This is a genomic window from Klebsiella sp. Shm-1 (assembly GCF_040804525.1).
In the GTDB taxonomy this organism is placed as follows: Bacteria; Pseudomonadota; Gammaproteobacteria; order Enterobacterales; family Enterobacteriaceae; genus Klebsiella; species Klebsiella pneumoniae.
Genome location: NZ_CP161823.1, coordinates 1,193,164 through 1,250,834, shown reverse-complemented (window position 1 = coordinate 1,250,834; position 57,671 = coordinate 1,193,164). Strand labels below are relative to the sequence as shown.

The window sequence follows — 57,671 nt, the reverse complement described above, 5'->3', positions numbered from 1 at the left end:
AGCGTCAGTTCGGTATGCATCAGTTTAGCCCGCGCGGGCAGGCTGTGCGCCGCCACGACGTTTTCCACCAGGTCCACCAGGTCCACCGCTTCGCGAGCCACCGGGCCGTCGGCCTGTTTTCGGTTATAGTCCAGCAGCTGTTCAATCAGCTTTTGCAGGTTACGGCTACTGCTGTCGAGGATCTCGACAATCTCCTGCTGCTCAGGGGTCAATGGCCCCGCGACCCGGTCGGCCAACAGCTCGGTACCTTCACGCATACTGGCCAACGGGGTTTTCAGCTCATGCGACAGATGGCGAAGAAATTGATGCCGCTGCGACTCCAGCCACGCCAGGCGCTCGCTGAGCCAGATGATGCGCTTGCCCACCGATCGCAGCTCGCGCGGGCCGGTAAACAATGCGGCGTCGTCCAGCGACTTCCCTGCCCCCAGCTGATTGATCATTCTTTCGATGCCTTTCACCGGGCCGATAATCATGCGGGTGAAGAGTAGCACCAGCGCCAGGCTCAGCAGAAACAGCACCAGCGCCTGCCAGCCAAAAAACTGGCCGCGTTCGGCTATCTCCTGCTGCAGCTGTTGGCCACGAGAATAGACGACCGCCCGGGTCGCCTGCACCATATCGCTGTTATTACTGGCGAAAACTTCCAGTCTGGCGGCTGCCTGGGCATCGGGGCCGCTATTTTTACACTGCAGCTGCGCCAGATCGCTGACATCCTGACGCAGCGCCTGCCAGAGCTTCTCGTCCGGCAGCACGCCGGCGTGGGCGTCCAGCATCTGGCTGTAGCGCTGCCGCTGGTTTTGATAGACGCGCGCCAGCGTCGGATCGTCCAGCACGCAGTACTGGCGATAGCTGCGCTCCATCTCCAGTGCGGCATTGATCATCGCCTCGCTGCGTCGGGCGTCGACCAGGGTGGTACGGTTAATATGCGCCGCCTGGGCGCTGAGGGCGTTCAGGCTCTGCCAGGCCTGCCAGGCCAGCACCAGCAATGGCAGCAGGATCAGCACAAAGGAGAGCGTCACCAGCTGACGCAGCGAACGGGGGAAAAGAGAGAGTCGCTTCAAGGATGTTGTCTCAATCATTAGCTCTGGTCGATGCTAACTGAGGAGCGCGCCGGAGAAAAGCGCTACCGCTGGTTACTGCGCCGCAGAAACAACAAAGCCAGGCGCAAGGCCTGGCTTTGTTCAGGAATGAGGCGGTGCCTTACTCGACGTTTCGCCCGATGTCTGATAAAGCCAGGCTGTTATCAGGAGTTGGACGGCAGGCACCTGTTTGTGCGTCATTCGAAGTTTATGTAGCGCGTCCCGAAGGGGCTGACATAAGAAGGTGAATGAGCCACTGGTTAATATTATGCATGAACTATGCCAGCCCTCAAAACATTTTATTAACATATTGATATATATGGCTTTAACCGCAGGAACAGTCGTACTACCACTGTTTATTTTTCACCCGCATTGTCGCTATTTAGCGACACCAAATAGGCTACCGATTACTCATCATTTAAATCAATAACTTAAGTGTCGCCTATTGGCGACACTGCAATATCGCAGTTGTCGGCAATTCCCGACACCCCGGCGTGCCGACCATCACAGATAAAAAAAAGCCCCCTGTCAGGCAGGGGGCTGATACGTTCGCGTGAAGCGCGGCGGGAAGATTAACCCAGCTGTTTACGCGCGTTACGGAAGATACGCATCCACGGGCTATCCTCGCCCCAGTTCTCCGGGTGCCAGGAGTTGCTTACGGTGCGGAAGACGCGTTCCGGGTGAGGCATCATGATGGTCGCGCGCCCGCTTTCGCTGGTCACCGCGGTGATACCGTTCGGGGAACCGTTCGGGTTCGCCGGATAGGTTTCGGTCACTTTGCCGAAGTTATCCACGAAGCGCAGCGCCACCAGACCTTTGCTCTCCAGCTGGGCCAGATGCGCGCTGTCGCGCACTTCCACCTGACCTTCGCCGTGGGAGACCGCAATCGGCATCCGTGAGCCAACCATGCCTTCCAGCAGCAGGGATGGGCTTTGCGTCACTTCCACCAGGCTAAAGCGCGCTTCAAAGCGGTCAGACTGGTTGCGCACAAAGCGCGGCCACAGGTCGCTGCCCGGGATCAGCTCGCGCAGGTTGGACATCATCTGACAGCCGTTGCACACGCCGAGCGCCAGCGTCTGCGGACGATGGAAGAAGGTCGCGAACTCATCGCGCACGCGCTCGTTGAACAGAATCGACTTCGCCCAGCCCTCGCCCGCGCCCAACACGTCGCCGTAGGAGAAGCCGCCGCAGGCTACCAGGGCATGGAAATCGCCCAGACCGGTCCGGCCGGCCAGCAGGTCGCTCATATGCACGTCGATGGCGTCAAAGCCGGCACGATGGAAGGCGGCCGCCATTTCAACGTGGGAGTTCACCCCCTGCTCGCGCAGGACGGCCACTTTCGGCCGCGCGCCGGTGGCAATGTACGGGGCGGCGACGTCGTCGTTAATATCAAACGAGAGCTTCACATTGAGGCCCGGGTCGGCATCATTGGCTTTCGCCTCATGCTCCTGATCGGCGCAGGCCGGGTTGTCGCGCAGACGCTGCATCTGCCAGGTGGTTTCCGCCCACCACATGCGCAGCGTGGTGCGGCTTTCGCTGAACACCGTCTGACCGCCGGCGGTCAGCACGAAGCGATCGCCCTCAACCGCTTTACCGAGGTAATGCACGCAGTCCGCCAGGCCGTTAACCGCCAGAATGGCTTCCACCGCCTCACGGTCTGCGGCGCGGACCTGAATCACCGCCCCCAGCTCTTCGTTGAACAGCGCGGCCAGATGGTCGTCGCCCAGCGCGGCGATATCCGCTTCCACGCCGCAGTGGCCGGTAAAGGCCATTTCCGCCAGGGTCACCAGCAGACCGCCGTCGGAGCGGTCGTGGTAGGCCAGCAGTTTACGCTGCGCCACCAGGGCCTGCATCGCATTCCAGAAGCCTTTCAGTTGCGCGACATCGCGCACGTCAGCCGGCTTGTCGCCGAGCTGGCGATAGACCTGCGCCAGCGCCGTCGCGCCCAGCGCGTTGTGCCCTTTACCGAGGTCGATCAGCAGCAGGGCGTTATCTTCCGTCGAAAGCTGCGGCGTGACGGTATGACGGACATCTTCGACACGGGCGAAGGCAGAGATGACCAGCGACAGCGGAGAGGTCATCTCGCGCTGCTCGCTGCCTTCCTGCCAGCGGGTTTTCATCGACATCGAGTCTTTACCGACCGGAATGGTCAGGCCCAGCGCCGGGCACAGCTCTTCGCCCACCGCTTTCACCGCCTCATACAGGCCAGCGTCTTCACCCGGGTGGCCGGCGGCGGCCATCCAGTTAGCCGACAGCTTCACGCGGTTCAGCTCGCCAATCTGCGTGGCGGCGATGTTGGTCAGCGCTTCGCCGACCGCCAGACGGCCAGAGGCCGCGAAGTCCAGCAGGGCGACCGGGGCGCGCTCGCCCATCGCCATCGCTTCGCCGTAGTAGCTGTCGAGGCTGGCGGTGGTCACCGCGCAGTTGGCCACCGGGATCTGCCACGGGCCGACCATCTGGTCGCGGGCGACCATACCGGTCACGGTGCGGTCGCCGATGGTCACGAGGAAGGTTTTCTCGGCCACCGTCGGCAGATGCAGAACGCGGTTAACCGCATCGGCAAGGGTAATCGGTTGGCGATCCAGTGCACTACCCTGAGCTTTCAGAGTCTGCACGTCGCGGGTCATTTTCGGCGTTTTGCCGAGCAGGACGTCCAGCGGCAGGTCGATCGGCTGATCGTTAAAGTGGCTGTCGCTCAGGCTCAGATGCTGCTCAGCGGTAGCTTCGCCGATAACGGCATAAGGCGCGCGCTCGCGGCGGCACAGTTCGTCGAACAGCGGCAGCTGCTCCGGGGCGACCGCCAGAACATAACGTTCCTGCGATTCGTTACACCAGATCTCCAGCGGACTCATCCCTGGCTCATCGCTGAGAATATCGCGCAGCTGGAATTTACCGCCGCGGCCGCCGTCGCTCACCAGCTCCGGCATGGCGTTGGAGAGACCGCCGGCGCCAACGTCGTGGATAAAGAGGATCGGGTTGGCGTCGCCCAACTGCCAGCAGCGGTCGATCACTTCCTGACAGCGGCGCTCCATTTCCGGGTTGTCACGCTGTACGGAGGCGAAATCGAGATCGGCATCGGACTGGCCGGAGGCCATAGAAGACGCTGCGCCGCCGCCGAGGCCGATGTTCATCGCCGGGCCGCCCAGCACGATCAGCTTCGCGCCGACGGTAATCTCGCCCTTCTGCACGTGCTCACCGCGGATGTTGCCGATACCGCCGGCCAGCATGATCGGTTTGTGGTAGCCACGCAGCTCTTCGCCATTGTGGCTGGTGACTTTCTCTTCATAGGTGCGGAAGTAGCCGTTCAGCGCCGGACGACCAAATTCGTTGTTAAACGCCGCTCCGCCCAGCGGGCCTTCGGTCATGATGTCCAGGGCGGTGACAATGCGATCCGGTTTACCGAAATCTTCTTCCCACGGCTGTTCGAAGCCCGGGATACGCAGGTTGGAAACCGAGAAGCCCACCAGGCCCGCTTTCGGCTTCGCGCCGCGGCCGGTGGCGCCTTCATCGCGGATTTCGCCGCCGGAGCCGGTTGCCGCGCCCGGCCATGGAGAGATGGCCGTCGGGTGGTTATGGGTTTCCACCTTCATCAGAATGTGCGCCGGCTCCTGATGGAAGTCGTAGCGCCCGGTCTGATGGTCGGCGAAATAGCGCCCGACTTCAGACCCTTCCATCACCGCGGCATTATCTTTATAGGCCGACAGCACGTAGTCCGGCGTTTTTTCAAAGGTGTTTTTGATCATTTTGAACAGCGACTTCGGCTGCTGTTCGCCGTCGATGATCCAGTCGGCGTTGAAAATCTTGTGGCGACAGTGCTCTGAGTTCGCCTGGGCGAACATATACAGCTCGATATCGTTCGGGTTGCGTCCCAGGCGGGTAAACGCGTCCTGCAGGTAGTCAATTTCGTCGTCGGCCAGCGCCAGACCCAGACGGAGGTTGGCGTCAATCAGCGCCTGACGCCCTTCGCCCAGCAGGTCGACGCTGGTGACCGGCGTCGGCTGATGGTGAGCGAACAGCTTCTCGCCCGCTTCCAGCGCGTCGAAGACGCTCTCCATCATGCGGTCGTGCAGCTCCGCCGCCACCGCGGCCCACTGCGCTTCGGTCAGGGTTGAGGCTTCAACGTAATACGCCACGCCGCGCTCAAGACGCACAACCTGCGCCAGACCGCAGTTGTGAGCGATATCGGTAGCTTTAGAAGACCAGGGAGAGATGGTGCCAGGGCGAGGGGTCACGAGCAGTAATTTACCGGTCGGGGTATGGCTGCTTAAGCTCGGGCCATACTGAAGCAGTCGCGCCAGGCGCTCGCGATCGTCAGCGCTCAGCGGGGCATTCAGATCGGCAAAATGAATATATTCGGCATATATGGCGCTTACCGGAAGGTTGGCCGCCTGAAATCGTGCCAGCAGTTTATTAATACGGAATGCCGACAGTGCAGGTGAACCACGCAAAATTTCCATCATAAGTCTCTCGTCTTCGAAGCTTTCAGGGTGAGCCAGGGGGGGAAACGGGCGTCATTATAGTGAATCCTGCGCCCCGACGAAACCGTTTGCGTAGAAATAAAATCATTGATGCTGTTTATCAATAAATGTGACGACCATCGCGAATAAGTTGCCAACTGGCGCATTATTAAGCAGAATGCCGCACATTCGACGACAACCTTGCGTTTTTTCCGGACATCGCCTGCTGAGGAACCTGAAGCTGCAGAAGATTAACTCTCTGAAAAAATTAAAGATTAATTATCTGCTGATCGGCATTGTCACCCTTTTGCTGGCGGCGGCCCTGTGGCCGTCGATCCCCTGGTCTGGTAAACCCGAGAACCGGGTGGCGGGCATTATCGCTCGCGGCGAGCTGCGCATCAGCACTATCAACTCGCCAATGACCTTCGCCACCATGAACAATAAAGCGTTCGGTCTGGATTATGAACTGGCGAAGCAGTTTGCCGACTACCTTGGCGTAACGCTTAAGATAACCGTCCGGCAAAACATCAGCCAGCTGTTTGACGACCTCGACGACGGTCAGGCCGATATGCTGGCCGCCGGACTGGTCTATAACCAGGAGCGAGTGAAAAACTATCAGGCCGGCCCCACCTACTATTCTGTTTCGCAACAGCTGGTCTACCGCGTCGGCAATACCCGGCCGCGCACCCTCGCGGCGCTGACCGCCGAGCAGCTCACTATCGCTCCGGGCCACGTGGCGATCAACGACCTGCAGACCTTAAAAGCCGAGAAATACCCGGATCTTGCCTGGCGCGTGGACGAAAAACGCGGTACCACGGCGCTGATGCAGGCGGTGATTGACGGTAAACTTGATTACACCATCGCTGACTCGGTGGCCGTCAGCCTGTTTCAGCGCGTCCATCCGGAGCTGGCGGTGGCCCTCGATATCACCGACGAACAGCCGGTCACCTGGTTTAGCGCCCGGGACGACGATAATTCGCTGTCGGCGGCAATGCTTGATTTCTTCAACAACATCAATGAAGACGGCACCCTGGCGCGCCTCGAGGAGAAGTACCTCGGCCACGGCAACGATTTCGATTATGTCGATACCCGCACCTTCCTGCGCGCGGTGGAAAATATTCTTCCGGAGGTGCAGCCGCTGTTTGAAAAATACGCCCGCGAGATTGACTGGCGCCTGCTGGCCGCCATCGCCTGGCAGGAATCCCACTGGGATCCGCAGGCCACCTCCCCCACCGGCGTGCGCGGTATGATGATGCTCACACGCAATACGGCGCAAAGCCTGGGTCTAACCGACCGCACCGATGCGGCGCAGAGTATCGACGGCGGCATGCGCTACCTGCAGGATATGATGGATAAAGTGCCGGATTCGATCCCGAAAGATGAACGCATCTGGTTTGCGCTGGCCGCTTATAATATGGGTTATGCCCATATGCTGGACGCCATGGCGCTCACCCGCAAACAGAAAGGCAATCCTAACAGCTGGGCGGACGTTAAGCTGCGTTTACCGTTGCTGAGCCAGAAACCCTATTACAGCAAACTAAAATACGGCTATGCCCGCGGCCATGAGGCCTACGCCTATGTGGAAAACATCCGCAAATATCAGATAAGCCTTGTCGGCTATTTGTCAGAGAAGGAGCGCCAGCAGCAGCAAACGCTGGCCCTGGCGGAGGATTACCCGGCCGTGCTCCCCAATGAGCTCGAACAGCCGCAGGAGACCACCCTGCCCTTTTTCAAGTTTCGCGCCGATAAGCAGATGGATAATGCCCGGATGAAACTCCCCGGCCACCTGTATTAACTTTCCCCAGTCTGCTCCCGGGCTTTCTTCAGCGCTTTTTTCTCTTCCCGCCGCCAGCGGAAGAAGTCGCTCAGCATGGCAGAGCAGGACTCTGCCAGCACGCCTTCGCTAATCTCAACCCGATGGTTCATTCCCGGGTGGTGCAGAACATCCATCAGCGAGCCGGCGGCGCCGGTCTTGGCATCCCTGGCGCCAAACACCAGGCGGGCGATACGGCTGTGCACCATCGCGCCCGCGCACATGACGCAGGGCTCGAGGGTCACGTACAGCGTGGCGTCGATCAGGCGGTAGTTTTGCAGCACCAGTCCGCCCTGGCGTAAGGCCATAATCTCCGCATGGGCGGTGGGGTCGTGACGGCCTATCGGCCGGTTCCAGCCCTCGCCAATGACCTGATTGTTATGCACCAGCACCGCGCCCACCGGCACCTCGCCCTCTTCCCAGGCGCGTTTCGCCAGCGTCAGGGCATGACGCATCCAGTATTCATCATTGAGTTCGAGGTCAGACACAGCGGCCACTCCAGCAGAAAAAGCGGGGCGCATTATACATGGGCGCTATCAATTACACACTATTACTCCAGCTGCTGAAGCTCTCCCTGAGGGGTTACCCGCCAGCGATGCTGGCAAAAGCCGAGCAATGGATTATCCTGCTCACTATCGCTATAGCCGCTATACAGCCGCAGCGGGGCGCCAATCTTTTTCTCCAGCTGTACCACCTTTTCATGCCCCAGGCAGCGCAGGGTCAATACCCAGCCGCCCCAGCGGCGCGCGGTGCGGCTGGCTATCAGATTCACCCGCGGCAACCAGAGGGTATCGCGATAGACCTGCTCCACCAGCGACTGCGGCGAGCCGGTGATCAACCAGACGTCGGCATCGGTGCTGGTCAGGTAGGCGGTAAGCCGCGCATGAACTACCGGAAACGCCGTCACATGATGGCGAAACCAGCCGACAAACTCCGCTTCCAGCCGCTTCAGCACCGCCTCGCGGCGGCCAAAGGTTGTCGCCCACAGCAGGAGGCTCATCGGCCAGCGCGCCGCCCGTCCGCTCACTGCCAGTCCGGCAAGGATCACCGGCCCCATCGGCACCACCAGCAACAGGTTCAGCGGCAAATGGCGCAGCAGATAGCGCAGAAAACTGCCGAACATATCCTGTTGGTGTAAGGTTCCGTCCAGATCGAAAAACACCACTCTCCGTTCAGTGTGCTGCAAACTGCCTCCTTTATCTCAGAACTCGCTTCTCGTTAGGGTAAGCTTAACAGCCTGACGCCATGTCGAGGGAAAACATCCCCTCCGTTAAGAAAGAATTAAAGTAGCAGGCGAAGGAAAAATTGTGGCTTAAGAATTTTTAATTCATGGTATACCCCTTATAATCGAATAAAAATTCTGTCAGTCACGAGCCGGACGGCTCCAGCGGAGCTCCAATGAACTGTTTAACGCGTATTCGTCAGCGCTATCCCACCCTGGCGGCGAGCGACAAAAAGTTGGCCGATTATATTCTAAGCCAGCCCGATGAGACCCGGCACCTCAGCTCGCAGCAGCTGGCGGCGGAAGCCGGTGTGAGTCAGTCCAGCGTGGTTAAGTTTGCCCAGAAGCTGGGATTCAAAGGCTTTCCGGCGCTGAAGCTGGCCCTTAGTGAAGCGCTGGCGAGTAGCCCGGATCCGCACTCCGTCCCGGTGCATAACCACATTCGCGGTGACGATCCGCTGCGTCTGGTCGGCGAGAAACTCATTAAAGACAATGTCGCCGCCATGCATGCCTCGCTGGACGTCAACACTGAAGAGACGCTACGGGAAGCCGTCACGCTGCTGCGCAACGCCCGGCGAGTGATCGTCACCGGGATTGGCGCCTCCGGCCTGGTGGCGCGTAACTTTAGCTGGAAGCTGATGAAGATCGGCATCAACGCTGTTTCTGAGCAGGATATGCATGCCCTGCTGGCGACGGTGCAGGCCATGTCCAGCGACGATCTTCTGCTGGCGATCTCTTACTCCGGCGAGCGCCGGGAAATCAATATGGCGGCCGGTGAAGCGCTGCGCGTCGGCTGTAAGATCCTGGCGATCACCGGGTTTAGCCCGAACGCCCTGCAACAGCAGGCGACCCACTGCCTGTATACTATCGCCGAAGAGCAGGCGACGCGCAGCGCCGCCATCTCCTCCACCAGCGCGCAAATGATGCTCACCGATCTGCTGTTTATGGGGCTGGTGCAGCAGGATCTGGAGCGGGCGCCGGAGCGCATTCGCCATAGCGAAGCGCTGGTGAAAAAGCTGGTTTGAGCAGAAAATGGGCGTATAATGCCCGCCCTGTTTGTGTTGTTTCTGAGACTTTCCTGATGGCGCTGTTAATTACCAAAAAATGCATCAACTGCGATATGTGCGAGCCGGAGTGCCCGAATGAGGCCATTTCGATGGGTGACAGCATTTATGAGATTAACAGCGACCGCTGCACCGAGTGCGTGGGTCATTACGACACGCCAACCTGCCAGAAAGTGTGCCCGATCCCGAATACGATCCTGAAAGATCCGGCACACGTCGAGAGTGAAGAACAGCTGTGGGATAAATTCGTGCTGATGCACCACGCGGATAAAATTTAACCGCCCTCCTGGCTAGCTTTCGACAATCACCGTGGCGCAGGCGTAGTGGCGTTCATCAGCGAGAGTAACGTGAATAGCGCTTACTCCCATGCGTTCAGCTAAAAGGTTTGCTTCACCCCATAGCCGCAGCTTCGGCTTGCCCAGCTCGTCGTTGTAAACCTCGAACTGGTTAAACGCCAGCCCGTTACGGATCCCGGTTCCCAGCGCTTTCGCCGCCGCTTCCTTGACCGCAAAGCGTTTCGCCAGGAAACGCACCGGCTGCTGGTGCTGCTCCCAGATGCTCCATTCATGGTCGCTCAGCACCCGGCGGGCAAGGCGATCGCCGCTGCGGGCGATCACTGCTTCGATGCGGGCAATCTCGACGATGTCGGTACCCAACCCGAGAATGGCCATTAGCCGCGCGCTTCCAGCATCAGACGCTTCATTTCCGCCACCGCCTCTTTCAGGCCGCTCATCACCGCACGGCCAATAATCGCGTGACCGATATTCAGCTCATGCATTTCCGGCAGCGCAGCAATCGCTTTCACGTTGTGGTAGGTCAGACCGTGGCCGGCATTCACCTTCAGGCCGAGGCTGGCGGCGTAGGTGGCCGCTTTGGCAATACGTTCCAGCTCCCTGGCCTGCTCGGCGTCGGTTTTGGCATCGGCATAGCAGCCGGTGTGGATTTCGATATAGGGCGCGCCAACGTCCGCCGCCGCTTTGATCTGCGCTTCATCCGCATCGATAAACAGGGAGACCAGGATGCCGGCATCCGCCAGGCGTTGACAGGCATCGCGCATCTTGTCGCGCTGGCCGGCGACGTCCAGCCCGCCTTCGGTGGTCACTTCCTGACGCTTCTCCGGCACCAGGCAGCAGAAGTGCGGTTTGGTTTCGCAGGCGATCGTCAGCATCTCTTCGGTGACCGCCATTTCAAGATTCATGCGGGTGTGCAGCGTCTGGCGCAGGATACGCACATCGCGATCGGTAATATGGCGACGGTCTTCGCGCAGATGCACGGTAATGCCGTCGGCGCCGGCCTGTTCGGCAATGAAAGCCGCCTGAACCGGATCCGGGTAAGCGGTGCCGCGGGCGTTACGCAAGGTCGCGATATGGTCAATATTGACCCCTAACAATAATTCAGCCATGACAATCCTCGTTAATCATTATTCGTATTATCGGCTCGCGCCTTTCGCGCGGGCATAAACTGGCGAAACAACTCCCGGCTCTTGAGCGGTTTGCCGCCGAGATAGGGCTTCAGGGCGATACGGGTAAAGCGCTTCGCGGCGCGCAGCGTATCAACATCAGGAAACTCGCGACTCGCCAATGCTTTCAAATGGTGCCCGGTAAACGTGTTGTTATCAATCACCAGGCTGGCAATAAAGCCTTTTTCTTCACGATAGCGGTAGGTCATGGTGTCGTCTACCGGCTCGCCGCTCCCGGCGCAGTGGAGAAAATCCACGCCATAGCCCAGGTGCCCGAGCAGCGCCAGCTCAAAACGCCGCAGCGCGGGCTCCGGCGAGCCGCTGGCCCCGGCGAGCGCCTGAATGCAGTGCAGGTAGTCGAAAAAGAGTTCGGAGAAGCGTGTTTCGTGCTCCAGCACGCGGGAGATAAGCTCGTTAACGTAGAGACCGCTGTAGAGGGTGATGCCGCTGAGCGGCAGCGCCAGCGAAACGGCTTCCGCGCTGCGCAGGGTTTTGACTTCGCCGCGACCGCCGAAGCGAACCAGCAAGGGGGTAAAGGGCTGTAAAGCGCCTTTGAGATTAGAGCGTTTGGAGCGTGCGCCCTTGGCAACCAGGCGCACACGACCGGATTCTTCCGTGAAGACGTCCAGCATCAGGCTGGTTTCGCTCCACGGACGGCTATGCAGGACAAAGGCGCGCTGCCATCCATCCACGTTGCGTTAACTCAGAGGTCGTCAACGTAACCGAGACTGCGCAGGGCGCGCTCGTCATCGGCCCAGCCGGATTTCACTTTCACCCACAGCTCGAGGTGCACCGGCGCTTCAAACATCTCCTGCATGTCCTTACGCGCTTCGATACCGATGGTTTTAATTTTGGCGCCTTTGTTGCCAATCACCATCTTTTTCTGCCCTTCGCGCTCGACGAGGATCAGGCCGTTGATATCGTAACCGCCGCGCTCGTTGCTGACGAAACGTTCGATTTCCACGGTGACGGAGTACGGCAGCTCAGCGCCGAGGAAACGCATCAGTTTTTCACGGATGATTTCGGAGGCCATAAAGCGTTGTGAGCGATCGGTAATATAATCTTCCGGGAAGTGATGGATCGCTTCCGGCAGATGCTTACGCACGATCGCCGCGATGGTATCAACGTTGGTGCCGGTTTCCGCTGAGATCGGTACGATATCGAGGAAATTCATCTGGCTGGCGAGGAACTGCAGGTGCGGTAACAGATCCGCTTTTTCCTGCACGTTATCCACCTTGTTGACCGCGAGGATCACCGGTGCTTTCGCGTCGCGCAGCTTGTTGAGCACCATCTCATCGTCCTGCGTCCAGCGAGTGCCTTCCACCACGAAGATGACCAGTTCCACGTCGCCAATCGAACTGCTGGCCGCTTTGTTCATTAAGCGGTTAATGGCGCGCTTCTCTTCCATATGCAGGCCCGGAGTATCAACGTAAATCGCCTGATACGGCCCTTCGGTATGGATACCGACGATGCGGTGACGGGTGGTCTGCGCTTTACGGGAGGTGATCGAGATCTTCTGCCCAAGCAGCTTGTTCAACAGCGTGGATTTGCCAACGTTTGGACGACCCACGATGGCGACAAACCCACAATAACTTTTTTCTTCGCTCATTCCAGCTCCAGCTTTTTCAGCGCCTGTTCGGCGGCAGCCTGCTCCGCCTTACGACGGCTGGAACCTGTGCCAACCACCGGTTCACTCAGGCCACTGACCTGGCAGTGGATAGTAAATTCCTGATCGTGCGCTTCGCCGCGAACCTGGACCACCAGGTAAGACGGCAGCGGCAGATGACGTCCCTGCAGATACTCCTGCAGACGCGTCTTCGGATCCTTTTGCTTATCGCCCGGACTGATTTCGTCCAGACGGGTCTGGTACCAGGAGAGGATTAAGCGTTCAACGTTCTGAATATCACTGTCGAGGAAAACCCCGCCAATTAACGCTTCAACGGTATCCGCGAGAATCGATTCGCGACGGAAACCGCCGCTTTTCAGCTCTCCCGGCCCGAGGCGCAGACACTCGCCCAGCTCAAACTCGCGGGCGATCTCCGCCAGCGTGTTGCCGCGCACCAGCGTCGCGCGCATACGGCTCATATCGCCTTCATCTACACGAGGAAAGCGATGATACAGCGCATTCGCGATCACGAAACTTAAAATGGAGTCACCTAAAAATTCCAGGCGCTCATTATGTTTGCTGCTGGCACTGCGGTGAGTTAATGCCTGTTGCAACAGCTCCTGATGATGAAAAGTGTAGCCCAGCTTTCGTTGAAGCCGATTAATTACGATGGGGTTCATGCGTTACCAATAAATGAATGCGTCAAAGATGCAGCACACGAAACCGACCTGAGCATTCGCTTCAAACAGTAATTTGAAACAGACCAATACGCTTTCGTGTGCAGTGTCACCCGGCAGAGCGACAACCAAAAACTTCGGGGGGATATTCTATACGCAACGACACGGGATGTCGTTAGTTTGAATGGATTTAAATACTAAATAATTCACGCCGCTGCGATAACAGCAGCGACGTGAATTCAGCAGAGGAAATTAATGAATTCCACCAATGCGCGATAACCGCACGCCGGTCGGCCATTCACCTTCCTGCTTTTCAAAACTCATCCAGATAGCGGTTGCTTTTCCGACCAGGTTGGCTTCCGGCACAAAGCCCCAGTACCGGCTGTCGGCGCTGTTATCCCGGTTGTCGCCCATCATGAAGTACTGACCGGGCGGCACAATCCAGGTGGCCAGCGGCAGACCGGACTGATGGTAGTACATCCCAACCTGATCCTGGGCAATCGGCACCATCAGAATTCGGTGCGTCACGTCGCCCAATGTCTCCTGACGCTCGGTAAGACGAATGCCGTCGGCTTTGGTTTCGCCCTTCGGCAACTGCCAGAAACCGCTGCTCGCTTCGCCGCCGTTGCTGCGGGAGAAGGTCTGAACAAAATCGCTCGGCTCCACGTTGGAATAGGTCACCGGCAGCGCGTTGCCGCAGGCCTGTCCGGAACTGCAGCCCGGCTGAATAGTGACCTGTTTGGCAACCGGATCGTAGGTGACCTTATCACCCGGTAACCCCACCGCGCGCTTAATGTAGTCCAGACGCGGGTCTTCCGGATATTTAAACACCACGATGTCGCCGCGCTTCGGATGGCCGGTCTCGATCAGCGTTTTCTGGTAGATAGGATCTTTAATGCCGTAGGCAAATTTCTCCACCAGAATAAAATCGCCGATGAGCAGCGTTGGCATCATCGAACCTGAAGGGATCTGGAAAGGCTCATAAATAAATGAACGTACCACCAGAACGATCGCCAGCACCGGGAAAACCGATGCGCCGGTTTCCAGCCAGCCCGGTTTCGGGCCGACTTTCTTCAGCGTCTTCTTGTCCAGTTGCTCGCCGGTCGCTGCCTGAGCAGCGGCCTGACGTTCACGACGTTTCGGTGCAAAAATGAACTTGTCCAGGCACCATAAAACGCCCGTCACCAGGGTTGCAATCACCAGGATCAGGGCAAACATGTTCGCCATGCCAACTCCTTAGGGTTATTTGCCGTCTTTACCAACGTGCAGAATGGCGAGGAACGCTTCCTGCGGCAGCTCAACGTTACCGACCTGCTTCATACGCTTCTTACCTTCTTTCTGCTTCTGCAGCAGCTTTTTCTTACGGCTGACGTCGCCGCCGTAGCATTTCGCCAGGACGTTTTTACGCAGCTGTTTCACCGTAGAGCGCGCGATAATGTGGTTACCGATGGCCGCCTGAATCGCGATATCGAACTGCTGACGCGGAATCAGATCTTTCATCTTTTCCACCAGCTCGCGGCCGCGATACGGCGCGTTATCGTTGTGGGTGATCAGCGCCAGCGCATCGACGCGCTCACCGTTGATCAGCACATCGACGCGAACCATGTTCGACGCCTGGAAGCGTTTGAAGTTGTAGTCCAGCGACGCATAGCCGCGGGAGGTGGACTTCAGGCGGTCGAAGAAGTCGAGAACCACTTCCGCCATCGGAATTTCATAGGTCAGCGCCACCTGTTTACCGTGGTAAACCATGTTGGTCTGCACCCCACGCTTCTCGACACACAAGGTAATCACGTTGCCGAGGAACTCCTGCGGCAGCAGCATGTGACACTCGGCGATCGGCTCGCGCAGCTCCTGAATATTATTCAGCGGCGGCAGCTTGGACGGGCTGTCGACGTAGATAACTTCTTTGGAGGTGGTCTCTACTTCGTAGACTACCGTTGGCGCGGTGGTGATCAGGTCGAGATCGTATTCACGCTCCAGACGCTCCTGAATGATCTCCATGTGCAGCAGGCCGAGGAAGCCGCAGCGGAAGCCGAAGCCCAGCGCGGTAGAGCTTTCCGGCTCGTAGAACAGAGAGGCATCGTTAAGGCTCAGTTTGCCCAGCGCGTCGCGGAAAGCTTCATAATCATCGGAGCTCACCGGGAACAGGCCGGCATACACCTGCGGTTTCACCTTCTTAAAGCCAGGCAGCGCTTTGTCTGCCGGGTTGCGGGCGGCGGTCAGGGTATCGCCCACCGGCGCGCCGAGGATGTCTTTGATCGCGCAGACCAGCCAGCCTACCTCGCCGCATTTCAGCTCGGTACGGTCAACCTGTTTCGGGGTGAAGATGCCCAGACGATCAGCGTTATAGACCTGGCCGGTGCTCATGACCTTGATCTTGTCGCCCTTGCGCATGGTGCCGTTTTTAATCCGCACCAGCGACACCACGCCGAGGTAGTTATCGAACCAGGAGTCGATAATCAGCGCCTGCAGCGGCGCGTCCGGATCGCCTTCCGGCGGCGGGATATCGCGCACCAGACGCTCCAGCACGTCGGTCACGCCGACGCCGGTTTTCGCTGAGCAGCGCACCGCGTCGTGGGCGTCGATCCCGACGATATCTTCAATCTCGTCCGCTACGCGCTCAGGGTCGGCCGCAGGCAGGTCGATCTTGTTGAGTACCGGAACCACTTCGAGATCCATCTCCATGGCGGTGTAGCAGTTGGCCAGGGTCTGGGCTTCTACCCCCTGCCCGGCGTCTACCACCAGCAGCGCGCCTTCGCACGCGGCAAGAGAACGGGAAACTTCATAAGAGAAGTCCACGTGGCCCGGGGTGTCGATAAAGTTCAGCTGGTAGGTCTCACCGTCGCTGGCCTTATAGTCCAGGGTGACGCTCTGCGCCTTGATGGTGATCCCGCGTTCGCGCTCAAGATCCATGGAGTCCAGAACCTGGGCTTCCATTTCACGATCAGAAAGGCCACCGCAAATCTGGATGATACGGTCAGACAGCGTCGACTTACCGTGGTCGATGTGAGCGATGATCGAAAAGTTACGTATATTCTTCATATTTAGAGTTAATTATGCCTTACGAGTATCATGAGGCCGCTGTACTGTGCCTGACGTTTTTTAATCCGAAAACGCCGCATTCTACACTACATCCGCGAAACCAGGAAATGCTGTTAGATCCAGCATACCCGCAGAAATTGTGGCGTTGTAACAGGAAAGGTAAATAAAGATAAGGGCCAGTGAAATCACTGGCCCATGTCGGAGGAAGGCGTATCAACACGCAGCAGATCCGGCGGCAGTGCGACGTTCAAAATCACCGGCTGCCAGGACTGACGTGCCGCCAGTCGCGGCGACAGACCGCGCGCCACCAGGAAGCCGCCGACGCCGCCCAGCAGCGCGCCGCAAAGTGACGCAATATCGCTGGCAAACAGCACCTGAAAAATAGACGCCATTACAAACAGCCCCGCCAGCGGCGCCATATACACCAGCATCGCTGAGCCCAGCAGGCTGCTTTCAGCGATCCCCAGCTCCACTTTTTGCCCCGCTGCCAACGGCTGCTCGCAGGGCACGCTAATGGTATGGCTGGTCTGCGGCCCCAGCTTGTTTAGCACCCGGCTACCACAGCCGGCACGGGAGGCGCAGCTGCTGCAGGAGGCTTTAACGTCGCAGTGCACCTGCGCCACGCCGTTATGCCAGGAAACCACGGTAGCCCACTCTTTAATCATTGTACTGCCTTGAATTTAATACTGTCAGAGATACGCTTCGCCGTCTGCGGCGGCAGCTCGCCCACTACGGTTATCTCCGCGTTATCGCGCACCGTCGTGCTGACGGTGCGTCGGCCGGTGCGCAACAGCTGGTCGCTGCTGGCCGCCGTGGCGCGGTTGATATTGATCGAGAAGCTGAACAAGCCGTCGGAATAGAGACGTGATTCTACCGGACCGTCAAAGGTGGGAAGACGGCGCTGGCTGCTGGAAACCTCAGTCACGCCCTGCGGGAGCCACGTCGGCGCCCAGTTGAAGTTGGCTTTGTCGCCTCCTTCAGGCACCGACAGCTGCGGCGGCAAATTCGCTTTTGCCAGCGTCTCCATGCTGGCGCTGACGTTATCGCCAACATTGAAGGAGACAACCCGGAACTGCTCCAGCGTTTCCCCGTCGCGGTCGAGCAAATCGACGCGTAGCGGCAGCTTAGTTTCAGCATCCAGCCAGGCGATAAAGCTGTAGCGCGTGCCGTCGCGAGCCACGACGCGGATCACGTCGCAGAGGCGGTCAGCGATACGGGTACGGCCCACGGAAATAAAATCATACGCCGCGGAGAGGCGTTTGAAATCGCTATATACCAGCGATGGCAGCGAATCGACGATATAGTCGCCGTTCAGGGTGAACGGATCGAGACCGGGTTCAAAATAGCTGATTTCCGTGCCGCGCAGGACCACTTCCCGGCGCGGACCGTCCAGCTGCAGCAACTGCGCCAGCGGTTGGTTGTTCAGTCGCGCGTGACGATAGCGCAGCGACTCAACGCCTTGTTTGCTGATGCTAACAAAAGACAGCTCATAATTGAGAGACTGGCTGGCCAGGTTCATCTGCTGCAACAACGCCCCGGACGATGTATCAGCCGAGGCGTTGACAGAGAACAACAGGCTGCCTGCCATGAGCGACATGGCACACCAAAGTTGCTTCATTACTGCGATTGTGTTCCTAAAGTTTGATAGCCCGGTACCTGGACTGCGGCCTGCTGAGTCTGGGCCTGGCCAAACTGAAGCTGCTCAGCGTGCAGGCGGCGCTGCAGTTCGTAGTCCTGCAGCATGGCGTTAATTCGGCGGCGCTGTTCCTGGACCTGCGCCTGCTGGCCGCTTCCCGCTGACGCGTCAGCCGGCACGCCAAGACTTACCGGGCTTGCTTTACCCATCATGGGCAGCGTATTGAACACCGGCGCTTCTGGCTGCTGAGCGGAATCAGACTGACCATTATAGTGCTGGACGCCGACGATAACCGCAAGCGATACACAGGCGGCAACGCCCATTTGAGTCAGGGAGCTGGCCCACGGACGCACCTTGTTCCAGAACGGCATCTGCCGCCACTGATGCGGTGCGGGCTGAGATTCAGGAATAAGCGGAGCCGTCTGACGAACGGGCTCATTTTCAATGGCGGCCATCACCCGGGCGGAGATATCAAATTGCAGCACCTCAGCGGTATCGCCACGCAGCGTATCGCGGATAAGGTGATAACTCTCCCAGGTTTTTTGCATCTCAGAAGAACGACTCAGCTCGTTGAGCAGTTCGTTATCCAGCGTTTCACCATCCATTAAAGCCGAAAGTTTTTCTTTCTGCATGCCTGATACCCTTTTCCAGTATTCCGCTATCGTCAACGCCTGATAAGCGGTTGAACTTTATTATCAATAGCTTCTCGCGCCCGGAAGATACGCGAACGCACCGTCCCAACCGGACAATCCATGATAGCGGCTATCTCTTCATAGCTCAGGCCATCCAGCTCCCGTAACGTAATTGCCATGCGTAAATCTTCCGGGAGCGATTCAATGGTACGAAAAACTATTTGTCTCAGTTCTTCTGACAACATTAAGTTCTCAGGGTTCGAAATTTCTTTCAACGCCCCGCCGCTTTCGAAGTTTTCCGCCTCGTTGGCGTCAACATCGCTGGACGGCGGACGGCGCCCCTGAGCAACCAGATAATTCTTCGCCGTGTTGACGGCGATACGGTATAACCAGGTGTAAAAAGCGCTATCTCCCCGGAAAGAGTCCAGCGCACGCCATGCCTTAACGAACGATTCCTGAACAACGTCAGCGATATCGCCCGGCGGTACATAGCGGGAAACCAGGCTCGCGACCTTATGCTGATAGCGCACTACCAGCAAATTAAACGCTTTCTGATCTCCTTTCTGGACCCGTTCAACAAGGACCTGATCCGTTAACTGCTCGCTCATCCGAGGTAATGTCTCCCCAAACCCAATTCCCATGCGTCTTCAAAACACCACCCAAAATCTGCATTATGAGCAAGCTGACTGTTGGAGTGCATGAAAACAATAAAGTTCCGTTACGCTTTTTGTTTTTTGTCTGGCAACGGCGGCAGATCGTTATCAATCATTATATGCCCAGGTTGCTAAACGATAGGTAAGTCAATAAGAAAAAGCGCAGGCCCGTCTGAAGGGTATCGTAACACGCCGTTTATTTCACTATAAAATCCAATGCCATCAACCTTCCCCGCATCTCATTTTCAGCGCGCAAGACGCCGTTTCCGTTCGCCTTTTGTTTAGCCGTCACAACAGCAGACAAAAAAATTGTACGATTCCTCACGGACCGGTGCTATTGTGAGCTAAATGTGTTTAGTAAATTAAACAAAGACAATGAATACCACTCCTGACTTCTCTTGTGATGTGTTGATTATCGGCAGCGGCGCTGCCGGTCTTTCCCTTGCCCTGCGCCTGGCTGAGCACAGTTCGGTGACCGTGCTGAGTAAAGGGCCGATCAGCGAAGGTTCGACGTTCTACGCCCAGGGTGGGATTGCCGCCGTCTTCGATGAGACGGACAGTATTGAATCCCATGTCGAAGATACCCTCATCGCCGGCGCGGGACTCTGCGATCGTCATGCGGTCACCTTCGTCGCCAGCAACGCCCGATCATGCGTCCAGTGGCTTATCGATCAGGGAGTGCTGTTTGACACCCAGGTCCAGGCCAATGGCGAAGAGAGCTATCATCTCACGCGCGAAGGGGGGCACAGCCATCGGCGCATTCTTCACGCCGCCGACGCCACCGGCAAAGCGGTAGAGACGACGCTGGTCGATAAAGCGCTTGCCCATCCTAATATCCGCATCCTTGAGCGCAGCAATGCCGTCGATTTGATCGTATCGGATAAGATTGGCCTGCCGGGCACCCGCCGGGTGGTCGGGGCATGGATCTGGAATCGTAATAAAGAGCGGGTGGAAACCTGCAGCGCGAAAGCCGTAGTACTCGCTACCGGCGGGGCCGCGAAGGTTTACCAATATACCACTAACCCCGACGTCTCTTCCGGAGACGGGATTGCGATGGCCTGGCGGGCGGGATGTCGGGTGGCGAATCTGGAGTTTAACCAGTTCCACCCCACCGCGCTATATCACCCCCAGGCGCGTAATTTCCTGCTTACTGAAGCGCTGCGCGGCGAAGGCGCCCACCTTAAACGCCCGGATGGCACCCGCTTTATGCCGGACTTTGACGAGCGCGGCGAGCTGGCCCCGCGCGATATCGTCGCCCGCGCCATCGACCATGAAATGAAGCGCCTGGGCGTAGACTGTATGTTCCTTGATATCAGCCATAAACCCGAGGCGTTTGTTCGCCAGCATTTCCCGATGATTTATGAAAAGCTGCTCGGCCTGGGAATTGATTTAACCAAAGATCCGGTGCCGGTCGTCCCCGCCGCGCATTACACCTGCGGCGGCGTGATGGTGGATGATAATGGCCGCACCGACGTCGATGGTTTATACGCCATCGGCGAAGTCAGCTACACCGGGCTGCACGGCGCGAATCGTATGGCGTCGAACTCGTTGCTGGAGTGCCTGGTCTATGGCTGGTCCGCCGCGGAGGATATTACCCGGCGCCTGCCGCTCGCCCAGAAGGTCGCCACGCTGCCAGCTTGGGATGAAAGTCAGGTGGAGATCCCGGATGAACTGGTGGTTATCCAGCACAACTGGCACGAACTGCGCCTGCTGATGTGGGATTACGTGGGGATTGTGCGCACCACCCGCAGGCTGGAGCGCGCCCTGCGGCGCATTACCATGCTCCAGCAGGAGCTGGATGAGTATTACGCCCGCTTCCGCGTCTCGAATAATTTGCTGGAACTGCGCAATCTGGTGCAGGTGGCGGAGCTTATCGTACGCTGCGCGATGTTGCGTAAGGAGAGCCGCGGTCTGCATTATACCCTCGACTATCCGCAGCCGCTGCCTGACAGCGGCCCGTCGATACTCTCGCCCCTGGCTCACATAAAGAGATAAAAGTCCTCGGTCAGAGCGGTAAAGCCTTCCGAATATTGCTGCTCTGGCCCGCGGATCGCCAGCCTGTCGCTGAAACACTCCCCTGCCGTCGGGGAGAAAGCCAGCAGCACCCGATGCGGCGGTCGCAGCTCGGTCTCCGCCACGTCAGTACGCAGTCGCAGATGCCAGCCCATCGCCCTTGCCCGTTCGATGAACGCATTACCAATATCCACCGGCAACACCACGCAAAAAAAACCTTCTTCGGTAATATGCTCTGCGGCACAGGTCAGCAGGGAGGCGTGATCGAGCGTCGTGGTGTACCGCGCCTGCTCTCGCTGCGAGGTCGCGCATGGCACGCCTTCGGCAAAAAAGGGCGGATTACTGATTATCAGTTCATAGCGTCGAGTTTGCGACGGCTGCCACTGATGAATATCGGCCTGCCAGACCTCAATCCGCGAAGCCCACGGCGACGCGAGGGCGTTTTCCCGCGCCTGAGCGGCGGCCTCTTCGTCCAGTTCTACCGCCTCGACATGCACATCATCTCCGGTACGCTGCGCGAGCATCAGCGCCAGCAAGCCGCTGCCCGCGCCAATATCCAGCACATGCTTCACTCCGGCAATCGGCGCCCAGGCGCCCAGCAAAATGCCGTCGGTACCCACCTTCATGGCGCAGCGATCGTGAGCGACAAAGAACCGTTTGAAGGTAAAACCATTGCGCGGCAGCGCAAACTTCGACTGAGACATCCTCAATAACCTTGCCGACAAAAACTCCTGAACCTAAGGCTATGCACAATACCGGAGAACAGATAGCCTTACAAACAGATGAACATTACGTCAGTAACGTCTATAATCGGCGGCCCACTCAGAGGTAGAACATGACTGTAACGACTTTTTCCGAACTTGAACTCGACGAAAACCTGCTGGAAGCCCTCCAGGATAAAGGTTTCACTCGCCCGACAGCCATTCAGGCCGCCGCTATTCCGCCTGCGCTCGATGGCCGTGACATTCTCGGTTCAGCGCCGACCGGCACCGGTAAAACGGCGGCGTATCTGCTGCCAGCGTTGCAGCACCTGCTCGATTTCCCGCGTAAGAAATCCGGCCCGCCGCGCATTCTTATCCTGACGCCGACCCGTGAGCTGGCGATGCAGGTGGCCGACCACGCCCGCGAGCTGGCGAAGCATACCCATCTGGACATTGCTACCATTACCGGCGGCGTGGCGTACATGAACCACGCGGAAGTGTTCAGCGAAAACCAGGACATCGTAGTCGCCACCACCGGTCGCCTGCTGCAATATATTAAAGAAGAGAATTTCGACTGCCGCGCCGTCGAGACCCTAATCCTCGATGAAGCCGACCGCATGCTGGATATGGGTTTTGCCCAGGATATCGAAACCATCGCCGGTGAAACTCGCTGGCGCAAGCAGACTATGCTGTTCTCAGCGACGCTGGAAGGCGATGCGATCAAAGACTTTGCTGAGCGTCTGCTGGAGGAGCCGGTTGAAGTTTCCGCCAATCCGTCAACCCGCGAGCGTAAGAAAATCCATCAGTGGTACTACCGCGCCGACGATATCGAACATAAAACCAAACTGCTGGTGAATCTGTTGCAACAGCCGGAAGCCACCCGCGCTATCGTGTTTGTGCGTAAGCGCGAGCGCGTGCATGAGCTGGCTAACTGGCTGCGTGAGGCCGGGATTAACACCTGCTGGCTGGAAGGCGAGATGGTGCAGGCCAAGCGAAACGAAGCTATCAAGCGCCTGACCGACGGCCGCGTCAACGTGCTGATCGCCACCGACGTCGCTGCCCGCGGTATCGATATTCCGGACGTCAGCCACGTCTTTAACTTCGATATGCCGCGTACCGCGGATACCTACCTGCACCGTATCGGTCGTACCGGCCGCGCCGGTAAAAAAGGGACCGCCATTTCTCTGGTCGAGGCTCATGACCACCTGCTGCTGGGTAAGATTGGTCGCTATATTGAAGAGCCGTTGAAAGCCAGAGTTATCGATGAACTGCGCCCGACGACCCGTGCGCCGAGCGAGAAGCTGACGGGTAAGCCATCGAAGAAAGTGCTGGCGAAGCGTGCGCAGAAGAAAAAAGATGAAAAAGAGAAACCGCGGGTGAAGAAGCGCCACCGCGATACGAAAAATATCGGTAAGCGCCGGAAGCCAAGCGCGGCCGGGACGCCATCAGCGTCCAGCGATGAGTAAAAAAAACGCCGGGATATCCCGGCGTTTTCACATCTGGCGTTAGCCTTACAGGCTTTCGGTAAAGGTACGGGCGATAACGTCGCGCTGCTGTTCCGGCGTCAGAGAGTTGAAGCGTACCGCGTAGCCGGAAACACGAATGGTCAGCTGCGGATATTTTTCCGGATGCTCAACCGCGTCCAGCAGGGTTTCGCGACGCAGCACGTTAACGTTCAGGTGCTGACCGCCTTCGACGCGCACTTCCGGTTTCACGTCCACCGGGATTTCACGGTATTCGATTTCACCCAGTTTGCTTACCGCAACCACATCATCTTCCGCAAAACCACCTTTGGCGCACAGGCAGCGCGCTTCGCCTTTTTCGCTATCCAGCAGCCAGAAAGAGTTGAGCAGGTCGTCGTTTACCGCTTTAGTAATTTGGATACCAGTAATCATTTGATGCCTCCCAGGCAGTGTTTATTCGATTTTGGCCTCTTCGCGGCCAATTGGTAAAACCATTGTTGTATGAGTGTATATATATCAGCCGCACCCTCGGCATTCCTTGATATAAATCAATAAAAACCACTCACCCAACGTGGGTATAGGAGGTTTTTATTGTTTTACATCAAGTTACGCCATTGTGAGCTATAAATAATTTTGTAAATTTTCAATTTTTTTTGCATAAAAGCCGGCATCAAGCCGTGCCGATTTTGTTCTATAGAAAGAAGCCGTTAAGCTATAGCGATGACCCTTTTGCAGGAGAGCAAGATGACCACCCCTTTAACCTGGCATGACGTGCTGGCGGATGAAAAGCAACAACCCTATTTTCTCAATACTCTGAAGACCGTCGCCGAAGAGCGCCAGTCCGGGATCACCATCTATCCGCCGCAAAAAGACGTCTTCAATGCGTTTCGCTTTACTGAACTGGGCGATGTCAAAGTCGTCATTCTCGGCCAGGACCCCTATCACGGCCCGGGTCAGGCCCACGGTCTGGCGTTCTCAGTTCGTCCGGGCGTCGCGATCCCGCCTTCGTTGCTGAATATGTATAAAGAGCTGGAGGCCACGATCCCCGGCTTTACCCGCCCCACCCACGGTTATCTCGAAAGCTGGGCACGACAGGGCGTGCTGCTGCTGAATACGGTCCTGACCGTCCGCGCCGGACAGGCGCACTCGCACGCCAGTCTGGGCTGGGAGACCTTTACCGATAAGGTTATCGCTTTAATCAATGAGCATTGCGAGGGAGTAGTTTTTCTGCTGTGGGGCTCCCATGCGCAGAAGAAAGGCGCGATTATCGATCGTCAGCGCCACTGCGTGCTGAAGGCGCCGCATCCATCACCGCTCTCTGCGCATCGCGGCTTCTTTGGCTGCAACCATTTCGTACAGACCAACCAGTGGCTGGTTGACCGCGGCGAAACGCCGATCGACTGGATGCCGGTCCTTCCCGCTGAAAGCGAGTGATTGACAGCCATAAAAAAAAGCCAGCATCAGCTGGCTTTTTTGCATTCAGGCAGGCGAATCACGCCTTGTTCTGACGCCACCATTCCGCCAGCAGGACGCCGGTCGCCACAGAGACGTTCAGGCTTTCGACGTTGCCGGTACCGTCGATGGCAACGCTGAGATCGGCGCTGGAAATCGCCGCATCGGACAGACCATCACGTTCCTGGCCTAACGCCAGCACCATTTTCTTCGGCAGCTCGGCTTTAAACAGCGGGGTACCATTATGGCTGGACGTTGAGACAATCGCGTAGCCCGCTTTGCGGAACTGATCGAGGGTATCGATAAAGCTGTCGCCGGTGATCGGTTCAACATGCTCCGCACCGCCCTCCGCCGTACGGATCGCCGCCCCGGACTCCAGCACGCCGGCATCCTGAACCACCACGCCCTTCACGCCAAAGTGCGCGCAGCTGCGCATGATCGCCCCGAGATTATGTGGGTTACCCACATCTTCCAGCGCCAGAACGCAATCTTCTTCCCCGGCCTTCGCGACCCATTGAGCAACAGAAGTGCCGTGGCGTTTTTTGATCAGGAAGCAGACGCCGCCGTGATGCTCGGTGCCGGAGGCTTTCGCCAGCTCGGCTTCGTCCACCACGTGATAGGCCTTACGGTTGGCCGCCATCCAGCGCAGCGCCTCTTTAAAGCGCGGCGTCACGCTCTGAATAAACCAGGCGCGAACGATAGCTTCCGGACGGCTCTGGAACAGCGCCTGGCAGGCGTTTTCGCCATATACGCGGGTCTCTTCCGCACGCTGACGACGCAGCACTTCCGGATCGATAAAGCTCTTCCCGCTGATCCCGCCGTGATCTTCTTTTACCGGCGTCTCATCGCCAGGAGCGCGGGAAACGGTACGCCACGGAGACGCATCGTCGCGATGAAAATCATCGCGTTTGCGCTCGTCACGCTTACGGTCGTCACGTTTGCGATCGTCGCCGCGGCTGTTTCGTTCGTCACGCGCAGGGCGGCTGCGGCCGTCAACACGAGATTTTCCTGGACGACCTCCCCCTTTCCCGGTACGTGGGTTATGGGTGCGTTTGTCAGAATCATCATCACTGCGGACATACATCACTTTGACCTTGCCGCTTTTATTTTTCAGTTCGTCGCTCATCAATTTTCTCCACCTGCGCTGCGCGAAGCGCGCAGATTACCCGATGTGCCATCGCTTCGCCATGATTTCGTTTAAAAGCCGGCCTCTATTGCACTCATCGAACAAAACGCATTGTCCTCAAATAACACTTCATCGATAATATGTAACATCACAGAAACATATCGGCCACGTGCCACGTTGCAACCCATAACCAGAGGTTAGTTATGAATACCGTTTGTGCCAGTTGTCAGGCTCTGAACCGCCTCCCGGACGATCGTAGCGCGGATGGCGCAAAGTGCGGACGCTGCGGTCACGATCTTTTTGACGGCGACGTCATCAACGCGACCGGGGCAACGCTGGATAAACTCTTGAAGGACGATCTGCCGGTCGTTGTCGATTTCTGGGCGCCATGGTGCGGACCCTGCCGTAGCTTCGCGCCGATCTTTGAAGACGTCGCGGAAGAGCGTAGCGGGAAGATGCGTTTTGTGAAAGTCAACACCGAAGCGGAACGTGAGCTTAGCGCCCGGTTTCGTATCCGCAGCATCCCGACCATTATGATGTTCAAAAATGGCGAAGTGATCGACATGCTCAATGGCGCAGTGCCAAAAGCGCCATTCGATAGCTGGCTTAACGAAGCCGGCCAACAATAACCCTTCCGGGGCACCGCTTGTGCCCCGTTTTCACCTCTGCGACAATAGCGTTTTTCACTAGCGACTCCCATGACTGATAACGCTGTCCTTCGCCTGCGCGCCGAACGTCTCGCGCGAGCTACCCGCCCTTTCCTTGCGCGCGGTAATCGCATCCGCCGCTGCCAGCGCTGTCTGCTGCCGCTCAAGCAGTGCCTGTGCGCCACGTTAACCTCAGCGCAGGCCGCCAGCCGCTTCTGCCTGGTGATGTTTGATACGGAACCGATGAAGCCCAGCAACACTGGCCGGCTCATCGCCGATATTCTGCCAGATACCGAAGCGTTTCAGTGGTCGCGTACCGAACCGCCGCAGGCGCTGCTCGATCTGGTCGCCCATCCTGATTATCAGCCCATGGTCGTATTTCCGGCCTCCTATGCCGGGCCGGATCGCCAGGTCCTGAGCGCGCCGCCGTCCGGTAAACCCCCGCTGTTTATCATGCTCGACGGCACCTGGACCGAAGCGCGCAAAATGTTCCGTAAGAGTCCTTATCTCGACGCGCTGCCGATTATCTCCGTCGATCTGTCGCGCATCTCTGCCTACCATCTGCGCGAGGCGCACGCCGACGGACAATATTGTACCGCGGAAGTGGCCATCGCCCTGCTGGATCTGGCGGGCGATGCCCCGGCCGCCGCTGCGCTTGGCGAGCACTTCACCCGCTTCCGGACCCGCTATCTGGCGGGAAAAACCCAGCATAAGGGCAGTATCACAGCGGGCCAGGTGGAAAACGTTTAAAATCATTCGGTCACTGGGATGAAAGGAGACCGGTATGAGCCAACGAGGCCTGGAAGCGCTGCTGCGACCAAAGTCCATCGCCGTTATTGGCGCATCAATGAAGCCGCAGCGAGCTGGCTATCTCATGATGCGCAACCTGTTAGCCGGCGGCTTCAATGGCCCGGTGATGCCGGTCACCCCCGCCTGGAAGGCGGTTCTTGGGGTACTGGCATGGCCTACCATCGAGAGTCTGCCGTTTACCCCGGATCTGGCGGTGCTCTGTACTAACGCCAGGCGTAATCTCGAATTGCTCGAAGCCTTAGGGCAAAAAGGCTGCAAGACCTGCATCATCCTCTCTTCGCAGCCGGAACAGTACCCGGCGCTGCTCGAATGCGCCGCGCGCTATCAGATGCGTCTGCTCGGCCCCAACAGTCTCGGACTGCTGGCCCCATGGCAAGGGCTGAACGCCAGCTTTTCACCGGTGCCGATCCATCGCGGTAAACTGGCCTTTATCTCGCAGTCGGCCGCCGTCTCCAATACTATCCTTGACTGGGCGCAACAGCGCGAGATGGGTTTTTCCTACTTCATCGCCCTGGGCGATAGCCTGGATATTGATGTCGATGACCTGCTGGACTTTCTGGCCCGCGACAGCAAGACCAGCGCCATTTTGCTGTACCTCGAGCATCTCAGCGACGCGCGCCGCTTTGTCTCCGCCGCGCGCAGCGCTTCGCGAAACAAACCTATCCTGGTGATTAAAAGCGGCCGTAGTCCGGCGGCGCAGAAGCTATTGCACGCCAATTCCGGGATGGACCCGGCATGGGATGCGGCCATTCAGCGCGCTGGTCTGCTGCGGGTGCAGGATACCCATGAGCTGTTCTCTGCGGTGGAAACGCTCAGCCACATGCGCCCGCTGCGCGGTGAAAAACTGATGATCGTCAGCAACGGTGCGGCGCCGGCGGCGCTGGCGCTGGATGAGCTTTGGTTGCGAAACGGTAAGCTGGCGACTCTCAGCGAGGAGACGCGCGACGCCCTGCGCCAGGCGTTGCCGGTTGGCGTGGAGATCGCCAACCCGCTGGATCTACGCGATGACGCCAGTAGCGAACACTATCAGCGGGCGGTGAATGTTTTGCTCAACAGTCAGGACTATGACGCGCTGCTGGTGATCCACTCTCCCAGCGCCGCCGCGCCGGGCACCGAGAGTGCCCTGGCCCTGATTGACGCTCTGAAGCATCACCCGCGCGGTAAATATGTCACCGTGCTGACCAACTGGTGCGGCGAATTTTCCTCGCAGGAAGCGCGACGTTTATTCAGCGATGCCGGCCTCCCTACCTACCGTACGCCGGAGGGCACGATCACCGCTTTTATGCATATGGTGGAATACCGTCGCAACCAGAAACAACTGCGCGAGACGCCGGTGCTACCAGACTCCTTAACCGCCAATACCAGCGAGGCGCATGCTCTGCTGCAGCAAGCGATAGAAGACGGCGCCACCACGCTGGATACTCACGAGGTCAGCCCGGTGCTTCGGGCCTATGGCATCCACACGCTGCCAACCTGGATTGCCGCTGACAGCGCGGAAGCGGTGCATATCGCTGAGCAGATAGGCTATCCGGTTGCGCTGAAGCTGCGTTCTCCGGATATCCCGCACAAATCAGAAGTACAGGGGGTCATGCTCTATTTGCGTACCGCCGCCGAGGTGCAGCAGGCTGCAGATGCGATGATCGATCGCGTCAAACTGGCCTGGCCCCAGGCGCGCATTCATGGATTGCTGGTGCAAAGCATGGCCAATCGCGCTGGCGCCCAGGAGCTAAGAGTAGTGGTTGAGCACGATCCCGTCTTCGGCCCGTTGATTATGCTAGGCGAGGGCGGCGTGGAGTGGCGGGCCGAGGACCAGGCCGCCGTGGCGCTGCCGCCGCTGAATATGAACCTGGCGCGTTATCTGGTGATCCAGGCGATCAAAAATAAGAAGATCCGCGGCCGCAGCGCCTTGCGCCCGCTGGATATCGCTGGCTTAAGCCAGCTGCTGGTTCAGGTCTCGAACCTGATCGTCGACTGCCCGGAGATCCAGCGCCTGGATATTCATCCCCTGCTCGCCTCCGGCAACGAGTTTACGGCGCTGGACGTTACCCTGGGGCTTGCTCCCTTCAGCGGCGACAGTGAAAGCCGTCTCGCTATTCGTCCCTATCCGCACCAACTGGAGGAGTGGGTGGTGATGAAAAATGGCGATCGCTGTCTGTTCCGGCCGATCCTCCCGGAAGATGAGCCACAGTTGCTCGCATTTATCGCCCAGGTCACCAAAGAAGATCTCTATTATCGCTATTTTAGTGAGATCAACGAATTTACCCATGACGACTTAGCCAATATGACCCAGATCGACTACGATCGAGAAATGGCGTTCGTTGCCGTCAGGACCAGCGCAGAGAAGAGCGAGATCCTCGGCGTGACGCGGGCGATCTCCGATCCCGATAATATTGACGCCGAGTTTGCCGTTCTGGTCCGTTCAGATTTAAAAGGGTTAGGCCTGGGGCGAAGGTTGCTGGAAAAGCTGATCGCCTATACGCAAAGCCATGGCCTGCAGCGCCTTAATGGTATTACGATGCCAAATAACCGAGGCATGATAGGCCTCGCCAGAAAGCTGGGATTCACCGTCGATATTCAGCTGGAAGATGGGATTGTCAGCCTGTCGCTGCCCCTGAATCAGGGATAATCGCGCGACGCTGACCGCAATTGTTGACCACATTAGCGGGTAGTAATGGTATTATTGCCCGCTTACGTCGTCTGCATGGTACAGAAGACCCTTCAATAAACAGAGAAGAAACGCACTGTGATGTTGTCAAAATTTAAGCGTAATAAACATCAACAACACCTTGCCCAACTCCCTAAGCTTTCTCAGTCAGTTGATGATGTAGAGTTCTTTTACGCCCCTGCGGAATTCAGGGAAGCGTTACTGACCCGGATTGCCCACGCCACTCAGCGTATATGCATTATTGCGCTCTATCTGGAGCAAGATGATGGCGGAAAAGGAATTTTGCAGGCCCTTTATGACGCCAAACGCCAGCGTCCGGAACTGGATGTCCGCGTTCTGGTGGACTGGCACCGCGCTCAGCGTGGCCGTATCGGCGCCGCCGCCTCTAATACCAATGCCGACTGGTATTGTCGGATGGCCAATGAAAATCCAGGGGTAGATATCCCCGTTTACGGCGTGCCGATTAACACCCGGGAGGCGCTCGGCGTTCTCCATTTCAAAGGCTTTATTATTGATGACTGCGTCCTCTACAGCGGCGCCAGCCTGAATGATGTTTATCTGCATCAGCATGATAAGTATCGCTATGATCGCTATCAGTGCATCCGTAACGGCAAAATGGCGGACATCATGTTCGACTGGGTCGACAACAATCTGGTTCAGGGGCGCGGCGTTAACCGTCTCGACAGACCGGATCGGCCAAAAAGCCCGGAAATCAAAAACGACATTCGCCAGTACCGTCAGGAGCTCCGCGACCGCAGCTACCATTTTGTCGGCACCGCTGGTGACGAAGAACTCTCCGTCACCCCGCTGGTAGGCCTGGGTAAATCGAGCCTGCTGAATAAAACCATCTTTCACCTGATGCCCTGTGCCGAACACAAGCTGACGATCTGCACCCCCTACTTCAACCTCCCTGCCGTACTGGTAAGAAATATCATCCAGCTGCTGCGCGACGGAAAACAGGTGGAGATTATTGTCGGCGATAAAACGGCTAACGATTTCTACATTCCTGAAGATCAGCCGTTTAAAATCATCGGCGCCCTTCCCTATCTGTATGAGATCAACCTGCGGCGTTTCCTCAGCCGGCTGCAGTATTATGTCAATACCGATCAGCTGATCGTCCGCCTGTGGAAGGATGATGATAACAGCTACCACCTGAAAGGCATGTGGGTTGACGATGAGTGGATGCTGCTCACTGGCAACAACCTGAACCCGCGCGCCTGGCGGCTCGATCTGGAAAACGCCATTCTGATCCACGATCCAAAGCGGCAGTTGGGGGCCATGCGGGAGAAAGAGCTGAAGCTCATCCGCACCCACACCACGGTAGTGAAACATTATCGGGATCTGCAAAGTATCGCCGACTATCCGGTGAAAGTGCGAAAACTGATCCGCCGCCTGCGGCGGATCCGCATTGACCGGCTGATCAGCCGTATTCTCTGACTATCAGCCCCGCCTCGACGGGGCTTTTTTCTGGAAGCGCTATGCGTACGATAATAGTGATTGCTTCGCTGCTGTTAACCGGCTGCAGCCACATGGCAAATGATGCATGGTCCGGTCAGGACAAAGCCCAGCATTTTCTGGCCTCAGCGATGCTCTCTGCCGCTGGCAATGAATATGCGCAACATCAGGGTTACAGCCGGGACCGCAGCGCCGCTATCGGCCTGATGTTTTCCGTCAGCCTTGGCGCCTCAAAAGAGCTTTGGGACAGCCGCCCGGCTGGGAGCGGCTGGAGCTGGAAGGATTTTGCCTGGGATGTCGCCGGCGCGACCACCGGCTACGCTGTATGGCAGTTGGCTCATCAGTAAGCGTTACAGACGCAACCCCTTCCCTTTGCGATGCAACATCAGGGAGACAAGGAAGGCAATGGCGGCCATCACCGTCACATACCAGTAGAACGCGTGCTCTATCCCTGCCGACTTAAGCGACAGCGCGACGTACTCCGCAGAGCCGCCGAACAATGCGTTCGCGACGGCATAGGACAACCCGACCCCAAGCGCGCGAACCTGAGCCGGGAACATCTCTGCTTTCAGGATGCCGCTGATCGAGGTATAGAAACTGACAATCAGTAAGGCGCAGATCACCAGGCCGAAGGCGGCATAGGGTGAGCTCACTTTTTGCAAGGCGCTGAGAATAGGCACGGTAAATAACGTCGCCAGCACGCCAAAGCACAGCATGGAGGTCCGGCGGCCAACTTTATCCGAGAAGGCGCCGAATAGCGGCTGAACCAGCATATAAACGAACAGCGCCGCGGTCATGATCACGCTGGCGGTGCTGGCCGTCATGCCCGCCGTGTTGACCAGATACTTTTGCATATAGGTGGTGAAGGTGTAGAAGGTCAGCGATCCGGCGGCGGTAAAGCCTAACACCATCGCAAAGGCCCGGCGATTGCGCCACAACCCTTTAAATGAGCCAGCCTCTTTCAGCGCCCGGGTCTCCTGCTTCGAGGTTTCGTCCAGCTGGCGACGCAGCCACAGCGCGACGATAGCCAGTACCGCCCCGAGGGCAAAAGGAATACGCCATCCCCAGGCATGGAGATCTTCATCGCTAAGCACCTGCTGGAGCGCCACAACCACTAATACAGCCAGCAGTTGACCACCAATCAGCGTAACGTACTGGAAGGAGGCATAGAAGCCTTTCTTACCCTCCACCGCGACTTCACTCATATAGGTCGCACTGGTGCCGTATTCTCCGCCAACAGACAGCCCCTGGAACAGACGCGCCAGCAGCAGCAGCGCCGGGGCCCAGGTGCCGATCACCGCATAACCCGGCAGACAGGCAATCACCAGTGAGCCAAAGCACATCATGCAGACCGAGATAAGCATGGACGTTTTACGTCCCCGGCGGTCAGCGATCCGACCAAACAGCCATCCACCGATAGGACGCATCAGAAATCCGGCGGCAAATACGCCTGCCGTTTGCAGCAGTTGGGTGGTGGTATTTCCGGATGGAAAGAAGATGTGCGCGAAATAGAGCGAGCAGAATGAGTAAACGTAAAAATCAAACCATTCAACCAGATTCCCCGAGGAAGCGCCAACAATTGCCCAAATACGACGACGGGTATCGGCCAGTTCCGGCGCGCCCCGTTCGGTAATGCTACTTTCTGTCATTGTTATATTGCTCCAGCAAAGACTGCAATCTGTCTTGTCGGGCGTACCACGTCACGCAGACAAATTAATTAGTAAACTAAATGTTATATAATTGTTATTTTTTTATATGTGATTGGATTCACATTTTTTTTCGCAAGCACGGTTTTCGCGATCATCGCCAGCGCAGGGGCAGGGAAAAAGTGGATTATGGCGAAGGGATTGCCATGACGGGGTTTTATTTTGCGTTGAAAGGAGATAATGGAGCGAACATGGCGTAATTTTCGCCGGAGGCGGTGCTGCGCACTTTTTCCGGGGTACGGTTTTGTAGCCCCGGTAAGCGCAGCGCCACCGGGTGAGATATACCGGCACGCTGGCCGGACGCCAGAAACGCAAAAAGCCCATCCGACAGGATGGGCTCTTCACTTGTTTGATGCCTGGCAGTTCCCTACTCTCACATGGGGAGACCCCACACTACCATCGGCGCTACGGCGTTTCACTTCTGAGTTCGGCATGGGGTCAGGTGGGACCACCGCGCTAGTACCGCCAGGCAAATTCTGTTTTATCAACACGTCTCACCAACGTATCGATTAATCTGTATCAGAGCTGAAAATTCTCAAATCCGCCAAAACATCTTCGGCGTTGTAAGGTTAAGCCTCACGGTTCATTAGTACCGGTTAGCTCAACGCATCGCTGCGCTTACACACCCGGCCTATCAACGTCATCGTCTTTAACGTTCCTTCAGGAGACTTAAAGTCTCAGGGAGAACTCATCTCGGGGCAAGTTTCGTGCTTAGATGCTTTCAGCACTTATCTCTTCCGCATTTAGCTACCGGGCAGTGCCATTGGCATGACAACCCGAACACCAGTGATGCGTCCACTCCGGTCCTCTCGTACTAGGAGCAGCCCCCCTCAATTCTCCAGCGCCCACGGCAGATAGGGACCGAACTGTCTCACGACGTTCTAAACCCAGCTCGCGTACCACTTTAAATGGCGAACAGCCATACCCTTGGGACCTACTTCAGCCCCAGGATGTGATGAGCCGACATCGAGGTGCCAAACACCGCCGTCGATATGAACTCTTGGGCGGTATCAGCCTGTTATCCCCGGAGTACCTTTTATCCGTTGAGCGATGGCCCTTCCATTCAGAACCACCGGATCACTATGACCTGCTTTCGCACCTGCTCGCGCCGTCACGCTCGCAGTCAAGCTAGCTTATGCCATTGCACTAACCTCCTGATGTCCGACCAGGATTAGCTAACCTTCGTGCTCCTCCGTTACGCTTTGGGAGGAGACCGCCCCAGTCAAACTACCCACCAGACACTGTCCGCAACCCCGGTCAGGGGCCAACGTTAGAACATCAAACATTAAAGGGTGGTATTTCAAGGTTGGCTCCACGCAGACTGGCGTCCACGCTTCAAAGCCTCCCACCTATCCTACACATCAAGGCTCAATGTTCAGTGTCAAGCTATAGTAAAGGTTCACGGGGTCTTTCCGTCTTGCCGCGGGTACACTGCATCTTCACAGCGAGTTCAATTTCACTGAGTCTCGGGTGGAGACAGCCTGGCCATCATTACGCCATTCGTGCAGGTCGGAACTTACCCGACAAGGAATTTCGCTACCTTAGGACCGTTATAGTTACGGCCGCCGTTTACCGGGGCTTCGATCAAGAGCTTCTCCTTACGGATAACCCCATCAATTAACCTTCCGGCACCGGGCAGGCGTCACACCGTATACGTCCACTTTCGTGTTTGCACAGTGCTGTGTTTTTAATAAACAGTTGCAGCCAGCTGGTATCTTCGACTGGTCTCAGCTCCACCCGCAGGGGCTTCACCTACACACCAGCGTGCCTTCTCCCGAAGTTACGGCACCATTTTGCCTAGTTCCTTCACCCGAGTTCTCTCAAGCGCCTTGGTATTCTCTACCTGACCACCTGTGTCGGTTTGGGGTACGATTTGATGTTACCTGATGCTTAGAGGCTTTTCCTGGAAGCAGGGCATTTGTTACTTCAGCACCGTAGTGCCTCGTCATCACACCTCAGCCTTGATTATCCGGATTTGCCTGGATAACCAGCCTACATGCTTAAACCGGGACAACCGTCGCCCGGCTAACATAGCCTTCTCCGTCCCCCCTTCGCAGTAACACCAAGTACAGGAATATTAACCTGTTTCCCATCGACTACGCCTTTCGGCCTCGCCTAGGGGGTCGACTCACCCTGCCCCGATTAACGTTGGACAGGAACCCTTGGTCTTCCGGCGAGCGGGCTTTTCACCCGCTTTATCGTTACTTATGTCAGCATTCGCACTTCTGATACCTCCAGCATGCCTCACAGCACACCTTCGCAGGCTTACAGAACGCTCCCCTACCCAACAACACATAGTGTCGCTGCCGCAGCTTCGGTGCATGGTTTAGCCCCGTTACATCTTCCGCGCAGGCCGACTCGACCAGTGAGCTATTACGCTTTCTTTAAATGATGGCTGCTTCTAAGCCAACATCCTGGCTGTCTGTGCCTTCCCACATCGTTTCCCACTTAACCATGACTTTGGGACCTTAGCTGGCGGTCTGGGTTGTTTCCCTCTTCACGACGGACGTTAGCACCCGCCGTGTGTCTCCCGTGATAACATTCTTCGGTATTCGTAGTTTGCATCGGGTTGGTAAGTCGGGATGACCCCCTAGCCGAAACAGTGCTCTACCCCCGAAGATGAGTTCACGAGGCGCTACCTAAATAGCTTTCGGGGAGAACCAGCTATCTCCCGGTTTGATTGGCCTTTCACCCCCAGCCACAAGTCATCCGCTAATTTTTCAACATTAGTCGGTTCGGTCCTCCAGTTAGTGTTACCCAACCTTCAACCTGCCCATGGCTAGATCACCGGGTTTCGGGTCTATACCCTGCAACTTAACGCCCAGTTAAGACTCGGTTTCCCTGCGGCTCCCCTATACGGTTAACCTTGCTACAGAATATAAGTCGCTGACCCATTATACAAAAGGTACGCAGTCACACCCGAAGGTGCTCCCACTGCTTGTACGTACACGGTTTCAGGTTCTTTTTCACTCCCCTCGCCGGGGTTCTTTTCGCCTTTCCCTCACGGTACTGGTTCACTATCGGTCAGTCAGGAGTATTTAGCCTTGGAGGATGGTCCCCCCATATTCAGACAGGATACCACGTGTCCCGCCCTACTCTTCGAGTTCACAACCTGTGCATTTTGGTGTACGGGACTATCACCCTGTACCGTCGGACTTTCCAGACCGTTCCACTAACACACAAGCTGATTCAGACTCTGGGCTGCTCCCCGTTCGCTCGCCGCTACTGGGGGAATCTCGGTTGATTTCTTTTCCTCGGGGTACTTAGATGTTTCAGTTCCCCCGGTTCGCCTCGTTAACCTATGTATTCAGTTAACGATAGTGCAACGAATTGCACTGGGTTTCCCCATTCGGACATCGCCGGTTATAACGGTTCATATCACCTTACCGACGCTTTTCGCAGATTAGCACGTCCTTCATCGCCTCTGACTGCCAGGGCATCCACCGTGTACGCTTAGTCGCTTAACCTCACAACCCGAAGATGTTTCACTTCTGATTGCGAAAATTTGAGAGACTCGAACACACATTGACTGTGTGTCGTTTCAATTTTCAGCTTGATCCAGATTTTTAAAGAGCAAATATCTCAAACATCACCCGAAGATGAGTTTTGAGATAGTTCGGCACGCGTCTTTCACTCACGAACCAGCAAGTGGCGTCCCCTAGGGGATTCGAACCCCTGTTACCGCCGTGAAAGGGCGGTGTCCTGGGCCTCTAGACGAAGGGGACACTGAAGTCTCAATCGCAAGACGCCTTGCTTCTTTACGTTCATCAGACAATCTGTGTGAGCACTACAAAGGCAGGTTCTTTAAGGTAAGGAGGTGATCCAACCGCAGGTTCCCCTACGGTTACCTTGTTACGACTTCACCCCAGTCATGAATCACAAAGTGGTAAGCGCCCTCCCGAAGGTTAAGCTACCTACTTCTTTTGCAACCCACTCCCATGGTGTGACGGGCGGTGTGTACAAGGCCCGGGAACGTATTCACCGTAGCATTCTGATCTACGATTACTAGCGATTCCGACTTCATGGAGTCGAGTTGCAGACTCCAATCCGGACTACGACATACTTTATGAGGTCCGCTTGCTCTCGCGAGGTCGCTTCTCTTTGTATATGCCATTGTAGCACGTGTGTAGCCCTGGTCGTAAGGGCCATGATGACTTGACGTCATCCCCACCTTCCTCCAGTTTATCACTGGCAGTCTCCTTTGAGTTCCCGGCCGGACCGCTGGCAACAAAGGATAAGGGTTGCGCTCGTTGCGGGACTTAACCCAACATTTCACAACACGAGCTGACGACAGCCATGCAGCACCTGTCTCACAGTTCCCGAAGGCACCAATCCATCTCTGGAAAGTTCTGTGGATGTCAAGACCAGGTAAGGTTCTTCGCGTTGCATCGAATTAAACCACATGCTCCACCGCTTGTGCGGGCCCCCGTCAATTCATTTGAGTTTTAACCTTGCGGCCGTACTCCCCAGGCGGTCGATTTAACGCGTTAGCTCCGGAAGCCACGCCTCAAGGGCGCAACCTCCAAATCGACATCGTTTACGGCGTGGACTACCAGGGTATCTAATCCTGTTTGCTCCCCACGCTTTCGCACCTGAGCGTCAGTCTTTGTCCAGGGGGCCGCCTTCGCCACCGGTATTCCTCCAGATCTCTACGCATTTCACCGCTACACCTGGAATTCTACCCCCCTCTACAAGACTCTAGCCTGCCAGTTTCGAATGCAGTTCCCAGGTTGAGCCCGGGGATTTCACATCCGACTTGACAGACCGCCTGCGTGCGCTTTACGCCCAGTAATTCCGATTAACGCTTGCACCCTCCGTATTACCGCGGCTGCTGGCACGGAGTTAGCCGGTGCTTCTTCTGCGGGTAACGTCAATCGCTAAGGTTATTAACCTTAGCGCCTTCCTCCCCGCTGAAAGTGCTTTACAACCCGAAGGCCTTCTTCACACACGCGGCATGGCTGCATCAGGCTTGCGCCCATTGTGCAATATTCCCCACTGCTGCCTCCCGTAGGAGTCTGGACCGTGTCTCAGTTCCAGTGTGGCTGGTCATCCTCTCAGACCAGCTAGGGATCGTCGCCTAGGTGAGCCGTTACCCCACCTACTAGCTAATCCCATCTGGGCACATCTGATGGCATGAGGCCCGAAGGTCCCCCACTTTGGTCTTGCGACATTATGCGGTATTAGCTACCGTTTCCAGTAGTTATCCCCCTCCATCAGGCAGTTTCCCAGACATTACTCACCCGTCCGCCGCTCGTCACCCGAGAGCAAGCTCTCTGTGCTACCGCTCGACTTGCATGTGTTAGGCCTGCCGCCAGCGTTCAATCTGAGCCATGATCAAACTCTTCAATTTAAGTTTGATGCTCAAAGAATTAAACTTCGTAATGAATTACGTGTTCACTCTTGAGACTTGGTATTCATTTTTCGTCCGAGGACGTTAAGAATCCATGTCACTTTGAGTGCCCACACAGATTGTCTGATAAATTGTTAAAGAGCAGTTGCGACGCGCTTTAGCGCTCTGTCGCGAGGTCCCGTATAATACGTTTTCCTCATTCAGAGTCAAGCGCTTATTTTGCTTTTCTCTGTCGGCTTTCAACGTCGATTTCCGTCGTTGAATCCTCCTGGCCCGGCGGCTTGTTTGCCGTTGTTCCGTGTCAGTGGAGGCGCATTATAGGGGGTAATTCTGGAGTGACAAGGATAAATTCAAAAAAAGAATTCAACCGCTCACTTTTCAACCAAATCAGGTATTGAGCTTTAATTCTTGCCTGGTTTTTAAACAAAAACGAGCCCGCTGGGCCCGTTTTTGTCGTTTTGTGATTTACTGCACTGCCACAATGCGGTCGTCTTTTACTACCAGCTCGATGGTTTTACCCGGAACCAGCTCACCGGAAAGGATCTGCTGGGCTAACGGGTTCTCAATCTGCTGCTGAATAGCACGTTTCAATGGCCGCGCGCCGTATACCGGATCGTAACCATTGGCGCTCAGCAGCTTCAGCGCCTCATCGGACATCTGCACTTCATATCCGCGCTCTTCCAGACGTTTATACAGACGCTGCAGCTGGATCTGGGCAATAGAGGCAATATGTTTCTCGCCCAGCGGATGGAAGACCACCACTTCGTCGATACGGTTGATGAACTCCGGACGGAAGTTCTGGCTGACTACCCCCAGCACCAGGTCCTTCATATGTCCGTAGTCCAGCTCGCCGAACCGTTCCTGAATCAGATCGGAACCGAGGTTCGAGGTCATGATGACTACCGTATTACGGAAGTCGACCGTTCTCCCCTGCCCGTCGGTGAGACGCCCGTCGTCGAGTACCTGCAGCAGAATGTTGAACACATCCGGGTGCGCTTTTTCCACTTCATCCAGCAGGATGACGGAATAAGGACGACGGCGCACCGCCTCGGTCAGGTAACCGCCCTCTTCATAGCCGACGTATCCCGGAGGCGCACCGACCAGACGCGAGACGGAGTGTTTCTCCATAAACTCGGACATATCGATACGCACCATTGCGTCGTCGCTGTCGAACATAAAGTTAGCCAGCGTTTTACACAGCTCGGTTTTACCGACCCCGGTTGGACCGAGGAACAGGAACGAACCAATCGGCCGGTTCGGATCGGACAGCCCGGCGCGGCTGCGGCGAATGGCGTTGGATACCGCTTCAACCGCCTCATCCTGGCCAATCACCCGATGATGCAGCTCCTGCTCCATACGCAGCAGTTTGTCACGCTCGCTTTCCATCATGCGGGAGACCGGGATACCGGTCCAGCGGGCCAGCACTTCGGCGATTTCAGCATCAGTCACTTTATTACGCAGCAGACGCATGGTTTTCCCTTCGGCCTGCGTGGCCGCCGCCAGCTGTTTCTCCAGTTCCGGAATTTTGCCGTACTGCAGCTCGGACATCCGCGCCAGATCGCCGACACGACGCGCCTGTTCGATGGCGATTTTCGCCTGCTCCAGCTCAGCTTTGATGGTCTGGGTACCGGAGAGCGACGCTTTTTCCGCTTTCCACTCTTCTTCCAGCACCGAATACTGCCGTTCTTTATCCGCCAGCTCCTCGTTGAGCATATCGAGACGCTTCAGGCTCGCCTCATCAGACTCTTTCTTCAGCGCCTGCTGTTCCAGTTTCAGCTGGATAATACGCCGATCGAGGCGGTCCAGCTCTTCCGGTTTGGAGTCAATCTGCATACGGATGCTGGATGCCGCCTCATCGATGAGGTCGATGGCTTTATCCGGCAGCTGACGGTCGGCAATATAGCGATGCGATAAGGTCGCCGCCGCCACGATAGCCGGGTCAGTGATCTGCACGTGGTGGTGCAGCTCATAACGTTCTTTCAGACCGCGCAGAATCGCGATGGTATCTTCTACCGAAGGCTCGGCGACGAACACTTTCTGGAAGCGACGTTCCAGCGCGGCGTCTTTTTCGATGTACTGACGGTATTCATCAAGCGTCGTCGCCCCGACGCAGTGCAGTTCACCACGCGCCAGCGCCGGCTTCAGCATGTTACCCGCATCCATCGCGCCGTCGGCTTTACCAGCGCCAACCATGGTATGCAGTTCGTCGATAAACAGAATGACGTTGCCTTCCTGTTTTGACAGGTCGGTCAGCACGCCTTTCAGACGCTCTTCAAACTCACCGCGGTATTTCGCCCCGGCCACCAGCGCCCCCATATCCAGCGCCAATACCCGACGGCCTTTCAGCCCTTCTGGTACTTCGCCGTTGACGATACGCTGCGCCAGGCCTTCGACGATTGCCGTTTTACCCACCCCGGGTTCACCGATCAGCACCGGGTTGTTTTTGGTACGACGCTGCAGTACCTGAATGGTACGGCGAATCTCTTCATCACGGCCGATCACCGGATCCAGCTTGCCCTGCTCGGCTCGCTCGGTCAGATCGACGGTAAATTTCTTCAATGCCTGACGTTGGTCTTCGGCACCCTGATCGTTCACGCTTTCCCCTCCGCGCATTTGTTCAATCGCCTGAGTCACGTTGGCGGTTGTTGCTCCGGCGGATTTTAAAAGGTCGGTCAGCGTACCGCGTGATTCAAGCGCCGCCAGAACGAACAGTTCCGACGAAATAAAGTTGTCCTTTTTCTTTTGCGCCAGCTTGTCGCAAAGGTTGAGGATCCGCACTAAATCCTGAGAAGGTTGCACATCGCCGCCGGTGCCTTCCACCTGCGGTAAACGGCTCAAGGCCTGTTCGATGTCAGTGCGCAGTTTCCCGGCATTCACGCCCGCCGAGGTTAATAAAGGACGTACCGATCCCCCTTCCTGATTCAGCAAGGCGCTCATTAAATGAAGAGGTTCGATGAATTGGTTGTCGTGCCCGAGTGCGAGCGACTGGGCATCGGCAAGAGCAAGCTGGAATTTATTGGTAAGACGATCCAGACGCATAACTCCTCCCATAAACAGGTCAAATTTGCTACTGGAGATTAAATGAGGTCATCCCTCAATTATTCAAGGTTAAAGACCCGAACTATGTGAAAAATAAGTTTGCCTTCTGGATCGTCTTGATTCTCTAGGTTATATCAGCCAAATGAAACTTGCCATACGACCGGTGGTCTTGTCGCGCCGGTAAGAGAAAAAATCATCCTTTTCGCTTAGCGTGCAGCGATCGCCGCCGAAAATCTGCTCAACGCCGACGTTTGCCAGACGCTGCCGCGCCAGTTGGTAGATATCAGCAAAATATTTTTCGCCTGCCGGACGAAAAGCCCGGTGCGCATTCTCGTCCTTCGCCATAAAGGCATCCCGGACTTCCGGTCCCACCTCAAACGCCTGCGGACCGATGGCGGGCCCCAGCCACGCCATAATATTTTCGGCTTTATCGGCGAAACGAGCAATCGTCGCTTCCAGAACCCCTTCGCATAAGCCGCGCCATCCCGCGTGCGCCGCGGCGACTTCGGTGCCATCGCGGTTACAGAACAGCACCGGCAGGCAGTCAGCGGTCATCACCGCGCAGACGGTCCCTGGCGTACGACTATAAGAGGCATCCGCGCGTTTCGACGGATAGGGTCCGCCGTCCAGCGTCAGAACCTCGGTGCCATGGACCTGCTCCAGCCAAACCGGGTAAGACGGCAAGCCGCCGGCGGCAAACATCCGCCGCCGGTTTTCTTCGACATCCTGCAGATTGTCGCCGCAATGGGCGCCCAGGTTGAGCGAGTCATAGGGCGGCAGACTCACGCCGCCGATGCGGGTAGAACTACAGGCCGCCACGCTGCCGGGCATTGGCCACTGCGGTACAATCAGTTTCGTCATAACCAGTCAATATCGTCCTTATGGGCTTCAAAATCGGCGCGCATCGCCTCGATGAGCTCGACCATATCCTGCGGGATGGGCGCGTGCCACTCCATTTCAATGCCGGAGATCGGGTGATACAGGCGCAGCATGGTGGCATGCAGCGCCTGGCGGTCGAATTTACGCAGCGCGGTGATGAACTCCTCCGACGCGCCCTTCGGCGGACGCGGCCGGCCGCCATAGACCTGGTCGCCTACCAGCGGATGGGTGATATGCGACATATGCACGCGGATCTGATGCGTACGACCGGTTTCCAGACGCAGACGCAGGCGGGTATGGATGCGGAAATGTTCCATAATGCGGTAGTGGGTCACCGCCGGTTTGCCCATCGGATGCACCGCCATATGGGTACGCTTGGTCGGGTGACGGCTGATCGGCTCTTCCACTGTGCCACCGGCGGTCATATGACCGATCGCCACCGCTTCGTATTCACGGGTGATCTCGCGCAGCTGCAGCGACTCCACCAGCCGGGTTTGCGCCGGAATGGTTTTCGCCACCACCATCAGACCGGTGGTGTCTTTATCCAGACGATGAACAATACCCGCGCGCGGCACATCGGCAATAGGCGGATAGTAGTGCAGCAGCGCATTCAGCACAGTACCGTCAGGGTTGCCCGCGCCAGGATGTACAACCAGATCGCGCGGTTTATTGATCACGATGATGTCATCATCTTCGTAAACGATATTGAGCGGAATATCCTGCGGCTGGAAGCGCGCCTCTTCTTCGATTTCCACATCGATAGCGATGCGTTCTCCCCCCAGCACTTTTTCTTTCGGTTTATCGCCAATGGTGCCATTGACTAATACGCGTTGGTCGAGGATCCATTCTTTTATCCGCGATCGCGAATAATCAGGGAACAATTCGGCCAAAGCCTGATCTAAGCGTTGACCGAGTTGATTTTCGGTCACCGTTGCGGTGAGTTGTACTCGTTGTGCCATATACAGCTTCTTCGTTTAACGTTGGGTTTTACGGCTTTGCCGTTTAATATAGTGTGCTATTGTAGCTGGTCTTAATCGGGAGCAGGAACAGAGATTCTCCCGCATAAACATTTTGAGGAAGTCAAAACGTCATGACGCGCATGAAATACCTGGTGGCAGCCGCCACACTGAGCCTGGCTTTGGTGGGTTGCTCCGGCTCTAAGGAAGAGGTGCCTGATAATCCGCCGAATGAAATCTACGCGACCGCCCAGCAAAAACTGCAGGACGGTAACTGGAAACAGGCGATAACGCAACTGGAAGCGTTGGATAATCGTTATCCATTCGGCCCTTATTCCCAACAGGTACAGCTGGATCTGATTTATGCGTATTATAAAAACGCCGATCTTCCTCTGGCTCAGGCGGCTATCGATCGCTTCATGCGTTTGAACCCCACCCATCCGAACATCGACTATGTCATCTATATGCGCGGCCTGACCAACATGGCCCTGGATGACAGCGCGCTGCAGGGCTTCTTCGGCGTTGATCGCTCCGACCGCGATCCGCAGCACGCGCGCGATGCCTTCAATGACTTCTCCAAACTGGTGCGTGGTTATCCGAACAGCCAGTACGCCACTGACGCCTATAAACGCATGGTGTTCCTGAAAGATCGTCTGGCCAAATATGAGCTGTCGGTCGTGGATTACTACACCGATCGTGGCGCATGGGTTGCCGTGGTTAACCGTGTGGAAGGGATGATGCGTAATTATCCGGATACCCAGGCCACCCGCGATGCCCTGCCGAAGATGGAAAACGCCTATCGTCAGATGCAAATGAACGCTCAGGCGGACAAAGTCGCGAAGATTATCGCCGCGAACAGCAAGAACACCTGAGCCTGACTCATCGATCGCAAACGGCAGCCACTGGCTGCCGTTTTTTTATACGCTTCCCGACGAGCTGAAGCGGTTTAGCGCCGGGTTAACTCATCAAATATGGCCTGCTTTATCGGGTTCGACAAGTAAAATCTCACTTCTTCCTGCCCTGTCTCACAAAATGAATTTGTTGACAAAAAGTGACAATAAAATGTGATTTAGATCCCACATTTTGACATTGGGAAAGGTATGCTGGATTCACCAAGACGGGAAAGACAAGAGGTAAAATTTATGACAATGAACATTACCAGTAAACAAATGGAAATTACTCCGGCAATCCGCCAGCATGTCGCAGACCGTCTCGCCAAACTGGATAAGTGGCAAACTCATTTAATCAACCCGCACATCATTCTGTCTAAGGAGCCGCAGGGTTTTATCGCTGATGCAACCATCAACACGCCAAACGGCCATCTGGTTGCCAGTGCGCGTCATGAAGATATGTACGCCGCCATTAACGAATTGATCAACAAGCTGGAACGGCAGCTCAATAAAGTGCAACACAAAGGGGAAGCCCGCCGCGCCGCGACGTCGGTGAAAGAGGCAGGCTTTGTGGAAGAAGAAGAGTAATCCTTAACTTAAGTTGTGTCATGCCACGCGCCTTCGGGCGCGTTTTTTATTGACAGAGTGAAAACAGTACAGGTACTGTAATCCCCACTACCTAAAGGAATTTACCATGAAACTTGTCCCGTTCTTCTTCGCATTCTTTTTTACCTTCCCCTGACCGGGAGGCAATTCGTCGTATAAGAAAGAATGCGAAGACGAACAATAAGGCCTCCCACCCGGGAGGCCTTTTTTATTTGATAACAACAAAGGCAACATCTATGACCGAGGAAAACCCATTACTGGCGCTGCGCGATAAGATAAGCGCCCTGGACGAGAAGCTGCTTGCTCTGCTGGCGGAGCGCCGCGGACTGGCTGTTGAGGTTGGAAAAGCCAAACTGGCCTCCCATCGTCCGGTGCGTGATATTGACCGCGAACGCGATCTGCTGGAGCGCCTGATGACTATCGGCAAGCGCCATAATCTGGATGCGCACTATATCACCCGCCTGTTCCAGCTGATTATCGAAGACTCTGTTCTTACCCAGCAAACCCTGCTGCAGCAGCATCTGAATAAAATTAACCCGCATTCGGCCCGCGTGGCGTTCCTCGGTCCCAAGGGCTCTTACTCGCATCTGGCGGCGCGTCAGTACGCCGCTCGCCACTTTGAGCAGTTTATTGAGAGCGGCTGCGCGAAGTTCGCCGATATTTTTAATCAGGTAGAAACCGGCCAGGCCGATTACGCGGTGGTGCCGATTGAAAACACCAGCTCCGGCGGGATCAACGACGTCTACGATCTGCTGCAGCACACCAGCCTGTCGATCGTTGGCGAGCTGACGATCCCTATCGATCATTGCGTACTGGTGAGCACCTCGACGGATGCCGATAAAATTCAGACCGTTTACAGCCATCCGCAGCCGTTCCAGCAGTGCAGCCAGTACCTGAGCCGCTACCCGCACTGGAAGATTGAGTATACCGAGAGCACCTCGGCGGCAATGGAAAAAGTGGCGCAGGCGAACTCCCCGGCCGTCGCGGCCCTGGGTAGCGAAGCGGGCGGCGCTCTGTATGGTCTGCAGGTGCTGGAGCACTGCCAGGCCAACCAGACGCAGAACATCACGCGCTTCCTCGTCCTGGCGCGCAAAGCGGTGAACGTCTCCGATCAGGTGCCGGCCAAGACCACGCTGTTAATGGCGACCGGTCAGCAGGCGGGCGCCCTGGTGGAAGCCCTGCTGGTGCTGCGCAACCACAATCTGATCATGACCAAACTGGAATCCCGCCCGATCCACGGCAATCCCTGGGAAGAGATGTTTTATCTCGATATTCAGGCCAACCTGGATTCGCTGCCCATGCGCAAGGCGCTGAAGGAGCTGGCGGATATCACCCGCTCCATGAAGGTCCTCGGCTGCTACCCTAGCGAAAACGTGGTCCCGGTGGATCCGGTTTAACATTCGCGGAACGGTAATTTCTTCATCCCTGCCACCGCTACCGGCAGGGTGAAGATGGCGCCTGACAGCGGATACTGCGCCAGCTCATCGTCCTCCATGTTTTCCCGGGTGGTGGTGATATAGAGCGTTTTCATATCCGCCCCGCCGAAGCAGACCATCGTCGGGCAACGAACCGGCATCGGGTAGGATTCCAGCTCCTCGCCCTGCGGCGAGAAACGGGCGATCCGCCAGCCGTCAAACATTGCGCTCCAGTAACATCCCTCCACGTCGATCGCCGCCCCGTCAGGGATCCCTTCGCCAGGCTGAAAACGGCGAAAGACTTCGCGTCGGCCAGGCTCACCCTGCTCATCCAGCGGCGTACGGTAGATCACGGCGTTCGGCGTATCAGAGGTATACATCCAGCGCCGGTCGGCGCTAAAGGCCAGGCCATTGGCGCCATGGATGTCACACTGGATCACTTTCGGCTGCAGGTCGTTATCCACTCGCATCAGCAGCGCGCCGTTGTAATCCCCAGGCCCCCAGAAGGTACCGGCATAAAAGCGCCCATCGCGATCGGTCCCGCCGTCGTTAAACCGCGCCAGCTCCGGATTGCTCGGGTTATCGCAGACTTTCCGCCGCAGCAGGCCGTGGGCGTCGGTCAGCCAGATGCCGCTGCGCAATGCAACGATAAACCCGCCCTTCTCGCGCAGGGCAAAACAGCCGACCTCCTCTGGAAACTGCAGCACCTGGTGTTCTCCGCTGCGGATATCGTAGCGGTGAATTTCACATTCCATGATATCAGCCCAGTAGAGGGCCTGTTCTGCCTCGCTCCAGGTCGGGCATTCCGGCAGGTATCCGGTGTAGTCAAACAGCGGTTGTGGTTCAGCCATCGTTGTCATCCCTATAAAAAAAGCCAGCGGTCGCTGGCTTTATTGTATACATCTTTTTCGCTTTACTGCCGATTATCGTTCGCCTGACGCAGCAGCGTGCGGCTCTCGCTCTGGAAACGCTGAGCGTAATCGCCAAACCAGTGTTCGACTTTACGGAAGCTGTCGATAAACGCCTGCTTATCGCCCTGCTCCAGCAGGCCGATCGCTTCGCCGAAACGCTGGTAGTAGCGCTTAATCAGCGCCAGGTTGTTTTCCGATGACATAATAATATCGGCGTACAGCTGCGGATCCTGGGCAAACAGACGGCCTACCATCGCCAGCTCCAGTCGGTAAATGGGTGACGAGAGCGCCAGCAGTTGCTCAAGACGTACATTCTCTTCCGCCAGGTGCAGGCCATAGGCGAAGGTGGCAAAGTGGCGCAGCGCCTGAATAAAGGCCATGTTCTGATCGTGCTCAACGGCGCTGATGCGGTGCAGCCGCGCGCCCCAAACCTGGATTTGTTCGAGGAACCACTGATAGGCCTCCGGCTGGCGGCCATCACAATAGACCACCACCTGCTTCGCCAGGCTGCCGCTGTCCGGACCGAACATCGGGTGCAGGCCAAGAACCGGGCCCTGATGCGCCGCCAGCATCGCCTGCAGCGGCTCCGCTTTCACCGAGGCAAGGTCAACCAGAATGCAATCCGCCGGAAGGGGCGGCAGCCTGGCGATCGTCTCCACGGTGGTGTGAATCGGTACGCTGACGATAACCATGCCGGCATCGGCGACGATATCCGCCGCCCGGGCCCAATCCTCTTTTTCCAGAATACGCACCTGGTAGCCGGACAGCGTTAACATCTTCTCAAACAGACGCCCCATCTGCCCACCGCCGCCGACGATGACCACCGGCCGCAGATTCGGCTGCAGGGTTTTGAAGCCTTTGTCGTTTTCGCTGGAATAGGATTCCCGCATCACGCGACGCAGAACGTCCTCGATCAGATCCGGTGGTACGCCGAGCGCAGCCGCCTCTTTACGTCGGGAGGCGAGCATCGCCGACTCGCGCTCCGGGACGTAAATCGGCAGGCCATACTGGCTCTTCACCTCGCCGACTTCGGCCACCAGCTCCAGACGCTTAGCCAGCAGGCTAAGCAACGCTTTATCCACTTCATCAATTTGATCGCGTAACGCGGTCAGTTCAGCAACCATACTTTCCTCTTAAACCAAACGGGCCGCCAGGTGGCCGCGGAGATCCTTATCCAGTTCACGCAGCAGCGCCTCGGTAGTCTCCCAGCTGATGCAGGCATCCGTCACCGAGACGCCGTATTTCATCGCCTCACGCGGCTGTTCAGAGGACTGATTGCCTTCGTGGATATTACTTTCGATCATCAGGCCGATAATGGAGCGGTTGCCATCTTTGATCTGCGCGACCACGGATTCAGCCACGGCCGGCTGGCGGCGGAAATCTTTATTGGAGTTTCCATGACTGCAATCTACCATCAGCGACGGCTTCAGTCCCGCCTGCGCCATCTCTTTTTCGCATTTCGCCACATCTTCCGGACCGTAGTTCGGCGCCTTGCCGCCGCGGAGGATCACATGGCCGTTCGGATTACCCTGCGTTTGCAGCAGGCAGACCTGCCCGGCCTGATTGATGCCGACGAAACGGTGCGGCATCGCCGCGGCGCGCATGGCGTTGATGGCCGTGGCCAGGCTACCGTCGGTACCGTTTTTAAAGCCGACCGGCATCGACAGGCCAGAGGCCATTTCGCGGTGCGTTTGTGATTCCGTGGTACGCGCGCCGATAGCGGACCAGCTGAACAGATCCCCAAGGTACTGCGGGCTGTTGGGATCCAGCGCTTCCGTCGCCAGCGGCAGTCCCATATTGACGAGCTCAACCAGCAGACGACGCGCAATCTTCAGGCCGCCTTCAACATCAAACGAACCATCCATGTGCGGATCGTTAATCAGCCCCTTCCAGCCGACGGTGGTACGGGGTTTTTCAAAATAGACGCGCATCACCAGGTAGAGGCTATCGCTGACCTCTGCGGCAAGGGCTTTAAACCGACGAGCATATTCAATCGCAGCTTCCGGATCGTGAATGGAGCAAGGACCACATACCACCAGCAGGCGCGGATCGCGACCGGCGATGATATCCGAAATGGTCTGACGGGCGTGCGCGATCTGCGCTTCCTGCTCGACGCTCAGCGGGAATTCCGCCTTCAGTTGCTCCGGGGTCATTAATACATGTTCGTCGGTAATATGTACGTTGTTCAGCGCGTCTTTTTGCATGATTGCGATCCTGTGTAGCTCGTTTGCGATAAGGGTTGCCTCAGAGGGCATGACGTAACGATACCACACAAAGTAAAGAATTCAATCCATATTCCGTAAATTTTAATTTACACCAACGAATTAATTGCCACTCACAATGGCGCGATGCGTATAACAATATTTACACATAGAAAAAACAAGCCAAACTTGCGCACCCACGGTATCGGTACTACGAAAAATCCTGGTGAGAATTGTCCCAAAGCAAAGGGCGCATCTAATGACGGGTTTTATTAACAGTGGTATTCTTCGCCGGGCATCGGCAGCCGCTTTTCCCGCGCTATGGCGACTTTGACGGAAGCGTTAATGACAGTATTACACCGTCTTTTATTGACTGTATTTTTTCTCATCGCGGTATCTCCTGTTTTTGCTGCCGGACCTTCAGAACATGTTCGCGCTATTGTTTCCGGGATCGTGACCTACACCCGTTGGCCGTCATTAACAGGAGCGCCAAAGCTGTGCATTTTTGCCTCATCACGCTTCACCCATAGCCTGGCTCATGAAGATCCGGATGCATTACCCTATCAACCGGTGATAGTACGTAATCGTGAAGAAGCGTTAAAAACGACCTGCGATGGTTTTTATTTTGGCAGCGAATCGCCGACTGAACAGTCAGAACTCACTCGCCGCTATGGCCCGAGGCCGCTGTTACTCATCGCAGAACAAAATACGGATTGTTCAATTGGTAGCGCGTTTTGCCTGATCATCAATGACGACCGGGTCCGCTTCTCCGTTAATCTGGACGTTCTGACGCACAGCGGGGTTCGGGTTAACCCGGACGTCCTGATGCTTGCCCGGAAGAAACCACATGAATAAGGACTTTTCACAGACTCCGCGCCCGACTTTCAAACGCGCGCTCCGTCGCATTAGCGTGATAAGCGTGGTGATCTCCATGACGCTGGTCTGGCTGCTGCTGAGTACAGCCTCAATCTTCACGCTCAAGCAGTACGCGCAGAAAAATCTTGAGCTCACTGCCGCGACCATGGGGCGCAGCCTCGAAGCCGCCCTGGTGTTTGGCGACAGCGCGGCGGCAGAGGAGACCCTCGCGTCGTTGGGCAAGCAAGGGCAGATCTCCCAGGCAATCGTGCTAAACGGCCAGATGCAGCACTTCGCCGCGTGGCGCCATGAACCGCTGGCCAATAAAGAGCAAGTGAGCGGGCTTATCAGTAAATGGCTGTTTCCGGAGCCCACGGTGCAGCCCATCTGGCACCAGGGCAAACAAATCGGCGAGCTGAGATTGACCGCGCTTGATGAACTGATTAGCCACTTTCTCGGTATCTCGATTCTGGTGCTGACCGGCAGCATTCTGCTCGCCTCGTTCATCGCCCTGCTGCTGACCCACTCCCTACACCGGGGGATCGTCGCCGCCCTGCAGAGCATCACTGAGGTCGTGCATGATATACGTGAAAACCGCCACTTCTCCCGGCGGGTGCCGGAGGAGCGTATCGAGGAGTTCCATCTTTTCGCCCAGGACTTTAACAGCCTGCTGGGGGAAATGGAGGACTGGCAGCGCCAGCTGCAGGCCAAAAACGCGCAGCTGTTGCGCAGTTCGTTACACGATCCGTTGACCGGCCTGGCTAACCGCGCCGCCTTTCGTAACGCGCTCGCCGAGCTGATGCAGAATGAAGTCGATCATCAAACCTCGGCATTGCTGTTTCTTGATGGCGATAATTTCAAACTGATTAACGACAACTGGGGGCATGCGGCGGGCGATAAAGTGCTGATGGAGGTCGCCAGCCGCCTGATGACTTTTGCCGGTAAACGCCATCTGGCGTGGCGTCTTGGCGGCGATGAGTTTGCCGTTCTGCTGCGCGAGGTGCGCTCGGAAGCAGAAGTGCAGGCCCTGTGCCAGGCGCTAACGGAACAATTTCTTCCGCCATTCAACCTGCACAACGGTCATAGCGCCACGCTCTCGCTGAGCGTCGGTTATGCCCTGGCGTGGGAGCACGCCACCGCGGAATCACTGCAAGAACTTGCCGATCAGAATATGTATCGGATGAAAAACCAACGTATCCAGCAGACGCTGAAATAATAAAGGACTCATTATGATCAGAAAATATTTCGTCCCCGCCCTGATGGCGGCGGCGCTTTTGACAGGTTGCCAGGCTCCTCAGGGAAAATTTACCCCGGAGCAGGTGGCGGCGATGAAATCTTACGGCTTCACTGAAAGCAATGGCGATTGGTCCCTGGGCTTATCCGATAGCATCCTGTTTGACAAGAATGACTACCGACTACGTCCCGACAGCCGCCAGCAGATCACCACGATGGCCTCGCGGCTGGCGGCTACCGGGATCACCCATAGCCGCCTTGAAGGCCATACCGATAATTATGGTGAAGATAGCTACAATGAAGCCCTGTCGCTTAAGCGGGCCAACAGCGTGGCCGATGCCTGGGCGGAAGGCGCTCATGTCCCACGCAGTAATTTAGTCACCCGCGGCCTTGGCAAAAAATACCCGATCGCCAGCAACGACACGGCGGCCGGGCGCGCCGAAAACCGCCGGGTAACGGTGGTCATCAGCACGCCGTAAGTCTTCGCTTAGTCGCTGGACTTCATCATCCTCATTGCCGTTGCCGCGCGCCAGCGCAGGTAGTCAACGGCAATGAACAGCAGCAGGCTGGCTCCCATTAACGGCATGGCCAATCCAAGGGCAAACGCCAGCCCAAGCACCAGGCTTCGGGCAGGCCAGGCGAGCGACAGCCACGCCTGCAGCAGCGAACGCGCCGGATCCCAGGCCGCCTGAGGCGGACGGCGGATCCACCATAACCGGTACCCCACCCCGATGGTAACGCACAGCGCGCAGCCAAATCCCACCAGCAGCAGCTGATTCGCCAGACCAAAGAGGATCCCCATATGGAAATCGACGCCCCAGCGGGTGAGCTTCGCCATCAGCGGAAAGTCGGCAAAACGCGTGCGATCCACCACCTGCATCGTGGCGCCATCGATCGCCACCGCGTCCACCTGCGTCGGCCAGCGACGGTCGATCTCATTCACCGTCCAGGCGCGGTCGTCTGACACTGGCGGACGGATCTCCAGCCGGCTGGCGTTCAGCCCCGCCTGACGGGCCGCCGCCAGCGCCAGGTCAAACTGGACCAGCTGCAGCGCCGGCTGATGCTGGGCCATGGCCATCGCATCCATATGATGTCCGGCGTGGGGATCGTGCGTCATCGGCATCTCGCCATGCAGCTGGGTATTGACCTGCGGCGTCAGCCAGCCGAACGCTGCCCGCATTTTGTCCACATTGCCGCCGGCCCATTGCGACCAGGTCAGGCCGGTGGCGGAGAAGAGCAGCATACCCACCAGTAAGCCCCAGCCCAGCGTCACGTGCAGCCGACGATGGTTCTGCAGGGCGTTATTCAGCCGCCGTTTTGGACGCGTCATCGCCCACAGGGCAATGCCTCCGAGCGCGGCCACCCACATCCAGGAGGCGGCCAGTTCGCTGTATAACCTCCCGCTGTCGCCCAGCAGCAGAGAGCGATGCGCATAATCAATCCACTGGCGCAGCGGCAGGATGCCGCTGGTGCCGTAGACCGTCATATCGCCCTTCACCCGCAGCGCGATCGGATCGACAAAAATAGCCCGGGATTCCGACTCTCCGAGACCCGGATCGGCAAACATAATGCGCGTGGTCTCGCCCAACGCAGGCGCCGGACGCACCGCCAGCAGCCGCAGATTGCCCTGGGTCGCTTCTTCGGCCACCGCAATCTGGGCGCTGAGCGGCTGCGGAGTCCCCTCGGCAAGGCCATGCAGCGCGTCGTGATAGAGCCAGTTTTCCAGCTGCGGCGTCGCCACGTACAACGTACCGGTCAGGGCAGCGACAAAGATAAACGGTCCGATAAACAGACCAATATAGAAATGGAGGCGACGCAGCAGGTTCAGCCATGCCGCGCGCGAGGTGCAGGTTGTCATACTTTTCCTTTTTTAAAGCAAAAGAGGTCGTTGCGCGGTGCGCAGATTGATTTTTATTAAAGGGAAAAAGCAGACAGCCGCGGCGGGGCGCGGGTTTCGGGGTAGAGCCAGGGAAAGTAGTGCCAGTGCTTTAATACCGGGCGAGAAACCGGCAGGCGAATGCGCCGCAGAAGCATGGCGACGAACAGCGCCAGCGCGAAAAGGAGCCCCGGGACATGGGCTAACAGCACGCAATAGCCACACGCTTCGGCATGGTCCAGCGGCATTTCGTGTCCGGTATGCGTGGCGCCGTCTGTGCTGTGCATCATCGCCATCTTGTGCCCGGGCATCTGCGCCATGCTCGCGGACGAGCTATCCATCATCATGGCGTGGTGCATGCCGGGCATGGCGCTCATGGGGTCTTTTTGCAGGGAGACGGAGATCAGGGGGGCCACCACGATCAGCAGGATCGCCAACAACGCCAGCCAGGCGGCTCGCCGTTTAGGTGTCGTTTGCTGAAAACTGTTACTGACCACCGCCCCTCCGTATAGAGGGCGTATTGTAAATGATTTACATCACGATGGTTACAACAAAGATAAAAAAAGGGCCGGCCCTGAGGCCAGCCCTTTTTGTCAGGATGTCGCGAAAGCGAATCTTAGTTAAGACGCTCTTTGATACGAGCAGACTTACCAGTGCGCTCACGCAGGTAGTACAGTTTAGCTTTACGTACAGCACCACGACGTTTAACAGCAATGCTGTCAACTACCGGAGAGTGAGTCTGGAAGACACGCTCAACGCCTTCGCCGTTGGAAATTTTGCGAACAGTGAATGCAGAGTGCAGACCGCGGTTACGAATAGCGATAACCACGCCCTCGAATGCCTGCAGACGTTTTTTGGAACCTTCAACAACCCATACTTTCACTTCCACGGTATCACCCGGACGGAAGGAAGGTACGTCCTGCTTCATCTGTTCTTGTTCAAGTTGCTTAATAATGTTGCTCATAATTTAATCTCTTATCCTGGGTAAACTGATATTGGGGGCTCACGCCTGCCCATCATGTTTATGCTGCTGTTGCGCGTGTTCAGTTTTGAACTCCGCCAGCAGCTTTGCTTGCTCTTCAGTCAGAGCCAGGTTTTCCAGAAGTTCAGGTCTTCTAAGCCAGGTGCGGCCCAGCGACTGCTTCAGACGCCAGCGACGTATCTCAGCATGGTTTCCCGACAGCAATACTGGCGGTACTTCCATCTCCTCTAACACTTCAGGACGGGTATAGTGGGGGCAATCCAGCAACCCATCAGCAAAGGAATCTTCCGTTGCCGATGCTTCATGGCCCAGTACTCCCGGAATGAACCGGGAAACGGAGTCAATCAGCGTCATTGCCGGTAACTCACCACCGCTGAGAACGTAATCGCCGATTGACCATTCTTCGTCAATTTCGGTTTGGATTACGCGCTCGTCTATCCCTTCGTAGCGACCGCACACCAGAATCAGTTTCTGATTCGTTGCCAGTTCGCTGACGCCCGCTTGATCAAGCTTGCGTCCCTGAGGTGACAGATAAATCACCTTCGCGCCTTCACCTGCCGCGGCTTTTGCTGCATGAATGGCATCCCGTAAGGGTTGCACCATCATTAGCATCCCCGGTCCGCCGCCGTAAGGACGATCGTCCACGGTACGGTGCCGGTCATGCGTGAAGTCGCGAGGACTCCAGCTTTCGATGCTCAGCAGGCCATTTTTTACTGCCCGGCCAGTTACCCCGTAATCGGTAATTGCGCGGAACATTTCAGGAAACAGGCTAATTATGCCAATCCACATAGCGCCGTCTTTTACCGTTTATCCGGAGAATTTAAAAACCAGGATCCCAATCTACTTCGATAGTACGCGTAGTGAGATCGACTTTCTTGATAACCTGCCCATCGAGGAACGGAACCAACCGCTCCTTGATACCAAATGCATCTTTCAGGTTTGCCTTGATGACGAGCACGTCATTCGACCCGGTTTCCATCATATCGATGACTTTACCGAGGCTATAGCCTTCCGTCGTAACTACCTGGCAGCCCATCAGGTCTTTCCAGTAGTAGTCACCCTCTTCCAGCTCCGGCAACTGCGATGAATCCACGATAATTTCGCAATTAGTCAGTAGATTCGCGGCATCACGATCGTCAACGCCTTTCAGCTTGATGATGATGTCCTGATTGTGGTGGCGCCAGCTTTCCAGCTCAACGACCTGCCACTGACCCGCCTTCTGGATTAACCAGGGCTGATAGTCAAAAATGCTTTCGGCGTCTTCGGTGGAGGAAAACACTCTGAGCCAACCACGGATACCGTAGGAAGAACCCATTTTCCCCAATACGATCGGATCAACAGGTGCTTGCGCGGTGTGTTGCTTGCTCATCATGACCACCGTGACAGATTAAGCTGCTTTGTTAGCGGCTTTGATCAGCGCGGCAACGCGATCGGAAACAGTAGCGCCCTGGCCAACCCAGTGAGCGATACGATCCAGATCCAGGCGAGTTTCTTCTTCCGCACCGTTAGCGATCGGGTTGAAGAAACCAACGCGCTCGATGAAGCGACCGTTGCGTGCATTACGGCTGTCGGTGACAACAACCTGGTAGAACGGACGCTTTTTAGCGCCGTGACGTGCTAAACGAATAGTTACCATAACATCCTCTTGTGTGAATAAAACAACCGGGCCCCATCGAGGAACGGAGCCCGGTGTCATATTAAAAGCCCGAAAATTTTACTGATTTCTGGGGAAAATGCAATCAGCAGTTGATAAGTCTGCTGTAAAAGGCCGTCGGCGGTGCAGCCAGTTTAGTACCAGCGTGTGCGCAACCACTGTAACGTACAGGTAGTACGTGAGGATGGCGAGCACACCCCGGCGCTAAAATGGCAAACAAGATAACCTTATGCCCTTGTTTTTAACGACCCGGGAAGCCTGGCGGCATCATCCCTTTCATCCCGCGCATCATCTTCATCATGCCGCCTTTCGACTTCATCTTCTTCATCATGCGCTGCATGTCGTCGAACTGCTTGAGCAGACGGTTCACATCCTGCACCTGCATGCCGCAGCCGGCGGCGATACGGCGCTTACGCGAACCTTTGATGATTTCCGGCTTAGCGCGCTCTTTCAGGGTCATCGAGTTGATGATCGCTTCCATACGCACCAGCACTTTGTCGTCCATCTGCGCTTTCACGTTGTCCGGGATCTGCCCCATGCCCGGCAGCTTGCCCATCAGGCTGGCCATGCCGCCCATGTTTTTCATCTGGCGCAGCTGCTCAAGGAAGTCGGTGAGGTCGAAACCGTCGCCTTTCTTCAGCTTGGAGGCCAGCTTCTCGGCCTGCGCGCGGTCAACCTTGCTCTCGATATCTTCGATCAGCGACAGCACGTCGCCCATGCCGAGGATACGGGAAGCGACGCGGTCCGGATGGAACGGCTCCAGCGCTTCGGTTTTCTCGCCGACGCCGAGGAATTTAATCGGCTTGCCGGTAATATGGCGAATCGACAGCGCCGCGCCGCCGCGGGCGTCGCCGTCCACTTTAGTCAGCACCACGCCGGTCAGCGGCAGCGCTTCGTTAAAGGCCTTCGCGGTATTCGCCGCATCCTGACCGGTCATCGCATCGACGACGAACAGGGTTTCAACCGGGTTAATGGCGGCGTGGACGTGCTTGATTTCGTCCATCATCGCTTCGTCAACGTGCAGACGACCGGCGGTATCCACCAGCAGCACGTCGTAGAATTTGAGTTTCGCTTCTTTCAGCGCCGCGTTGACGATATCAACCGGCTTCTGCCCAACATCAGACGGGAAGAAATCGACGCCGACCTGCTCGGCCAGGGTTTCCAGCTGTTTGATCGCCGCCGGGCGGTAAACGTCCGCGGAAACGACCAGCACTTTCTTCTTGTGCTTCTCGCGCAGGAATTTCCCCAGCTTACCGACGCTGGTGGTTTTACCAGCACCTTGCAGGCCCGCCATCAGCACCACGGCCGGCGGCTGCGCCGCCAGGTCGAGCGTCTGGTTCTCTTCGCCCATCGCCGCCACCAGCTCGTTGCGGACGATTTTGACGAACTCCTGACCCGGGGTCAGGCTTTTATTGACTTCATGGCCGACCGCGCTCTCTTTGACGCGGC

At 56.8% G+C, this 57,671-nt stretch carries 51 protein-coding genes, 1 tRNA gene, 3 rRNA genes and 1 other annotated feature (2 of these 56 only partly in view); of the genes, 18 read left to right on the top strand and 37 right to left on the bottom strand.

Features of this window, described 5'->3' with window-relative positions:
- Together AB1E37_RS06170 and purL are read right to left on the bottom strand one after the other, a co-directional pair.
- Positions 1-1,058, bottom strand: partial view of a HAMP domain-containing sensor histidine kinase gene (locus AB1E37_RS06170; protein WP_002914044.1) — the 5' portion only. It extends 364 nt beyond the left edge of the window; 1,058 of the gene's 1,422 nt are visible here — the first part of the coding sequence; its start codon is at positions 1,056-1,058; its stop codon lies beyond the left edge, outside the window.
- 590 nt (positions 1,059-1,648) lie between these two features.
- Positions 1,649-5,536 (bottom strand): phosphoribosylformylglycinamidine synthase, encoded by a 3,888-nt coding sequence (gene purL / locus AB1E37_RS06165; protein WP_032444728.1) that lies wholly within the window; start codon positions 5,534-5,536, stop codon positions 1,649-1,651.
- 175 nt (positions 5,537-5,711) lie between these two features.
- Here purL and mltF point away from each other — a divergent pair, with 175 nt between their 5' ends.
- A complete protein-coding gene (gene mltF / locus AB1E37_RS06160; protein ID WP_004144346.1) occupies positions 5,712-7,328 on the top strand; it encodes a membrane-bound lytic murein transglycosylase MltF in 1,617 nt (538 codons plus the stop codon).
- Here the strand turns inward: mltF and tadA are convergent.
- Complete coding sequence (tadA, locus tag AB1E37_RS06155) at positions 7,325-7,834, bottom strand: tRNA adenosine(34) deaminase TadA (RefSeq protein WP_004180920.1); 510 nt, start codon at positions 7,832-7,834, stop codon at positions 7,325-7,327. The two genes, mltF and tadA, sit on opposite strands and share 4 nt — an antisense overlap.
- Positions 7,835-7,896: 62 nt before the next feature.
- Entirely contained in the window at positions 7,897-8,508 is a 612-nt protein-coding gene (yfhb, locus tag AB1E37_RS06150; RefSeq protein ID WP_004144348.1) for a phosphatidylglycerophosphatase C, read from the bottom strand.
- 236 nt (positions 8,509-8,744) lie between these two features.
- Between yfhb and AB1E37_RS06145 the strand changes: the two genes are divergently transcribed.
- Together AB1E37_RS06145 and AB1E37_RS06140 are read left to right on the top strand one after the other, a co-directional pair.
- A complete protein-coding gene (locus AB1E37_RS06145) occupies positions 8,745-9,593 on the top strand; it encodes a MurR/RpiR family transcriptional regulator (protein ID WP_004144349.1) in 849 nt (282 codons plus the stop codon).
- Positions 9,594-9,649: 56 nt separating this feature from the next.
- The gene (locus AB1E37_RS06140) at positions 9,650-9,910 is read left to right on the top strand and encodes a YfhL family 4Fe-4S dicluster ferredoxin (protein ID WP_004144350.1); all 261 of its coding nucleotides are present in this window, start codon (positions 9,650-9,652) and stop codon (positions 9,908-9,910) included.
- Between the two features lie 12 nt (positions 9,911-9,922).
- Here AB1E37_RS06140 and acpS read toward each other — a convergent pair whose 3' ends face one another.
- From acpS to rseD, 12 genes are all read right to left on the bottom strand, one after another.
- Positions 9,923-10,303, bottom strand: coding sequence for a holo-ACP synthase (gene acpS / locus AB1E37_RS06135; RefSeq protein WP_004144351.1), 381 nt, complete (start codon positions 10,301-10,303; stop codon positions 9,923-9,925).
- Entirely contained in the window at positions 10,303-11,034 is a 732-nt protein-coding gene (pdxJ, locus tag AB1E37_RS06130; RefSeq protein WP_004180923.1) for a pyridoxine 5'-phosphate synthase, read from the bottom strand. The genes acpS and pdxJ overlap by 1 nt, the downstream gene beginning before the upstream one ends.
- A gap of 11 nt (positions 11,035-11,045) precedes the next feature.
- Positions 11,046-11,783: a DNA repair protein RecO gene (gene recO / locus AB1E37_RS06125; RefSeq protein WP_002914062.1), complete on the bottom strand. Its 738-nt coding sequence runs from the start codon at positions 11,781-11,783 to the stop codon at positions 11,046-11,048.
- 11 nt (positions 11,784-11,794) lie between these two features.
- The gene (era, locus tag AB1E37_RS06120) at positions 11,795-12,700 is read right to left on the bottom strand and encodes a GTPase Era (RefSeq protein WP_002914063.1); all 906 of its coding nucleotides are present in this window, start codon (positions 12,698-12,700) and stop codon (positions 11,795-11,797) included.
- Complete coding sequence (gene rnc, locus AB1E37_RS06115) at positions 12,697-13,377, bottom strand: ribonuclease III (protein ID WP_002914065.1); 681 nt, start codon at positions 13,375-13,377, stop codon at positions 12,697-12,699. The genes era and rnc overlap by 4 nt, the downstream gene beginning before the upstream one ends.
- Positions 13,378-13,626: 249 nt before the next feature.
- On the bottom strand, positions 13,627-14,601 hold the full coding sequence (gene lepB, locus AB1E37_RS06110) for a signal peptidase I (RefSeq protein ID WP_002914067.1): 975 nt from the start codon (positions 14,599-14,601) through the stop codon (positions 13,627-13,629).
- 15 nt (positions 14,602-14,616) lie between these two features.
- Positions 14,617-16,416: a translation elongation factor 4 gene (gene lepA / locus AB1E37_RS06105; protein WP_002914069.1), complete on the bottom strand. Its 1,800-nt coding sequence runs from the start codon at positions 16,414-16,416 to the stop codon at positions 14,617-14,619.
- A 185-nt stretch (positions 16,417-16,601) separates the two neighbouring features.
- Complete coding sequence (gene rseC, locus AB1E37_RS06100; RefSeq protein ID WP_004144354.1) at positions 16,602-17,081, bottom strand: SoxR-reducing system protein RseC; 480 nt, start codon at positions 17,079-17,081, stop codon at positions 16,602-16,604.
- Complete coding sequence (gene rseB, locus AB1E37_RS06095; RefSeq protein ID WP_002914070.1) at positions 17,078-18,034, bottom strand: sigma-E factor regulatory protein RseB; 957 nt, start codon at positions 18,032-18,034, stop codon at positions 17,078-17,080. The genes rseC and rseB overlap by 4 nt, the downstream gene beginning before the upstream one ends.
- Complete coding sequence (gene rseA, locus AB1E37_RS06090) at positions 18,034-18,684, bottom strand: anti-sigma-E factor RseA (RefSeq protein ID WP_002914072.1); 651 nt, start codon at positions 18,682-18,684, stop codon at positions 18,034-18,036. The genes rseB and rseA overlap by 1 nt, the downstream gene beginning before the upstream one ends.
- A gap of 32 nt (positions 18,685-18,716) precedes the next feature.
- A complete protein-coding gene (rpoE, locus tag AB1E37_RS06085; RefSeq protein ID WP_002914074.1) occupies positions 18,717-19,292 on the bottom strand; it encodes an RNA polymerase sigma factor RpoE in 576 nt (191 codons plus the stop codon).
- Entirely contained in the window at positions 19,289-19,384 is a 96-nt protein-coding gene (rseD, locus tag AB1E37_RS06080; RefSeq protein ID WP_121980491.1) for a rpoE leader peptide RseD, read from the bottom strand. The genes rpoE and rseD overlap by 4 nt, the downstream gene beginning before the upstream one ends.
- A 328-nt stretch (positions 19,385-19,712) precedes the next feature.
- Here rseD and nadB point away from each other — a divergent pair, with 328 nt between their 5' ends.
- Positions 19,713-21,332: an L-aspartate oxidase gene (gene nadB, locus AB1E37_RS06075; RefSeq protein ID WP_004144357.1), complete on the top strand. Its 1,620-nt coding sequence runs from the start codon at positions 19,713-19,715 to the stop codon at positions 21,330-21,332.
- On the opposite strand, the gene AB1E37_RS06070 is transcribed toward nadB, so the two are convergent.
- On the bottom strand, positions 21,317-22,054 hold the full coding sequence (locus AB1E37_RS06070; protein ID WP_002914079.1) for a tRNA1(Val) (adenine(37)-N6)-methyltransferase: 738 nt from the start codon (positions 22,052-22,054) through the stop codon (positions 21,317-21,319). The two genes, nadB and AB1E37_RS06070, sit on opposite strands and share 16 nt — an antisense overlap.
- Before the next feature lie 131 nt (positions 22,055-22,185).
- Here AB1E37_RS06070 and srmB point away from each other — a divergent pair, with 131 nt between their 5' ends.
- Positions 22,186-23,517 carry an ATP-dependent RNA helicase SrmB gene (gene srmB, locus AB1E37_RS06065; protein WP_002914082.1) on the top strand — a complete coding sequence of 444 codons (1,332 nt, stop codon included), beginning with the start codon at positions 22,186-22,188 and terminating at the stop codon, positions 23,515-23,517.
- Positions 23,518-23,562: 45 nt separating this feature from the next.
- On the opposite strand, the gene grcA is transcribed toward srmB, so the two are convergent.
- The gene (gene grcA / locus AB1E37_RS06060) at positions 23,563-23,946 is read right to left on the bottom strand and encodes an autonomous glycyl radical cofactor GrcA (protein WP_032447902.1); all 384 of its coding nucleotides are present in this window, start codon (positions 23,944-23,946) and stop codon (positions 23,563-23,565) included.
- 312 nt (positions 23,947-24,258) lie between these two features.
- Here grcA and ung point away from each other — a divergent pair, with 312 nt between their 5' ends.
- A complete protein-coding gene (ung, locus tag AB1E37_RS06055; RefSeq protein ID WP_002914088.1) occupies positions 24,259-24,948 on the top strand; it encodes a uracil-DNA glycosylase in 690 nt (229 codons plus the stop codon).
- Positions 24,949-25,006: 58 nt separating this feature from the next.
- Here ung and AB1E37_RS06050 read toward each other — a convergent pair whose 3' ends face one another.
- A complete protein-coding gene (locus AB1E37_RS06050) occupies positions 25,007-26,092 on the bottom strand; it encodes a tRNA/rRNA methyltransferase (protein ID WP_004174810.1) in 1,086 nt (361 codons plus the stop codon).
- Between the two features lie 203 nt (positions 26,093-26,295).
- Between AB1E37_RS06050 and trxC the strand changes: the two genes are divergently transcribed.
- From trxC to AB1E37_RS06025, 5 genes are all read left to right on the top strand, one after another.
- Positions 26,296-26,721: a thioredoxin TrxC gene (gene trxC, locus AB1E37_RS06045; RefSeq protein WP_002914091.1), complete on the top strand. Its 426-nt coding sequence runs from the start codon at positions 26,296-26,298 to the stop codon at positions 26,719-26,721.
- Positions 26,722-26,790: 69 nt separating this feature from the next.
- Positions 26,791-27,489, top strand: coding sequence for a tRNA-uridine aminocarboxypropyltransferase (gene tapT, locus AB1E37_RS06040; RefSeq protein ID WP_002914092.1), 699 nt, complete (start codon positions 26,791-26,793; stop codon positions 27,487-27,489).
- A 34-nt stretch (positions 27,490-27,523) separates the two neighbouring features.
- Positions 27,524-30,175, top strand: a complete 2,652-nt coding sequence (gene pat / locus AB1E37_RS06035) for a protein lysine acetyltransferase (protein WP_004149373.1) — start codon at positions 27,524-27,526, stop codon at positions 30,173-30,175.
- Between the two features lie 120 nt (positions 30,176-30,295).
- On the top strand, positions 30,296-31,651 hold the full coding sequence (pssA, locus tag AB1E37_RS06030; RefSeq protein WP_004180947.1) for a CDP-diacylglycerol--serine O-phosphatidyltransferase: 1,356 nt from the start codon (positions 30,296-30,298) through the stop codon (positions 31,649-31,651).
- Between the two features lie 41 nt (positions 31,652-31,692).
- A complete protein-coding gene (locus AB1E37_RS06025; RefSeq protein WP_002914095.1) occupies positions 31,693-32,016 on the top strand; it encodes a YfiM family lipoprotein in 324 nt (107 codons plus the stop codon).
- A 3-nt stretch (positions 32,017-32,019) separates the two neighbouring features.
- Here AB1E37_RS06025 and AB1E37_RS06020 read toward each other — a convergent pair whose 3' ends face one another.
- From AB1E37_RS06020 to rluD, 8 genes are all read right to left on the bottom strand, one after another.
- Entirely contained in the window at positions 32,020-33,318 is a 1,299-nt protein-coding gene (locus tag AB1E37_RS06020) for an MFS transporter (RefSeq protein ID WP_004144368.1), read from the bottom strand.
- A 411-nt stretch (positions 33,319-33,729) separates the two neighbouring features.
- Positions 33,730-33,845 (bottom strand): 5S ribosomal RNA (rrf, locus tag AB1E37_RS06015).
- Between the two features lie 95 nt (positions 33,846-33,940).
- A 23S ribosomal RNA gene (locus AB1E37_RS06010) occupies positions 33,941-36,842 on the bottom strand.
- Between the two features lie 182 nt (positions 36,843-37,024).
- Positions 37,025-37,100: transfer RNA gene (locus tag AB1E37_RS06005), tRNA-Glu, on the bottom strand.
- Between the two features lie 85 nt (positions 37,101-37,185).
- A 16S ribosomal RNA gene (locus tag AB1E37_RS06000) occupies positions 37,186-38,725 on the bottom strand.
- Together the 16S, 23S and 5S rRNA genes with 1 tRNA gene alongside form the textbook arrangement of a ribosomal RNA operon.
- 465 nt (positions 38,726-39,190) lie before the next feature.
- On the bottom strand, positions 39,191-41,764 hold the full coding sequence (clpB, locus tag AB1E37_RS05995; protein WP_004890358.1) for an ATP-dependent chaperone ClpB: 2,574 nt from the start codon (positions 41,762-41,764) through the stop codon (positions 39,191-39,193).
- A 129-nt stretch (positions 41,765-41,893) separates the two neighbouring features.
- The gene (gene yfiH / locus AB1E37_RS05990) at positions 41,894-42,625 is read right to left on the bottom strand and encodes a purine nucleoside phosphorylase YfiH (protein WP_021469932.1); all 732 of its coding nucleotides are present in this window, start codon (positions 42,623-42,625) and stop codon (positions 41,894-41,896) included.
- Positions 42,622-43,602 (bottom strand): 23S rRNA pseudouridine(1911/1915/1917) synthase RluD, encoded by a 981-nt coding sequence (gene rluD / locus AB1E37_RS05985; RefSeq protein ID WP_002914110.1) that lies wholly within the window; start codon positions 43,600-43,602, stop codon positions 42,622-42,624. The genes yfiH and rluD overlap by 4 nt, the downstream gene beginning before the upstream one ends.
- Before the next feature lie 131 nt (positions 43,603-43,733).
- Here rluD and bamD point away from each other — a divergent pair, with 131 nt between their 5' ends.
- The 4 genes from bamD (at position 43,734) to pheA (ending at position 46,492) form a co-directional block, all read left to right on the top strand.
- The gene (gene bamD / locus AB1E37_RS05980) at positions 43,734-44,471 is read left to right on the top strand and encodes an outer membrane protein assembly factor BamD (RefSeq protein WP_004145664.1); all 738 of its coding nucleotides are present in this window, start codon (positions 43,734-43,736) and stop codon (positions 44,469-44,471) included.
- A 270-nt stretch (positions 44,472-44,741) separates the two neighbouring features.
- Positions 44,742-45,077 carry a ribosome-associated translation inhibitor RaiA gene (raiA, locus tag AB1E37_RS05975; RefSeq protein ID WP_002914111.1) on the top strand — a complete coding sequence of 112 codons (336 nt, stop codon included), beginning with the start codon at positions 44,742-44,744 and terminating at the stop codon, positions 45,075-45,077.
- Between the two features lie 105 nt (positions 45,078-45,182).
- Positions 45,183-45,307 (top strand) — a sequence feature (Phe leader region).
- Entirely contained in the window at positions 45,184-45,231 is a 48-nt protein-coding gene (gene pheL, locus AB1E37_RS05970; protein ID WP_100250063.1) for a pheA operon leader peptide PheL, read from the top strand. (Overlaps the previous feature by 48 nt.)
- Positions 45,308-45,331: 24 nt before the next feature.
- Positions 45,332-46,492: a bifunctional chorismate mutase/prephenate dehydratase gene (gene pheA / locus AB1E37_RS05965; protein WP_004150975.1), complete on the top strand. Its 1,161-nt coding sequence runs from the start codon at positions 45,332-45,334 to the stop codon at positions 46,490-46,492.
- On the opposite strand, the gene AB1E37_RS05960 is transcribed toward pheA, so the two are convergent.
- From AB1E37_RS05960 to aroF, 3 genes are all read right to left on the bottom strand, one after another.
- Entirely contained in the window at positions 46,489-47,361 is an 873-nt protein-coding gene (locus AB1E37_RS05960) for an SMP-30/gluconolactonase/LRE family protein (RefSeq protein WP_004174805.1), read from the bottom strand. The genes pheA and AB1E37_RS05960 overlap by 4 nt on opposite strands.
- A 62-nt stretch (positions 47,362-47,423) precedes the next feature.
- Positions 47,424-48,545 carry a bifunctional chorismate mutase/prephenate dehydrogenase gene (tyrA, locus tag AB1E37_RS05955; RefSeq protein WP_009308459.1) on the bottom strand — a complete coding sequence of 374 codons (1,122 nt, stop codon included), beginning with the start codon at positions 48,543-48,545 and terminating at the stop codon, positions 47,424-47,426.
- A gap of 9 nt (positions 48,546-48,554) precedes the next feature.
- Positions 48,555-49,625, bottom strand: coding sequence for a 3-deoxy-7-phosphoheptulonate synthase AroF (gene aroF, locus AB1E37_RS05950; protein WP_002914114.1), 1,071 nt, complete (start codon positions 49,623-49,625; stop codon positions 48,555-48,557).
- Between the two features lie 342 nt (positions 49,626-49,967).
- Between aroF and AB1E37_RS05945 the strand changes: the two genes are divergently transcribed.
- The 3 genes from AB1E37_RS05945 to AB1E37_RS05935 are packed head-to-tail and all read left to right on the top strand — an operon-like array spanning position 49,968 to position 52,189.
- Positions 49,968-50,477, top strand: coding sequence for a YfiR family protein (locus AB1E37_RS05945; RefSeq protein WP_004174804.1), 510 nt, complete (start codon positions 49,968-49,970; stop codon positions 50,475-50,477).
- Complete coding sequence (gene dgcN / locus AB1E37_RS05940) at positions 50,470-51,693, top strand: diguanylate cyclase DgcN (protein ID WP_002914116.1); 1,224 nt, start codon at positions 50,470-50,472, stop codon at positions 51,691-51,693. Before AB1E37_RS05945 ends, dgcN begins: the two co-directional genes overlap by 8 nt.
- A 13-nt stretch (positions 51,694-51,706) precedes the next feature.
- Positions 51,707-52,189 (top strand): OmpA family protein, encoded by a 483-nt coding sequence (locus AB1E37_RS05935; RefSeq protein ID WP_004145671.1) that lies wholly within the window; start codon positions 51,707-51,709, stop codon positions 52,187-52,189.
- Positions 52,190-52,197: 8 nt separating this feature from the next.
- Here AB1E37_RS05935 and AB1E37_RS05930 read toward each other — a convergent pair whose 3' ends face one another.
- The 7 genes from AB1E37_RS05930 to ffh all read right to left on the bottom strand — a co-directional run.
- A complete protein-coding gene (locus AB1E37_RS05930) occupies positions 52,198-53,568 on the bottom strand; it encodes a PepSY domain-containing protein (RefSeq protein WP_032448021.1) in 1,371 nt (456 codons plus the stop codon).
- A 56-nt stretch (positions 53,569-53,624) separates the two neighbouring features.
- On the bottom strand, positions 53,625-54,083 hold the full coding sequence (locus AB1E37_RS05925; RefSeq protein WP_002914119.1) for a DUF2946 domain-containing protein: 459 nt from the start codon (positions 54,081-54,083) through the stop codon (positions 53,625-53,627).
- Positions 54,084-54,202: 119 nt separating this feature from the next.
- Positions 54,203-54,550, bottom strand: a complete 348-nt coding sequence (rplS, locus tag AB1E37_RS05920; RefSeq protein ID WP_002914145.1) for a 50S ribosomal protein L19 — start codon at positions 54,548-54,550, stop codon at positions 54,203-54,205.
- Positions 54,551-54,589: 39 nt separating this feature from the next.
- Entirely contained in the window at positions 54,590-55,357 is a 768-nt protein-coding gene (trmD, locus tag AB1E37_RS05915; RefSeq protein WP_002914147.1) for a tRNA (guanosine(37)-N1)-methyltransferase TrmD, read from the bottom strand.
- Positions 55,358-55,388: 31 nt separating this feature from the next.
- Complete coding sequence (gene rimM, locus AB1E37_RS05910) at positions 55,389-55,937, bottom strand: ribosome maturation factor RimM (protein WP_004150977.1); 549 nt, start codon at positions 55,935-55,937, stop codon at positions 55,389-55,391.
- A gap of 18 nt (positions 55,938-55,955) precedes the next feature.
- The gene (rpsP, locus tag AB1E37_RS05905; protein WP_002914149.1) at positions 55,956-56,204 is read right to left on the bottom strand and encodes a 30S ribosomal protein S16; all 249 of its coding nucleotides are present in this window, start codon (positions 56,202-56,204) and stop codon (positions 55,956-55,958) included.
- Positions 56,205-56,463: 259 nt separating this feature from the next.
- Positions 56,464-57,671 carry the 3' portion of a signal recognition particle protein gene (gene ffh, locus AB1E37_RS05900; protein ID WP_002914152.1) on the bottom strand. 157 nt of this gene lie beyond the right edge of the window, so the window shows 1,208 of its 1,365 coding nt (coding positions 158-1,365); the start codon falls outside the window, past its right edge — the gene reads right to left on this strand; it ends in the stop codon at positions 56,464-56,466.

What these genes read in the sequence shown, in the direction of transcription:
- purL (WP_032444728.1), bottom strand. Translation starts at nt 5,536, where the DNA reads ATGATGGAAATTTTGCGTGGTTCACCTGCACTGTCGGCATTCCGTATT.
- mltF (WP_004144346.1), top strand. Translation starts at nt 5,712, where the DNA reads ATGCCGCACATTCGACGACAACCTTGCGTTTTTTCCGGACATCGCCTG.
- AB1E37_RS06145 (WP_004144349.1), top strand. Translation starts at nt 8,745, where the DNA reads ATGAACTGTTTAACGCGTATTCGTCAGCGCTATCCCACCCTGGCGGCG.
- AB1E37_RS06140 (WP_004144350.1), top strand. Translation starts at nt 9,650, where the DNA reads ATGGCGCTGTTAATTACCAAAAAATGCATCAACTGCGATATGTGCGAG.
- acpS (WP_004144351.1), bottom strand. Translation starts at nt 10,303, where the DNA reads ATGGCCATTCTCGGGTTGGGTACCGACATCGTCGAGATTGCCCGCATC.
- pdxJ (WP_004180923.1), bottom strand. Translation starts at nt 11,034, where the DNA reads ATGGCTGAATTATTGTTAGGGGTCAATATTGACCATATCGCGACCTTG.
- era (WP_002914063.1), bottom strand. Translation starts at nt 12,700, where the DNA reads ATGAGCGAAGAAAAAAGTTATTGTGGGTTTGTCGCCATCGTGGGTCGT.
- rnc (WP_002914065.1), bottom strand. Translation starts at nt 13,377, where the DNA reads ATGAACCCCATCGTAATTAATCGGCTTCAACGAAAGCTGGGCTACACT.
- lepB (WP_002914067.1), bottom strand. Translation starts at nt 14,601, where the DNA reads ATGGCGAACATGTTTGCCCTGATCCTGGTGATTGCAACCCTGGTGACG.
- lepA (WP_002914069.1), bottom strand. Translation starts at nt 16,416, where the DNA reads ATGAAGAATATACGTAACTTTTCGATCATCGCTCACATCGACCACGGT.
- rseC (WP_004144354.1), bottom strand. Translation starts at nt 17,081, where the DNA reads ATGATTAAAGAGTGGGCTACCGTGGTTTCCTGGCATAACGGCGTGGCG.
- rseB (WP_002914070.1), bottom strand. Translation starts at nt 18,034, where the DNA reads ATGAAGCAACTTTGGTGTGCCATGTCGCTCATGGCAGGCAGCCTGTTG.
- rseA (WP_002914072.1), bottom strand. Translation starts at nt 18,684, where the DNA reads ATGCAGAAAGAAAAACTTTCGGCTTTAATGGATGGTGAAACGCTGGAT.
- rpoE (WP_002914074.1), bottom strand. Translation starts at nt 19,292, where the DNA reads ATGAGCGAGCAGTTAACGGATCAGGTCCTTGTTGAACGGGTCCAGAAA.
- rseD (WP_121980491.1), bottom strand. Translation starts at nt 19,384, where the DNA reads ATGCACTCCAACAGTCAGCTTGCTCATAATGCAGATTTTGGGTGGTGT.
- nadB (WP_004144357.1), top strand. Translation starts at nt 19,713, where the DNA reads ATGAATACCACTCCTGACTTCTCTTGTGATGTGTTGATTATCGGCAGC.
- AB1E37_RS06070 (WP_002914079.1), bottom strand. Translation starts at nt 22,054, where the DNA reads ATGTCTCAGTCGAAGTTTGCGCTGCCGCGCAATGGTTTTACCTTCAAA.
- srmB (WP_002914082.1), top strand. Translation starts at nt 22,186, where the DNA reads ATGACTGTAACGACTTTTTCCGAACTTGAACTCGACGAAAACCTGCTG.
- grcA (WP_032447902.1), bottom strand. Translation starts at nt 23,946, where the DNA reads ATGATTACTGGTATCCAAATTACTAAAGCGGTAAACGACGACCTGCTC.
- ung (WP_002914088.1), top strand. Translation starts at nt 24,259, where the DNA reads ATGACCACCCCTTTAACCTGGCATGACGTGCTGGCGGATGAAAAGCAA.
- AB1E37_RS06050 (WP_004174810.1), bottom strand. Translation starts at nt 26,092, where the DNA reads ATGAGCGACGAACTGAAAAATAAAAGCGGCAAGGTCAAAGTGATGTAT.
- trxC (WP_002914091.1), top strand. Translation starts at nt 26,296, where the DNA reads ATGAATACCGTTTGTGCCAGTTGTCAGGCTCTGAACCGCCTCCCGGAC.
- tapT (WP_002914092.1), top strand. Translation starts at nt 26,791, where the DNA reads ATGACTGATAACGCTGTCCTTCGCCTGCGCGCCGAACGTCTCGCGCGA.
- pat (WP_004149373.1), top strand. Translation starts at nt 27,524, where the DNA reads ATGAGCCAACGAGGCCTGGAAGCGCTGCTGCGACCAAAGTCCATCGCC.
- pssA (WP_004180947.1), top strand. Translation starts at nt 30,296, where the DNA reads ATGTTGTCAAAATTTAAGCGTAATAAACATCAACAACACCTTGCCCAA.
- AB1E37_RS06025 (WP_002914095.1), top strand. Translation starts at nt 31,693, where the DNA reads ATGCGTACGATAATAGTGATTGCTTCGCTGCTGTTAACCGGCTGCAGC.
- AB1E37_RS06020 (WP_004144368.1), bottom strand. Translation starts at nt 33,318, where the DNA reads ATGACAGAAAGTAGCATTACCGAACGGGGCGCGCCGGAACTGGCCGAT.
- clpB (WP_004890358.1), bottom strand. Translation starts at nt 41,764, where the DNA reads ATGCGTCTGGATCGTCTTACCAATAAATTCCAGCTTGCTCTTGCCGAT.
- yfiH (WP_021469932.1), bottom strand. Translation starts at nt 42,625, where the DNA reads ATGACGAAACTGATTGTACCGCAGTGGCCAATGCCCGGCAGCGTGGCG.
- rluD (WP_002914110.1), bottom strand. Translation starts at nt 43,602, where the DNA reads ATGGCACAACGAGTACAACTCACCGCAACGGTGACCGAAAATCAACTC.
- bamD (WP_004145664.1), top strand. Translation starts at nt 43,734, where the DNA reads ATGACGCGCATGAAATACCTGGTGGCAGCCGCCACACTGAGCCTGGCT.
- raiA (WP_002914111.1), top strand. Translation starts at nt 44,742, where the DNA reads ATGACAATGAACATTACCAGTAAACAAATGGAAATTACTCCGGCAATC.
- pheA (WP_004150975.1), top strand. Translation starts at nt 45,332, where the DNA reads ATGACCGAGGAAAACCCATTACTGGCGCTGCGCGATAAGATAAGCGCC.
- AB1E37_RS05960 (WP_004174805.1), bottom strand. Translation starts at nt 47,361, where the DNA reads ATGGCTGAACCACAACCGCTGTTTGACTACACCGGATACCTGCCGGAA.
- tyrA (WP_009308459.1), bottom strand. Translation starts at nt 48,545, where the DNA reads ATGGTTGCTGAACTGACCGCGTTACGCGATCAAATTGATGAAGTGGAT.
- aroF (WP_002914114.1), bottom strand. Translation starts at nt 49,625, where the DNA reads ATGCAAAAAGACGCGCTGAACAACGTACATATTACCGACGAACATGTA.
- AB1E37_RS05945 (WP_004174804.1), top strand. Translation starts at nt 49,968, where the DNA reads ATGACAGTATTACACCGTCTTTTATTGACTGTATTTTTTCTCATCGCG.
- dgcN (WP_002914116.1), top strand. Translation starts at nt 50,470, where the DNA reads ATGAATAAGGACTTTTCACAGACTCCGCGCCCGACTTTCAAACGCGCG.
- AB1E37_RS05935 (WP_004145671.1), top strand. Translation starts at nt 51,707, where the DNA reads ATGATCAGAAAATATTTCGTCCCCGCCCTGATGGCGGCGGCGCTTTTG.
- AB1E37_RS05930 (WP_032448021.1), bottom strand. Translation starts at nt 53,568, where the DNA reads ATGACAACCTGCACCTCGCGCGCGGCATGGCTGAACCTGCTGCGTCGC.
- rplS (WP_002914145.1), bottom strand. Translation starts at nt 54,550, where the DNA reads ATGAGCAACATTATTAAGCAACTTGAACAAGAACAGATGAAGCAGGAC.
- trmD (WP_002914147.1), bottom strand. Translation starts at nt 55,357, where the DNA reads ATGTGGATTGGCATAATTAGCCTGTTTCCTGAAATGTTCCGCGCAATT.
- rimM (WP_004150977.1), bottom strand. Translation starts at nt 55,937, where the DNA reads ATGAGCAAGCAACACACCGCGCAAGCACCTGTTGATCCGATCGTATTG.
- rpsP (WP_002914149.1), bottom strand. Translation starts at nt 56,204, where the DNA reads ATGGTAACTATTCGTTTAGCACGTCACGGCGCTAAAAAGCGTCCGTTC.